Raw genomic sequence first — 57,671 nt, 5'->3', positions numbered from 1 at the left:
GTTGTTTGTAAATAGGCACGCATTCTGAAGGTTCCGAAACGGGTTTGAATATCAAAATCTTCTTTCTTTTGAATCAAACTGTCGTGTTGCATACGGTAGGCTACTAACGCTTCAATAGAAACCAATTTTAAGTCGAACTTCTTAGCGACTTCTACCAATTGCGGTAAACGTGCCATTGTTCCGTCTTCGTTCATGATTTCTACGATAACACCAGCTGGTTTAAATCCTGCTAAACGAGCAAAATCAATAGCTGCTTCGGTGTGACCTGTTCTTCTTAAAACGCCACCTTGTTTGGCAATTAAAGGGAAAATATGTCCAGGACGCGCTAAATCGTAAGGTTTGGTCTCTGGGTCAATTAAAGCCTGAATGGTTTTCGCTCTATCAGCAGCAGAAATTCCCGTAGATACGCCATTACCTTTTAAGTCAACCGAAACGGTAAAAGCGGTTTCCATGTGGTCGGTATTATTACGAACCATAGCATGAAGGTCTAGTTCTTTACAACGCGATTCTGTTAGAGGAGCACAAATTAGCCCTCTACCGTGTGTTGCCATGAAGTTAATCATTTCAGGCGTTACTTTTTCGGCTGCAGCAAGGAAATCGCCCTCATTTTCTCTGTCTTCATCATCTACTACTATGATAACTTTTCCTTGACGGATGTCTTCAATAGCTTCTTCAATTGTGTTGAGTTGTATGTTATTTGACATGGTATTAGTTGTTGTCGTCGTTAGTTTGTGTTATTTTATTAAAAAGTTTTTTAAACGGGTCGGTTATCCAATCAAAATTAATCATGATTCCAATATCGTTTGTAGCACGATAGGTTAAAATCACTGCAAATGGCGTCATTAAAATAGAAGCCATCCAAGCGCCTAAGAATGGTGGAATAGAATCTTGTTGGGCTACTTTTCTTCCAAAAGTATTAATGAAATGAAATGTAATAAAAATCAAAACAGCAAATACAATAGGTAAACCTAAACCTCCTTTTCGAATGATAGCTCCTAATGGTGCTCCAATGAAAAACATTAAGAGACATGAGTAAGCAATCACAAATTTTTCATGAATGGCTAACCAGTGGTTGTTGATGTTCTTAGACTTATTTTCTAAATCGGTTTTGTTGCTTTGTATGCTAAATTCAGTACTAATTGCATTATTTTTTGCAACTTCAAGAATTTGTTTACGTTCTTCTACTGTTAAAAGAGATAGAATTTCTTTATTCGTACTTTTATTTATTGGAGCTTTTACATTTTGGGGTGTAATTTCTCTATGTGAAAAAATATTATCGTTTCTATTTACCAAATTAGTAGCATAAGAAGTTGCATCCTTTTTATAACTTTGTTCAAGCGAATCGATAGTATATTTCAATTCAATAGAAGTTAACATTTTTTCAGATGTAATGTTGCCCTCGTCAATTTCAGCTTGATTTAGTTTTGTTAAATCGATGTTGATGACGTACTTTTTAAAGCTACTCTTAGCGAAAGGAACTCTTTGACGTTCTTCATAGTTTTTGGGATGAATGTCTTCGTAATAATAACCATCGTATAATTCTAGTTGTAAATAATTCGAATCGTCTTCACTGGTTAAAACTCCTCTTTTTGCTTTAATAATGGTGTTTGCGCCTAAACCCATGTTACTATTTTTAACATGCATGGTAACGTCTTCTAAAAATTCGCCATTATCGCCTGACTTTTTCCCCACTTTAATATTAGAAGTTCCGATAGTATTAAATTGCCCTTCAGCAATTGCCATGGCTGGTTTTTGCTGTACAATGGTTTTTCTAAGATTAATGAATTTATATTGCGCATCAGGAATCACGTTATTGGCAAAGAAGAATGATACAAAAGCTAATATTCCAATTGTAATCGTAAGCATTTTCATGGCTCGTTGTAACGATATACCTGATGATTTCATTGCCGCAAACTCATAGTTCTCGGCAAAACTACCAAAAGTCATGATAGAAGCCAATAAAACCGAAAGCGGTAATACTAATGGAACAATAGTAGGCGCGTAGAACGATAAAAATTTGATAATAGTGAAGAAGTCTAAATCTTTACCCGCTAATTCAGCAATGAACAACCAAATTCCTTGTAAAACGAATATAAAAAACAAGATTACAAATACCGAAGCAAATGTAATCATGAAGGATTTAATAATGTATTTATCTAAGATTTTCACCCGAACGGAATTAGTCTAATTTATTGATGTAATAATTAGGATATTTTGATTTGGTAAAGGTAAAATGATTTTTTGATAATGGCTGATTTGTTTTAAAAGAATTAACAGTTAAAGTGGTTTTTGTCCCATTTTTGCCTACTTCAATTACGGTGTAAATGTGTTTGGTTTGAACATCAATACCTATTAAGATTTCTTTACGTTGGTCTTTGCCACTGTTTGGAGTTAATTTAACGTACTGAATTTTTCTTCCTTTTAAATTTTGAGGTATATCCCAACTGTATTTGTACCCTGTATTAAAGAAAGTCAACATCTTGTTAGGCGTGATGGCATTTTCATCATTTGCATCAAAATTAGCGATGGTAATTTCTTCGTCTTCAGGAACAATCGTATAGACTTTTTTTCCATCGAAAATTTTGGTTACTCCCATAAAATTTAGGTTGTACAAGTTTCCTTGTAACGCTACATTTCCTTTGCTTTCTTGGTTGATGTTTTCCTTTGGGTTGTGTAGTGAATATTTAAAATCAATCACAATATTATCATATGATTTTACCTTAGCTGATACTTCATCTAATAACTCTTTTGCTTTTTTAGCATCTTGAGCTTGGATAGTAAAACCTATAAATAGTGCGATTGCTAGTTGTAAAAAACGTATCATTTTAAAATTAATTATTTTGTTCATTGTTTAAAAAGTGTTCTAAAGCTATTAAATCGGGTATTAAAACGGAACGGGCTTTACTACCTTCAAAAGGACCTACAATACCAGCGGCTTCTAATTGGTCAATTAAACGACCCGCTCTATTGTAACCTAATTTCAATTTTCTTTGTATTAAAGAGGCACTTCCTTGTTGGGCTGTCACAATGACTTCTGCTGCTTCTCTAAACAAAGAATCTCTTTCGGATATGTCAATATCAAGTTTTATGCCACTTTCATCCCCAACATACTCAGGAAGTAAATAAGCTTCAGGATATGCTTTTTGTGAACCTATGAAATCACAAATCTTATCCACTTCTGGTGTGTCAACAAAGGCACATTGTACACGAGTAATGTCGTTTCCTTGCGTATAAAGTAAATCACCTCGTCCAATTAATTGATCCGCTCCTTGACTATCTAAAATTGTACGTGAGTCGATTTTAGAAGTTACACGGAATGCAATACGCGCAGGGAAATTCGCCTTAATAATCCCCGTAATTACATTTACCGATGGACGTTGTGTTGCAATAATTAAGTGAATTCCAATAGCACGTGCTAACTGAGCTAAACGAGCAATTGGTGTTTCTACTTCTTTACCCGCTGTCATAATTAAATCGGCAAACTCGTCCACTACTAACACAATATATGGTAAAAAGCGGTGACCATTTTCTGGATTTAATTTTCGGTTTCTAAATTTCTCGTTGTATTCTTTAATGTTACGAACCATGGCATCTTTTAATAAAGAATAACGGTTGTCCATTTCAATACATAACGAGTTCAATGTATTGATTACTTTAGTATTATCAGTAATAATAGCATCTCCACCATCAGGAAGTTTAGCTAAATAATGACGTTCAATTTTATTGAATAAAGTTAATTCTACTTTTTTCGGATCCACCAAAACGAATTTTACTTCGGCTGGATGTTTTTTGTATAATAACGAAGTCAACACGGCATTCAATCCTACCGATTTTCCTTGACCCGTAGCACCTGCCATTAATAAGTGAGGCATTTTAGCTAAGTCTACTACAAAGGTTTCGTTAGAAATGGTTTTTCCTAAAGCAATTGGTAACTCCATTTCAGCTGTTTGGAATTTCGGAGAAGCAATTACGCTCTTCATCGAAACCATTGTTGGATTGTTGTTTGGTACCTCAATACCAATAGTTCCTTTTCCAGGGATTGGTGCGATGATACGAATTCCTAAAGCCGCCAAAGACAAGGCAATATCGTCTTCTAAGTTTTTGATTTTAGAGATACGGATTCCAGCATCTGGTACAATTTCGTATAAAGTAACCGTTGGACCAACAGTCGCTTTAATTTGCGAAATACCAATGCTGTAATTTTTTAAAGTATCAACAATTTTATTTTTGTTTTCTTCTAATTCGGCTTGGTTAATGGTAATCCCGCCAGAAGAATATTCTTTTAATAAATCAATAGGAGGGAATTGGTAATTCGATAGTTCTAATGTTGGGTCAAAAAGACCAAAATCTTGTACCAATTTAGCCGCTAAGTTTTCTTCAACCACTTCCTCTTCTGCCACTTTTTCAATTACAAAAGCGTCTTCGTTTACGAAATCTTCTTTTGGAATGCTTCTGTCTTCGATAGAAAAATTAGTTACTTCTGGAGTTTCAACTTTTGGTTTTGGGTCTAAAGTTAATTCCGATGCTGTAGCAATTGTTGGTTTTAAAGCTTCTTTGTTGATTTCGAAATTCGAAGGATAGGTTTTCAATTCAAAATTCCCCATTTCTTCTTCGTCTTCAGTCAAGATAAAGTCTTCTTTTGAATTGGTTGGTGAAGTTATTGGTAAATCGGTATTTACTTCATCTTCCGTTTCATCTGTACTGTTTTCTGGTACTGGAACTATTGTATTTGCAGCAGCGATATCTTCATTTAATTCGGACTGAGGTTTTTCAAAAACTTTGGTAAAACTTTCGGGTGACATCTTGATTTTGAAAACTAAGAATAATACGATTCCGAATAAAAGCACTAATAAAGTTCCTGTTTTTCCGATGTAATCTTGAATGAAAAGATTCATTTCAAAACCAACAGTTCCTCCCAATTGTGGAATGTATTCCCAGAAAAAACCTAGAATAATAGAAATAAAAATTATCAGATAAAAATCCCAAAAAAAGCTTTTCTTTAATTTCGATAAAGCCATGTCCAATACTAAGTAAGCTCCCATTAAAAAAAGGATTCTCACAAAAATAAATGAGGCTACTCCAAAACCTTTGTAAAGGAAAAAGTCGGCTAAGAAAGCACCAAATTTCCCTAACCAGTTCTCGGCTTTAACACCTCTATTTGCTAATTCAGATACAATATTTTGATCGTTATTTCCTGTTATGAAGTAAGAAATAAAGGAAAGTAATAAAGCTATAGAAAAGAAAATCAATAGAATACCGAAAATAAATTTCTGTTGACGACTTAGGCGCCAAGAGAATTTTTCTTTGGTTTCAGAAGGAGAATTTACGGAATCTTTACTTGTTTTTTTGGCCATGTAAACGGATCAATTTTTACAAAAGTAGCTAAATTAAAACAAATATGGAAAATAAATAATGCATCCAATTGCAATAGCGGTTAGGGCAGCAAAAAATACAGCTCCAGCGGCAATATCTTTAATAAAACCAATGCGTTCATGAAAATCGGGATGCACGAAATCAGCTATTTTTTCGACTGCAGTATTTAACCCTTCTATACTTAGTACTAATCCAAATACTAGAATTTGCATCATCCATTCAACACGATCAATTCCAAAGTAGAATCCTGCAATTGTCATAAGTACAGCCAAAGAAGATTGTACCATAACACTATGCTCGGTAGTAATTAATTTAATAGCGCCTTTTACGGCAAATCCAATGCTTTTTAATCGGCCTGTAAAAAGGGTTTCGTCTTTTTCGAATTTCATTTTGTTTGTTTAAATTTAAAAACTGTCCTGAAATTGAATAATCAACTTTAGGACAGTTTAGTTTCTTATAGTACTGCTAAAGCAGCATCGTAATTTGGCTCGTCAGCAATCTCTTTCACTTGTTCTGTGTGAAGAATTGTTCCGTTTTCGTCTAAAACAATTACCACACGAGAATGTAAACCTGCTAAAGGACCATCAGTGATTTCTAAACCATAGTTTTTTCCAAAACTACCGTCTTTAAAATCTGATAAGTTAATTACGTTTTCTAAACCTTCAGCGCCACAAAAACGTTTTTGAGCAAAAGGTAAATCTCTAGAAATACACAATACTTTAGTGTTTGCTAAAGCACTTGCTTTTTCATTAAACTTTCTAACCGAAGCCGCACAAGTTCCCGTATCAACACTTGGGAAAATGTTTAAAACTAGTTTAGAACCAGCAAAATCAGCTAAAGTTGCTGTTCCTAAATCGGTTTTTACTAAATTAAAATCAGTAGCTTTTGAACCTACTGCTGGCAAATCGCCATTTGTGTGAATTGGATTTCCTCCTAATGTAATTGATGCCATAACTTTTTTTTTGAGTAACAAAAGTAAAGAATAATTGGTTAAAGTGTATCTTATCGTTTACTTAAGATTATTTTTTTTTTAGTTTTTTAAAACCAAGATTTTGTTTTTGGCGTAAATGCCATTATAAAACTTAAAAAAATATAATATGAAAACGAACAAATTTTTTGCTACTGCAATTGTAGCTTTCGGATTATTAGTTGGAACAACTTCTTTTGCTCAAATGAAAGAAAAAACGGTTGAAGTAGGAGGTGCTCCTATGTATTCAAGTAAAAACATTGTTGAAAATGCGGTTAATTCTAAAGACCACACTACATTAGTTGCTGCTGTTAAAGCTGCTGGATTAGTTGATGTTTTAATGTCAGAAGGACCATTCACTGTTTTTGCCCCAACAAATGCAGCGTTTGCTAAATTACCTGCAGGAACAGTTGAAACCTTGTTAAAACCAGAAAATTTAAAAACGTTACAAACTATTTTAACGTATCATGTTGTAGCAGGAAAAATGAATGCTAAAGATATTGATGCTGCTATTAAAAAAGGAAACGGAAAAGCTACTTTAAAAACAGTTAGCGGTGGTACATTAATAGCTTGGATGAAAGGTAAAGACTTATATATTACCGATGAAAACGGGAATAGTGCGAAAGTTACTATTGCCGATGTAAATCAAAAAAATGGTGTAATTCATGTAGTGGATACTGTGGTTACACCTAAATCATAATGCTTAAAATCTTTAGTTTAGTTTGTTAAAAGAAAAGCTCTGAGTTTTAATTCAGAGCTTTTTTATTTATTGTTGTAACCAATTCTTAAAATCAAAGAAGTTTTGAGGTGCTACACCATGACCGACAGGATATTCGAGATATTCGACTTTTAATCCTAAATTTTCTAAAGCTGGTTTTGCTTTTCGTGCCCAATCTACTGGAATTACTTGGTCAACCGAACCATGAGAAACGAAGAATTTTAGATGTGAAATCGCTTTTGAATCAATAACTTCTGGCATAATTTCTTGATTGAAATAGCCGCTTAACGCCACGACTTTAGCTACTTTATCAGGATAGGTTAGGGCAGTAGCATAACTTAAAATGGCGCCTTGACTGAAACCAATTAAGGTTACATTTTTTGCATCGATTGGATATTGTTTTAGGATTTCGTCAATAAAACCTGCAATTAACTCAACCGACTGTTTCGCTTGTACATTATCCGAAAACTTATTTTCATCAGCATCAAAATGAATGGCATACCAAGCGTGTCCGTAAGGCTGTAATTCATAAGGTGCACGAACCGAAATTACGTAACTATCATTTGGTAATTCGCTAGCAAAGGAAAATAAATCTTCTTCGTTGCTTCCATAACCGTGTAATAATAGTAATAATGGATTTTTATCGTGTTTTACTTTTGGTTCTTGAATTAAGTAGTGTAAGTTCATTTTTAAATAAAGGTTAAAAGTTTAAGTGTTTAAAAGTTTAAAAGGACTTGAAAACTTTTTGATATAGTTCTCCCAAAAAAGGAACGATTTTCATTTCGCCATTTAAACAATTGATAAAACCATAAATCCACAGGATGAAAATGAATATCCAAAATGAAGCCGAAACCATCCAATTGTCAAAGTAACCAACGGGATATCCTAATAAAAAGAAGGTTAAGAAAATACCTAATGATTGTCTAATGTGAAAACTAGCAAATTCACTACGATTTTCTTCTTGATTCATAAATATTGCAATTATTGACCCTACAATAGTTAAATAGCTTACAATTGCTGTTTGTTTACCTTTATTTATTTCGTTCATGATTTAATGACTTTTTAATTTTACTTTTTTCAGTTCATTCTTTTACACCCCTAAAGTCCCCTCAAGGGGACAATCCAATTAATAAATTATTATTTATTCATTATCAATTGTCCGTTATTGTAAATTCCTATCGCTTTTCCCTTCATTTTTTGTCCTAAGAAAGCCGAATTTTTAGATTTAGAAAGGATGTTTTCTTTTCCAAATGTCCAATTATCTTCTGTAGTGAAAAGCGAAATATCAGCTTTATTTTCGGTTTTTATTGAAGGGTTTTCTACTTTGAAAACCAGTTTGTTAGTGTTTAGTTTTTCAACTACAACTTCAAGTGGTAAAATGGTTAGTAAAGCACCAAAAGCACTCTCTAATCCTATGGTTCCATCCTTCGCTAAATCAAATTCTAATTTCTTGTGTTCGATGTCTAATGGATTATGGTCTGAAGTGATGCAATCAATCGTTCCGTCTAGAACAGCTTCTACTAAAGCTTTTCTCGTAGCTTCTTCGCGTAATGGGGGCAATACTTTGTATCGGGTATCAAATCCCATTAACACTTCGTCGTTTAAGACTAAATTGTGAACGGCAACGCTACAAGTCACTTGTAATCCTTTTGCTTTTGCTTCTTTGATTAATTTGATGCTGCCTTGAGTTGAAATGGTTGGGATATGTAATTTTCCGCCTGTATATTCTAATAAAAATAAGTTACGTGCGACTTGTAATTCTTCTGCTAAAGCCGGAATTCCTTTCATACCAAGTTTTGTACTTACTACACCTTCATTTGCTATTCCAATTCCTTTCAAAGTGCTATCTTGACAAAAGGCGATCAACATGCCGTCGAAATCTTGTACGTATTGCAACGCAATTTTTTGAAGATTTGCATTTTGTAAGGCTTTTTTATAATCCCCGAAAGCAATGGCTCCGGCGTTTTTCATGTCGAATAATTCCGCTAAATCCGTTCCTTCGCTACCTTTAGTTAAGGCTCCGATGGGATATAAAGTTGTCGCTTGATTTTTAGCTCTATCCAATACAAATCGTACTTGTGCTTGATTGTCGATGGTTGGATTTGAATTCGGTTGTAAAGCTACCGCTGTAAATCCACTTTTGGCTGCGACTTTCAATCCGTTTTCTATGGTTTCGCGGTCTTCATAGCCTGGTTCTCCAAAAGAAACCGAGCTGTCCATCCAACCTTTAGAAACGTGTAGATTTGGAATATTTACTACTTCAAAACCCGAAGTAGCGGTGATTTCTTTTTCTATTTGAGTTATCGTGCCGTTTTCAATTTTGATGTCCATCACTTGGTTGTGAAACGGACTTGAAGCGTCGATAATTTTGGCTTGTTTTAGAATAACTTGCGTCATTTTACAAATTTTTGGATTAGTAGTTCTGTTATTAAAAATAGTAGTGTTGCGATGATAAACCATTTCCAAATTTCATTGCTTGTACGTTCAGAAGCAATGTCGTTTAGAACTGTGGATATGTTGTTTACTTTGGTAAAATTCTCAAAATTGGCAGTCGAAACTTGTGTTAGATCGCTTTCCGTTCTTGGATAGTTGAAGCTGATTTTCTTTAACGAATTGTTCGCTTTTATCACATCAAAATTCCCTGCTTCTTCAAGATAATCGCCAAATGACAGTTTGCATTTGGTATTCAAAATTTGTTGCATTGGAATGAAACTATAACCATCTTTTTGTACTGAAACGACTTCGTCTTTTGCTAAAATAGTTTCTAAAATCAGGTTTTCGTTTTCTCCAATTGTGTATGCGTTAATTCCTGTTTTACCTTGATTTTGTCCCATGTTGTAAAAGGTTGGAACAATCAAAGGTGCATTCTGAAAATTACTATTTTGCTTGTTTATCGGAGCCGAAAAAGCGTAAAATGTTCCCAATCGATTCGTTGTCGAACCCACAAAAACTAAATTGTCTTCGTATTGTAAAATATTCGTAATTCCTGATAAAGTGAAACCTTCTTTAACATTTGGATATTGAAAATTAGTCACTTTTTTCTCAAAAACTGTTTGATATAAAGGATGATTAAAGTTGATTTTTGTGATTTGTTTTCCAGAAGTGGAAAGTTGGGAATAATTGAATCCACCAAAGTTTTTCGCAAAAGCATTTAATAGACTTGGCGTATTTTTCGCATTCGGAATTAAAACAATATTGCCGCCTTTTTCGAAGAAGGATTTTAGTGTTGTTCCCAATGCAACTGGCAAATCTTCTAATTCATTTAACACAATCGCATCTTGATTTTCGATTTGATTGTAATCCAACGTAGCCAATTCGGTACTTTGAAAATTGAATTCATCTGAAGTAAAAATGCGACTTAAAAAATTGTTCTTTTCCGAATTTCCGATAGCAATTACGTTTGCTTTTTCGGGTTTTGAAATACTTAAGAAATAGTCGTTGTCATAATGTAAACTATTGTCTTCTATGCTAATATTTCCGTGGAAATCGTTTTTTGGAATGGTGATTGCAATTTCTGTCTTTTGCGTTTCAAATTTTGCGATGGTTTTAGCAATTGCTTTGTTGTTACTAAAAACAGAAAGTGGCACTTCATTTTCGGTTTCTCCAAAAGCTTGAAGCGTGATTTTCAATTCGTAAAACTGATCCAAAACTTGAGAAATAGTAACTTTATCAATACTGATGTTGGTTTTGTTTTGCGCTTCGGGTTGGATGAAATACACTACGTTATTTTCTGCTAATTCCAAGGCTTTTTTACTTTCCGATTGAATCGCATCGGTAATGATAACGTAATCTTTTTTTGTGTTTTTCTTTTTGGTTTCGACTTGATTGATCAAATAATCCAATTGAAACGGCATCGCTGAATACTTCAAATTCTGCAATTCTTTTTGAATGGATTTGATATCGGTGTCCCAAAAAACTTCGGAATTCGTTAGTAAGGAAAATTGTTGGTTTTCGGGTAATTCTTCTAATAAAACTTGAATGCTTCGTTTGAGTAATTCGCCTTTTGCGCCTTTGGCTTGCATCGAAAACGAGTTGTCTAATAAAATGATGAGTTCGTTTCCTTTGTTTGTGGTGTCTTTGGCGTCAAAAAAAGGTTGGGCAAAAGCTATAATCAAACAAGCCAACAACAATAAACGTGTCGCCAACAACAACCATTTCTTGATTTTAGAACTTTTTCGGGTTTGAATTTGAAGTTCTTTAAGAAGTTTTACGTTAGTAAAATATTCTTTTTTAAAACGTCGTAATTGAAATAAATGCACCAAAATTGGTATGACCAACAGAAAAAGGAAGTAGAGAATTTCTGGATGTTTGAACTGCATTTATAATTAGAATTTGTCAAAAGTACGAAATTCAATTTAGAATTTAGAATTTAGAATTCAGAAAATGTTGTATAGTATTTTTTGGAACGCAGATGACACGGATTTGAGAAATTTACACGGATTTTTACTGCCAACTCAAAACTGAACACTGATCACTAAAAAATTATCTCTTCTTTTTCTTCTCTGCGCGTTTTCTTTCCACAGCTCGGTTTCTGGATTCGGTTTTTCTTGGAGTACGTTTTCCAGGACCGCCTAGGTTGACTTTTTTGTTTTTGTCTTTCTTTTGATGGAACGCGTCACCACCTTCTTTTTTAGGGGTTTTTAGTAAGAACTTCATTTTTTTCTTTTCCTTTTCAAAGTCTAAATAGCGTTCTTCTATTTTTAAATCTTCTGGAATAGGAAGTTCTTTGATTTCGGTATTCATTAATAATTCTACCTCAATTTTTGGCTCAATTTCACTTGGAGAAATCAAACTTATGGCAACACCTGTTTTATCAGCACGACCCGTTCTACCGATACGGTGCATGTATTTTTCAGGTTCTTCTGTAAATTGTAAGTTGATAACGTGTGTAATATCCGAAATATCTAAACCACGTGCCATGATATCGGTTGTAACCAAACCTCTTAATTCGCCCGCTTGAAAAGCAGCCATCGTATTCAAACGATAATTTTGCGATTTGTTTGAGTGAATGACACCAAATTGCTCTGGAAATTCGCTTTCCAAGGTTTCAGAAACCAATTCTACAATTCGTTTGTTGTTTACGAAAATCAATACACGATCCATTCCTTCAGTTTCACGAACCAAATGTTTCAATAGGTTCAATTTGGTCAAGAAATTCGGAACTTGATATACAATTTGCTCGATTTGTTCTAACGGAGTTCCGCTTGGTGCCAAGGAAACTTCTTCAGGAAAATCGAAATATTCATCTAACATTTCATCGACTTCTTCGGTCATGGTGGCCGAGAATAAGATGTTTTGTTTTTTACCACGCATCATGGTTAAAATCGAAGTCAATTGCGCACGGAAACCTAAGTTTAAGATTTCATCAAATTCGTCAATGACTAATTTTTGCAAGGCATCAAAACGTAAAACACCGTCAAGCGCTAAATCCATAACACGACCTGGCGTTCCAACTAAAATATCGACACCTTCTGCTAGTGCTTTTCTTTGCGTGTTGATGTTAACGCCACCATATATACCAAGAGTTCGTACACTCATGTATTTGGTTAGTTTTTCTACCTCTTCAGCTACTTGTACTACTAATTCACGCGTTGGAACTAAAATAACTACTCTTGGCGATTCGTTATTTTGGAATTTCCATTGTTTTAAAATAGGTAATAAGTAGGCGAATGTTTTACCGGTTCCGGTTTGTGCAATTCCCATTACGTCTCTTCCTGATAGAATTACAGCGTGCGATTTTTCTTGAATAGGCGTAGCGTGCACAAAACCCAATTCGTCTAATGCTTTTTGTAGTGATTTTGGTAAATCGAATTCTAAGAAAGTTTTCATATGCGTAAATAAAATTGTTGGCAAAGGTACATAAACTTTTTGGAATGGTATTTGTGCCTTGCTGCGAGAGTAAACTAGTTGTATTTACTTCATTTTATTAGTACTTTCGATTTTTAAACAATAAATTCGCCGAAGTTTAGTTTTTACTCCAGCTATGAAATTGAAACTTTTTCTTTTTTTCTTTATTTGTGTTATTTCCTGGGAAGGAAAGGCGCAAACCATTGAAAAAAAAGCAGATAGTATTTCGATTTATCAGGATATTAATGATCTATCAAAAAGAAATAAGTTTTCTCGTTTTGTTTATAAGCTAATTTTTAGAGAATCGGCTTTAAAAGCAGAAAATTTGATTCCATCCAAGCCAAAGAAGGAAGAAAAAGTAGTCAAAAAACATCAAGAAGGAAAGATTATTCGAAACATTACAATTGAAACGTTAGATCCATTTGGGTTTTCGGTCACAGATGAAAAAAAACTCCCAAAACGTAAATTAGAGAATTTTGGTAATTCGGTTCATATTAAAACTAAGGAAATAACAATTCGAAATATCATGCTTTTTAAGAAGAATGATAAATTAGATGCTAAGTTATTGTTAGAATCAGAACGATTGATAAGAAGTCAGCGTTATATTCGAGAAGTAAAGATTGTTCCCGTTGATATTCCTAAAAACAAAGATTCTATCGATATTAAAATTAGAGTTTTAGATTCATGGACTTTAATTCCAACCGGTAGTTTGTCATCTACAGAAAGTAGTGCTAAGTTAACTGAGCGTAATATTTTAGGTTTTGGACATTTGATAAGCGGAAACATTAAAAATCGTTTTGACACTAGAGAGCGAGCGGTTTATGCTCAGTATTCTATCAATAATATTAAGAATACCTATTTCCGTTTTGATTTGGATTATGCGAATGAATTCAATAATGATAGTAAACGAAGTGTCAACATCAATCGCCCCTTTTATTCTGTTATTGCCAAAAACGCAGGAGGTTTTTACTTTGAGAATAGTTTACGAACCGAGCAATTTCCAGTTTTAGATACGATTTCGTTGCAAAATGTTTCTTATGATTTTCAGGAGTATTGGTATGGTAGGGCTTTTAAAATAAATTCAAAATCAAATCCTGAACGTTATTTTACGAACTTGATTTTGGCTTTAACTTACAATCAAAAAGTATTTGGAAGAATGCCAGAAGCTACTTTAGATCCATCCAATTATTTTTCTAATGAGAAGAATTGGATAGGAATGATTGGGGTTTCTAAACAAAAGTTCTATCAAGACACCTTTGTTTTCAATTATAATATTACTGAGGATATTCCGTATGGAGAAAATATTGCTTTAATCATTGGTCATCAAGAAAAAAACAGCAATTCTCAAATGTACACCGGTTTGAGTGTTTCTTATGGTAAAAAATATTCTTTTGGTTATGCTAGTGGTTTTGCTGAATGGGGAAGTTTTTACGATGCAGGATTTACCGAACAAACCACTTTTAGATTGGGTTTGAATTATTTTAGTCCCTTAATTAATTTGGGAAGTTGGCGATTCCGACAGTTTATAAAACCCACTTATGTTTGGGGAAACAATCGAGATGAATCGTTTAAAGATCGTTTGATTTTTTTTGAAGCAGATGGTTTACCTGGATTTAATAGTCGTTTGAATGGTACTCAAAAATGGACCCTTTCTTTTCAAACACAATCGTATATTCCGGGAAGTTGGTATGGTTTCCGATTTAGTCCGTATCTTAACATGACGTTAGGTTCTTTAGCAAACGAAAAAGCTTTGTTTTCGAGTAAAGTGTATTCGAAATTCAGTATTGGTGCCTTAATTAATAATGACTTTTTGGTGTTTAATAGTTTCCAAATTTCGTTCTCGTATTATCCTACGATTCCTTTTGAAGGTGATGGTATCAACAAATTCAATTCGCTAGAAAACACGAATTTATCACTTTATGATTTCCAATTGTCAAAACCGGCTTACATTCGATATGAATAGTTTTTTGGTTTCAAGTTTCAAGTATTTACACAGAGATACACAGAGTTTTTTTAACTTAGTTAACGTTGAAAGAGATACATGGAGTCGTTTCACTTTTTCTTAATTCTCAAAACACTTTCCGTCTAGTTTGTCATGCTGTCAAGCATCTCTTTTATGAACTTTTCTCAGCTTAACAATTCACTTTTTCCTTATATGACTTATATGTTTTTATTTCAGGTTTTAAGTTTCAAGTTTCAAGTTGAACTTAAATCGTCATTGAAAACAGCTTTGTTTCTGGTGCTTTTCTGATTAATCTTAAATCAAATGCCATACAGATATTTCTAACGAATGGTTTTCCTTTTTCGGTTACAGTAATCGTGTCATCTTGAATGGTTAATAAACCGTCGTCTTGCATTTCTTCTAAACTAGCCAATACCGAAGGTAATTCAGGAAAATCTAAAGCTTTATCTTTCCAAGAAGTGGTAAATTGGCACATTAAATTCAGGATGTGTCTTCTGATAATTAAATCTTCTGGTGTTAAAACATGACCTCTGAAAATTGGTAATTGATTATCGGCTAAATGCGTGTAATAATCTTCGATTGTTTTTTCGTTTTGTGCAAAACTATACCAGCTATCACTAATAGAAGAAACGCCTAAACCAATCATCAATTGCGTTTTTGAAGCGGTATAGCCCATGAAATTACGGTGTAGTTTTCCTTCTTTAAATGAAGTAAACATACTGTCGTTTTCTAATGCAAAATGGTCCATTCCAATTTCGTGGTAACCGTTTTGTGCTAATTGCTTTTTACCTTCTTCATACAACATGCGTTTCTCGTCGTCTTTTGGTAAATCTTCATCTTTAAATCCGCGTTGGCCATTTCCTTTAATCCATGGCACGTGCGCGTAGCTGTAAAAAGCCAATCTATCGGGTTGTAACGATTTGGTTTTATCAATTGTATCTTTAACATCGGCTAATGTTTGAAATGGTAATCCGAAAATTAAATCGTGACCAATTGACGTATATCCAATTTCTTTTGCCCAAAACGTAACTTTAGCTACATTATGAAAAGGTTGAATTCTATGAATGGCTTCTTGTACTTTTGGTGAATAATCTTGCACGCCAAAACTTACGCGTCTAAAACCTAAATCGTATAAAGTTTGTAAATGTTGTTTTGTAGTATTATTTGGATGTCCTTCAAAGCTAAATTCGTGTTCTTCAGCTTTAGTTGCGTATTGAAAAATACCATTTATCAAACGTTCTAAATTTTCAGGTGAAAAGAATGTTGGAGTTCCTCCACCTAAATGAATTTCTTTAATAATCGGTTTTCTTGGGAATAAATCGCAATACAATTTCCATTCTTTAATCACCGCAGTTATGTAAGGATCTTCTACTTCATGACGTTTGGTAATTCGTTTATTGCATCCACAAAAAGTACACAAACTTTCACAAAACGGAAGGTGAATGTATAAACTTATGCCTTCTGTAGCATTTGATTCTTTGAAAGATTGTAACAAAGTTCGTTTCCAATCTTCTAAATGGAATTTTTCCTCTTCCCAGTAAGGAACAGTTGGATAACTAGTATAGCGAGGTCCTGGAACATTATATTTTTGGACAATTGAGACTGACATAGCAATAGATTTTTAGCATTGTACAAATTTAAAGCGCTTCTGAAAAATAAAAAATGATAATTGTCATGTTAAGTTTGTGTAACAAATATTACAGAAAAAAGATTTTTCAAATTGTACCTTTGGTAAAGAATAAAAAGTGAAATTATGAATGCAAAATTTAATGATATTATTAACGGTAACGATTTGGTTTTAGTAGATTTCTATGCCGATTGGTGCGGTCCTTGTAAAATGATGTCGCCCATATTGCAAGAAGTAAAATTGAATTTAAAAGATGCTGTTAAAATTATAAAAGTAAATGTCGACCAACACCAAGATTTGGCAAGTCATTTTATGGTAAGAGGAGTGCCAACCTTAATGTTATTTAAAACAGGAAAAATGTTATGGCGCCAATCAGGAGTTTTGAGTGCTAGAGATTTATCAGCTATAATTAGTAATCATTTAAATTGATTTTTTGTATATTTATAAACGAAAACAAACAAAAACATAAAAATAATGAAATTAAAAGTATTGAGTTTGGTCATTCTATTTTTTGGATTGACTTCTTGTTTGAAGAATCAAGCAGATGGTGTTCAAGTTTTAGAAGTGTCTAAATACGAGAAAAAGATGACACAACCTGAAGTACAATTGGTAGATGTTCGTACACCTGAAGAATTCAGCGAAGGTCATTTAGAAAATGCAATAAACATTGATGTTACGGCAGATGATTTTGATGCTAAAGTAGCTAGTTTAGATAAAGAAAAACCTGTGATGGTGTATTGTAAATCAGGTGGAAGAAGTGCAAAAGCTTCTGCAAGATTAAAAGAATTAGGTTTCAAAACTATTACCGATTTAGAAGGCGGAATTACCAATTGGAATAGTGAAAACAAACCTGTAGTAAAATAAACGTAAAACTTTAGACTATGAAGAAAAATATTGGAACTGCCGATCGTTTTGTACGCGTCATGATGGGTGTTATTGCCATTATTCTTGGTCTTTCAGGAATCTTAGATGGTAATTTAAAATGGATTGCTCTTGTTGTTGGTGTAGTAATGATTACTGTTGCATCGGTGCAGTTTTGTCCTTTTTATACATTGTTTGGAATTAATACTTGTAAAGTAAAAGCAAAAAAATAATTATAATTCAATTTTTATATAAGTATGATTTACTTTGGTAAATTGTACTTTTTTATTTTATAAAATATGATAACTTGGCATGATTTTGAGAAAGTTGAAATGCGCGTTGGAACAATTATTGAAATAAATGATTTTCCAAAAGCAAATAAACCTGCATATCAATTAACAATTGATTTTGGTGTTGAATTAGGAATTAAAAAATCATCCGCTCAAATTACCAAACGTTATTCAAAAGAAGATTTAATCGGGAAACAAATTATTGCTGTTGTCAATTTTCCTAAAAAACAAATTGCAGATTTTATGAGCGAATGTTTGGTTTTGGGTTCGGTTGGAGAAGAGAACGATATTGTTTTGCTGACTTCTGATATTCGGGTTGAAAATGGATTGCGTATTGGATAAAAAAAATCCCAAATTCAATTAAGAGTTTGGGATTTATATTTTATTTCTGAAGATTAAATATCGTCGAAATCAATATTGGTAAAGCTTTCAGCTGATTTTACTTCATCGTTTCCTTCAGCATAAACTTCTCTTTTGAAATCTTTTTGATGTCTTTCTGAAATTACTTCTTCACCTTTTTGGTCTAGAACAAAATCAGTCATTTCATCTAAAATTTCTCTGAAAGCAGCGAAATCTTCTTTGTACAAATAAATTTTGTGTTTTTTAAAGTGAAAAGAACCATCTTCTTCTGTAAACTTTTTACTTTCAGTAATGGTAATGTAGTAATCATCTGCTTTTGTAGCTCTTACATCAAAGAAATACGTTCTTCTTCCTGCACGCAATACTTTAGAAAAAATATCTTCTTTTTCTAACATTTCATTTTCTCTCATAATCCTACTTTCAATTAATTAGTGTTATAGCGTCTCAAAAATCTAAAAAAAAATCGGATTAAACAAAAGTTTAGTCAATTTCTTTTTCCGAAAGTTGTTTTAAGTATAACTCTTTGTAATACCCATTAAGGTCTAATAGTTGAGAATGAGTGCCTTGCTCTTTGATTTTTCCTTCGTCTAAAATGATAATCCAATCCGCATTTTTAGCTGAAGAAACTCGGTGACTCACAATTATAGTCGTTTTGTCTTTGCAATAATCTAATAAATTGTTCAAAATGGTTTCTTCAGTTTCGGTATCTACTGCACTTAAACAATCATCTAAAAGTAGCACTGGTGCATTTTTAATTAAAGCACGAGCAATTGAAACACGTTGCTTTTGTCCTCCCGACAAGGTAATGCCTCGTTCGCCCAAAACCGTTTCATATTGCTGATTAAAATTCATAATATTGTCATGAACGACTGCTTTTTTAGCGGCTTCCATTACTTCTTCATCTGTAGCATTTTCATTCCCAAATTTGATGTTGTTTTTAATGCTATCCGAAAACAAGAAAGCATCTTGCGGCACCACACTTATTTGATTGCGTAAATCGAATAAATTTAAGTCTTTAATGTCTTTGTTATCAATAGAAACCGTTCCTGAAGTCGTATCATATAAACGACTAATTAATGTCAAAAGAGTTGATTTTCCAGAACCTGTTTTTCCTAATATTGCTAACGTTTTTCCTTTTTTAACTTCAAACGAAATTTGGTCTAAAGCTTTAATTTTAGTGTCTTCGTACTCGAAAGAAACCTTGTCAAATTTAATTGCACCTTCAATTGAAGTATGGGTGCTAACCGTATTTTTAATTTCAGGTTCTTCTTTTAGAAATTCGTTAATTCGTTTTTGTGAAGCTTCTGCTTCTTGAACCAAAGAAGAAACCCAACCTAAAGATGCTACTGGCCAAGTCAACATATTGATGTATAAAATGAATTGGGCAATTACTCCAATACTTGCAATTTCGGGGTCGTTATTGATGTACATAGAGCCTCCAACGTAAACTACGACCAAGTTACTCAATCCAATAAGCAAAATCATCAGCGGACCAAAAAGTGAATTTACTCGAGCCAAATCCATGACTTTTACTTTGCTTTCATCACTTAGTTTCGTGAAATCTTCTTGTTTTTTGCCTTCGATGGCATAAGCTTTAATTACTCGGATTCCAGAGAAAATTTCTTGGGTAAAAGAAGAAAGCGTTGATAAATTCTTTTGAAATTCACCACTACGTTTATGAATCATCGAACTAATCTTAAAAATACTATACGATAAAAGCGGTAAAGGTAATAACGAATATAAAGTTAGTTTCGGCGAAATGTTGTACATATAAATTACCACAATTGTAAAGCGCATTAAGGTATTTAAAGAATACATTACGGCTGGACCAACGTACATTCTCACTTTTCCAACATCTTCGCTAATACGATTCATTAAATCTCCAGTACGATTACGTTTATAGAAACTTTGTGTTAACGATTGATAATGATTGAAAATTTCGTTCTTCAAATCAAATTCTACATGGCGCGACATTACAATTAGAGTTTGACGCATTAAGAATGTGAAAAATCCGGCGATAATTGTAGTTCCTAAAATCAGTAAAATGTTGTGAAACAATGTTTTTTGGAAACTAAGTAGGTCACCATCAGGGTTTTTTACGTAGTCTTCAATTACTTTTATAGAGTTTCCAATCAACTCAGGTGTAAATAATGAGAAGATTTGTGCTACAATTGTAATAAATATTCCAAGTAGGAAACGATATTTGTATTTGACAAAGTATTTGTTTAAATATTGTAATTCTTTCATAGTATTCTTTAGTGCGATAACATTTCTTTATCAAATTCATTAAAAAGATAATCAATTGATAATGAACGATTATCGGATTTTTTAGCTTTTCATTGCTAAATTATTAAAATAAATATAATTTTTTGAATCATTTTAAAATTATTCGTAATATTGTAATTAAATATTGAATAATTTTCAACTCAACTCAAATCGCATGACAGCAGAATTATTAAAAGCAAATGAGCTTCATAAAGTAGATCCAGTTTTTGGTCAGGTATCTTTTGATGGTCATGAACAAGTTGTATTTTGTCACGACAAAGATACAGGATTAAAAGCAATTATTGGAATTCATAACACAGTTTTAGGACCTGCTTTAGGAGGAACTAGAATGTGGAATTATACAAACGAATGGGAAGCGTTAAACGACGTTTTGCGTTTGTCTCGTGGAATGACTTTCAAAAACTCAATTTCGGGATTAAATTTAGGTGGAGGAAAAGCGGTTATCATTGGTGACGCTAAAACTCAAAAAACACCAGAATTAATGCGTCGTTTCGGACAATTTGTAGATTCATTATCAGGAAAATATATCACTGCAGAAGATGTGGGAATGGAAACTAAAGACATGGATACAGTAAATGAAGTAACAAAACACGTTGCTGGTATTTCTGTTGAAAGAGGTGGTTCTGGAAATCCTTCTCCTGTTACAGCTTATGGTGTTTTCATGGGAATGAAGGCAGCTGCTAAATACAAATTTGGTTCTGATAATTTAGAAGGAAAAAGTGTTTTAGTACAAGGAATTGGTCACGTTGGTGAATCGTTAGTACAACACTTAACAGAAAGTGGTGCAATTGTTACTATTACTGATATCAACGAAGATAGAGTTCACCAAGTAGGAGCGAAGTACGGCGCTAAAATTTTTACAGGTGCTGATTTATACAGTGCTGATGTAGATATTTACGCACCATGTGCTTTAGGAGCTACTATTAACGATGCAACTATTAACAATATCAAAGCTTCTATCATTGCTGGAGCGGCTAATAACCAATTAGCTAACGAAGCAGTTCACGGAAAAATCTTAAAAGAAAAAGGTATTTTATACGCACCTGATTTCTTAATCAATGCGGGTGGTGTAATCAATGTGTATTCTGAATTAGTAAAATGGACGAATGCTCAGGTTATGGAAAAAACAGAAAACATCTACAACACAGCATTAGAGATTTTCAAATTTGCAGATGATAACAACATCACTACGCATCAAGCGGCTTTTTCAATGGCGCAAAAACGTATTGATGATACAAAAAATGAATTAAAGAAGTAATTCGTTTTAAATAAAATTGTATTTTTGCAGAGCGAAAGAGGCAACTTTTTCGCTCTCTTAATTTTATAAAGTTCTTAATTAGTATGTTAAACAGAAGACATATCCGAGTAAAAGTGATGCAAAGTATTTATGCAATGCACCAACACCAATCTGATAATTTGGATAAAGAAGAAAAATTCCTTTTTCAAAGTATCGAAAACACCCAAAACTTGTATCTTTTATTGCTTTCGGCACTTATCGAAATCAAAAAGAAAGAAGAGGAATACATCGATTTGGCTTCTAAAAAACATTTAGCTACTAAAGAAGAGCGCAATCCCAATTTAAAATTCATCAACAATAAAGTTTTGGTTTTATTATCAGAATCGGAAGCATTGGAAACTGCTTTAGATGATCATAACATCAATAACTGGAAATTAAATGATGATATTATTTTAGGTTTGATTGATACGATTAAAGAAAGTGAATTGTATCAAAATTATATGCAAAAACCTGTTGGTAGTTTTGACGATGATAAAAACTTTATCGTTGATTTGTATACCGAAGTAATTGCTCCAAGCGATCGTTTGTATGATTATTTGGAAGATTTTAAATTAACTTGGGTGGATGATTTGCCAGGAATCAATACTTTAATTGTTAAACAAATCAAACAATTAAAAGGAGAAAATGATACTTTGATTGTTCCAAAAGTTTACAAAGATGAAGATGATAAAGATTTCGTAAAAAACTTGTTTAGAAAAACGGTTTTGAATGAAGTTGAATTATCTAAAGAGTACATCGATAAAACGCCAAATTGGGATGTAGAGCGTATTGCCGAAATCGATACGATTATCTTAAAAATGGCGATTTGTGAGTTGTTGAAATTCCCATCTATTCCAACAAAAGTAACAATTAACGAATATTTAGAAATTGCAAAGGAGTATTCTACACCAAAAAGTAGTATTTTTATCAACGGAATTTTAGATAACTTGGTAAAAGAATTTACTCAAGACGGAAAATTAAAAAAATCAGGTAGAGGTTTATTATAAATTTTAAAAATATGATAAGAAAATCAGTTAGTTTATTCGTTCTTTCATTAGCTGTATTATCAACGGCTTGTAAACAAGGAAGTGCAGCAGATAAAATTACAGATGCTGATATGAAAACAATTGAGGCTGAAAAAGCATTAATTGGTAAATTACCCATAGTTGAATTAGACAAAGAAATTCATGATTTTGGTACTATCAAAGAAGGAGATGTAGTAGAAACTGAATTTATAGTAAAAAATACAGGTGAATCGGATTTAATTATTGCTGATGCCAAAGGAAGTTGTGGTTGCACGGTTCCTCAACCGCCAAAAGATCCAATTAAACCAGGTGATTCTGCTCCTATCAAAGTGTCTTTTGATTCTAAAAATAAACCAGGAGAACAAGAAAAAACAGTTACTTTGACCACTAACACAGAAAATGGTCACGAAACCTTTAAGATTAAAGCAAAAGTTCAGCCTATGGCTGGTAAACCCGTTTATATACCAAATAACAAATAATTATGACTCCAGAATTAGGAATTCAATTAGTATTGATGATTGCTGTGTTTTATTTTCTATTAATAAGACCGCAACAACAAAGAGCCAAAAAAGAAAAAGCATTTGAAACCGGATTAAAAGTAGGTGATAGAATTATAACTAAAGCTGGAATCCATGGTAAAATTGCAGAAATGAATGAAGATACTGTAGTAGTTGAAACTATGGCAGGTAAAATCAAAATGGAAAAATCTGCTATTTCAATGGAAATGAGTGCTAAATTAGCAGCAAAATAAGATTTTTTAATATAGTAAAAAGCCGAATTTCAATTTATAAATTCGGCTTTTTTATGCTCTATATTTATCGTTTAATCCCCGTTCTTCTAAAATCATTGGAATGATTTTTTCTAAGCGAGCTATTTGCGTTTTTTCTTGTTTGGCAGTAGTTATGTGTTCTATAAACTCTCTTTGTTTGTATGGAGAAAATTTATTGAATTTGGTAAAAAGTTCTGAATTATTATCCAATTCGTTTTGCAATAATTCAGGGATAATGGTTTCTTTTTTCTCTTTTGGGATGACTAATCCTTTTTCTTCAATTTCAATGGCTTCTTTAATGTAGGCTAAAATCAGTTTTTCATCTATTTCTTTTACCGAATTGAATCGCATTTGGCGAAGTGATTTTGTATTTTCTTCATTCGCATTGATGAGTATTTTTTTCTCATCTTTCAAAAAAACACCATTGTAAAACCAAATTCCAAAATAGGATTTAAAACCACCAATTCCCACTACATTTTTATTTTTATAGGTATAAACGGGTCCGCCCCACTTAGTAGTTTCAACTAAAGGTGTTTTACGAATGATAGCATGCAATTGCTCCAATTCATTTTCCCATTGATTGGTTTTATTCCATTTGTTTTCTTCCACAAAATTATTTTTTAGCAGCAGTAATTTCTGCAATTTTAACAATTACTTCAGTTGCTTTTACCATACTTTCAACAGGAACATATTCGTATTTTCCATGGAAATTGTGTCCTCCAGCGAAGATATTTGGACAAGGTAATCCTTTGTAAGATAACTGGCAACCATCAGTTCCTCCTCGGATAGGTTTAATAATTGGTTTTATACCTAATTCTTTCATCGCTTTTTCGGCAATTTCAACAATATGAAAAACAGGTTCTACCTTTTCTTTCATGTTGTAATATTGATCTTTTACTTCAGCAATTACAATCTCTTCACCAAATTGTTTTTTCCATTTTTTATTGAATTTATTCGCTAATTCATGGATAAACTCTTTTCTTTTCTTGAATTTTTTTGCACTATGGTCACGAATAATTAATTCAACTACAGTTTCTTCAATACTTCCAGTAATACCAACTACGTGAAAGAAACCTTCATATCCTTTAGTTTTTTCAGGAATTTCGTTTTTTGGTAATTTAGAAATGAATTGATTAGCCAATAACATCGAGTTAATCATTTTTCCTTTAGCATAGCCAGGGTGAACGCTTTTTCCTTTGAACGTAATCTTAGCTCCAGCTGCGTTGAAATTTTCATATTCTAATTCGCCAATCTGACTTCCATCCATGGTGTAAGCCCATTCGCAACCAAATTTTTCAACATCAAATTTATGCGCACCACGACCAATTTCTTCATCTGGAGTAAAACCTACACGAATTTTTCCGTGTTTGATTTCGGGATGTTGAATTAGATATTCCATTGCCGACATAATTTCGGTAATTCCGGCTTTGTCATCGGCTCCTAAAAGGGTTGTTCCGTCAGTTGTGATTAGGGTTTGACCTTTATATTGTAATAAATCTTTAAAATAACTTGGCGATAAAATGATATTTTGTTTTTTATTTAAAACAATATCACCTCCATCATAATTTTTTACAATTTGAGGTTTTACGTTAGCACCAGTGAAATCTGGAGTTGTATCATAATGCGAAACAAATCCAATTGTTGGAACTTTGTGTTTTACATTACTTTCTAAAGTAGCCATTACATAGCCATTTTTATCTATGGTTACTTCTGTCATTCCCATTGCTTTTAGTTCTTTTACTAAAAGATTGGCTAGGTCAAGTTGTTTTTTGGTACTTGGTGTAGTGTCTGATTTTGGGTCAGATTCTGTATCAATAGTTACATAGCTTATAAAGCGATCGATTATATGTTGCATGAATTTTAAAATTTATACAAATATAGGAAATTGAATAGGTTTTTAAAAGTATGATTTGGGTAAATAAAAAAAGCACTTCGATTGAAGTGCTTTAGTGGGGAGAGCAGGATTCGAACCTGCGAAGATGTAATCAGCGGATTTACAGTCCGCCCTCGTTGGCCGCTTGAGTATCTCCCCAAGCCATCTTGCTTATTTGACTAAGCGGTTGCAAATATAGAATTGTTTTTTGTTCTTGCAAAGATATTTTCTACTATTTTACAGACTATTTTATAACTTTCTGTAAATGAAAAACATAAAAAAATCTTCCGAAGAAGATTTTTTAAAATATATTTTGTATTGAGATTATTTAACTCCTAAAAGTTCTTTTACTTTTGCTTTTAAGGCATCACCTCTAAGATCTTTTGCAACAATATTTCCTTTAGCATCTAAAATAAAAGTTGCTGGAATTGATTGCACATTGTATTGTTTTGCAATTGGTTCATCCCAAAATTTAAGATTTGAAACATGAGCCCAAGTTAATTTATCTTTTGCAATAGCTTCTTTCCATTTTGCAGCATCTTTGTCTAATGAAACTCCAATGATATTTAAACCTTTATCATGTAATTCATTGTACATTGCTACCACATTAGGATTTTCTGCTCTACATGGTCCACACCAAGAAGCCCAAAAATCAATAATAGTTACTTTTCCTAAAGATTCTTTTAATGAAATAGTTTTGCCTTCAGGAGAGTTTGCTGAAAAATTAGGCGCTTTTTCTCCTATCTTAACTACATTCTTTTTAAAAATAACAGCGCTAATTCTTTTTCCGCTATTAGTTTGTTGCATCGTTTTATCTAACTTATTGTAAATTTTGGTTACTTCTTCTTTAGAAAGATAGTTTCTCATTAAGAAATTTTCTAATAACAAGACAGAAATATAGGTGTCAGGATTATCATTAATAAATTTCTTAGAATACACATTCATTTCATCCTGAAATTTTTGATATTCACTCATTAATCTCTTAATGGTAACAGTATCTTTTTTTACCTGAGCATTTTGCATTATCTCACCATTATCTCTTCCATATTTTGCTACCTTTTCAGAAATGGCTCTAGATTCATTGTTGAATTTTTGAAACATATCGTTATTAGGCGTACCACCAAGTGAAGATTTATGCAATGAATCTTTAACAATTTTAATATCAATTTTACCTTCCTCAATAATTATTGGAAGATTAATAGGAGAGTTTTCAATTCTTACAAAACCCAAATCGATGTTTTTTGCAATTCCTCTTAGCTCAAATTTTCCGTCGGTAACCACAGCGGTATCCATTATTATTGTCCCTAGTTCAGATTGCATTTCTACAAATGCTTTTTTCCCGTTTTCAATTCCTTTAGCTTCTCCGCTAATAAGAAATTCATTATCTTTTAAATTGTTACAAGAAATTATTGATAATGTAAATAAAGCTAATAATGTTATTTTTTTCATTGTTTTAAATTAATTTTCGCAAATGTATTCAAAATAACTCACTTACAAAACATAAAAAAATGTTAGAATCACTATAAAAAACTAGTGTTCAAAGTTTTGTAAATCAAAAATATAGTTGTAATTTTGCACACCTTTTGGCGAAAAAGCGTTTCCATTAGGTGTCAATCATTTAAGTAAAACACTGCTGTTGTTTTCTATTTCGCATTAAGAAACGCTAGAAGCACGGCATACAAATTTTTTAATCAGCATGTCTGAAATTAACAAAACACAAGAAGAGTTTTTAGCGAATTTTAACTGGCATAACTATGCAGAAGGTATTGATGCAGTTGACGAGAAAAACTTACAAGAATTTGAAGATCTAGTAACTAAAACTTTCATTTCTACAGGAGATGAGGAAGTAGTTGAAGGAGTTGTTGTAAGAATTACTGATAGAGATGCTATCGTTGATATCAACGCTAAATCTGAAGGTGTTATTTCTTTAAACGAATTCCGTTACAATCCTAACTTAAAAGTTGGTGATAAAGTAGAAGTATTAATCGACGTTCGTGAAGACAAAACAGGTCAGTTAGTATTATCTCACAGAAAAGCTAGAACTATCAAAGCTTGGGACAGAGTTATCGCTGCTAACGAAACTGGAGAAATCGTTAATGGTTTCGTAAAATGTAGAACTAAAGGAGGTATGATCGTTGACGTATTCGGAATCGAAGCATTCTTACCAGGTTCTCAAATTGATGTAAAACCAATCCGTGATTACGATCAATATGTGAACAAAACTATGGAATTCAAAGTAGTTAAAATTAACCACGAATTCAAAAACGTAGTAGTATCGCACAAAGCACTTATCGAAGCTGATATCGAAGTTCAGAAAAAAGAAATTATCGGTCAGTTAGAAAAAGGTCAAGTATTAGAAGGAGTTGTTAAAAACATTACTTCTTACGGTGTATTCATCGACTTAGGAGGTGTAGACGGATTAATCCACATCACTGACTTATCTTGGTCAAGAATCAACCACCCATCTGAAGTTCTTGAATTAGACCAAAAATTAAACGTTGTAATCCTTGATTTCGATGATGAGAAAACAAGAATTCAATTAGGTTTAAAACAATTACACGCTCATCCATGGGATGCTTTAGGAGCTGAATTAAAAGTTGGTGATAAAGTAAAAGGTAAAGTAGTTGTTTTAGCTGATTACGGTGCTTTCATCGAAGTGGCTGAAGGTGTTGAAGGTTTAATCCACGTTTCTGAAATGTCTTGGTCTACGCACTTAAGATCAGCTCAAGATTTCATGAAAATTGGTGATGAAGTAGAGGCAGTAATCTTAACTCTTGATAGAGATGAAAGAAAAATGTCTTTAGGTATCAAACAAATGACGCAAGATCCATGGACTGATATCACTGCTAAATACCCAGTAGGTTCTAAACACACTGGAATCGTTAGAAACTTTACTAACTTCGGAATTTTCGTTGAGTTAGAAGAAGGTATCGACGGTTTAGTATATATCTCTGATTTATCTTGGACTAAGAAAATCAAACACCCATCTGAATTCGTAAACGTAGGTGATAAATTAGACGTAGTTGTTTTAGAGTTAGACGTTGAAGGTCGTAAATTATCTTTAGGTCACAAACAAACAACTCCAAATCCTTGGGATAAGTATGAAGATGCTTTCGCTGTAGGAACTATCCATAACGGAACAATTTCAGAAATCGTTGACAAAGGAGCTACTGTAGAATTTGGTGACGATATCGTTGCTTTCATTCCTACACGTCACTTAGAAAAAGAAGACGGTAAAAAATTGAAAAAAGGAGATACTGCTGACTTTAAAGTTATTGAGTTCAATAAAGAATTCAAAAGAGTAGTAGCTTCTCATACAGCTATCTTCAGAGAAGAAGAAGAGAAAAACGTTAAAGCTGCAACTGAAACTGCTTCAGCTCCAGCACAAACATCTACTTTAGGTGATAATAACGATATTCTTGCTGAATTAAAAGCTAAAATGGAAAAAGGAGGTAAATAATCTCACTTTTTTGTCTCACTGAGCTTGTCGAAGTGTTATAAAATCAATCCCGAAAGAAATTTCGGGATTTTTTATTGTGTATTATATTTGTTTATCGTAATATTGCAATATAATAATTAGTAATGATTGTGAAAACGTCATTTCGAGTGATTTTATACAGAAAAAATGCTAATTTTTGCTGTATAAAATTGTATCGAGAATAGTTTACAATCATGAAAAATAAGTAATTCAAAGCATTATGGGAGCATCAAAATCAGATTCTTTTTCAATAGAGCAAAACGAAATGGCAAGTTTATTCAAAGCCTTGTCACATCCGGCACGAATCGCTATCGTTGACTATTTATTAACGGTTGATTCTTGTATTTGTGGTGATATTGTAAATGAATTACCATTAGCCCAACCTACAATTTCGCAACACTTAAAAGAATTAAAAAACGCCAACATCATTAAAGGTACTATCGAAGGAACTGCTATTTGTTACTGTATCAATCCAGATACCATTGATAAAATAGAAAATCACTTTGGTATGATTCGTCATAAGTTAAAAAACAAATGTTGCTAATTTTAGGTTGTCACCCTGAGCGTAGTCAAAGGGAACTCTAGTTTTAATACTTAATTCTACAATCTTAATACATAATAAAATGAAACTATCCGAAATCAAAACCCAATTAAAAAAGCTAACTACAATAGCGTTTCAATTGCCAAACGGCGATTTAGTACCTAGTCATTTCCATGTTACCGAAGTAGGAAAAGTTACCAAACACTTCATCGATTGTGGTGGCACTATTCGTACAGAAGAAGTAATCAATTTCCAACTTTGGGAAGCCAATGATTACGACCACAGATTGCATCCAGAGAAATTAGTTCACATAATCGAACTTTCAGAAAAAACCTTAGGTTTACCTGATTTAGAAATTGAAGTCGAATACCAAATGAAGGAAACCATCGGTAAATTCAGTTTAGATTTTGATGGTACTAATTTCTTGTTAACTACAAAACTTACCGATTGTTTAGCAAAAGACAATTGTGGCATCCCCACCGAAAAACCAAAAGTCAAAATAGGCGAGTGGAAGCCAAAACAAACCTCTTGTTGCACACCTGATGAAGGTTGTTGTTAATTTTAATTCAAAAAACTAGTCACTAATTACTTTTCACTATTCACTCAAATAGATATGTTTGAAAATTTATCAAAAACAATTGAATCTATTTCAAAAATAGAAGTTTCAGCCGAACGTAAAGCAGTTTTAGAACCGCTAGTGGATTACTTTCAAAATAAAGTCAGTATAAGTGAAGAAATCCGATTGAACTTCATTTGTACGCACAATTCCAGAAGAAGTCATTTATCCCAAATTTGGGCACAAACCATGGCATTTCAATTCGGAATCAAAAATGTATTTTGCTATTCTGGCGGAACGGAAGCTACCGCTATGTTTCCAAAAGTAGCCGAAACCTTAGTAAATCAAGGATTTCAAATTCAGAAGTTAAGTCAAGAGCAAAATCCAGTTTACGCGGTTAAGTTTGATGATAATCAACATCCTATTATCTGTTTTTCAAAAGCCTATTTCGATGATTTTAATCCGAAGACTAACTTTGGAGCCATCATGACTTGCAATAATGCCGATGAAGGTTGTCCAATGGTTTTTGGTGCAGAAGCAAGATTCCCAATCAAATACGACGATCCAAAAGCATTTGACGGAACGGATGTAATGAACGAAAAATACGCTGAGAGAAGTTTACAAATTGCGAGTGAAATGTATTTTGTGTTTTCTCAAATAAAATAAGCACATGAAAAAAAGATTAGGATTTTTAGACCGCTATTTAACGATTTGGATTTTTTTAGCGATGTTACTTGGTGTTGGAATTGGTTATTTAATTCCAAATTCAGCTAATTTCATCAATTCTTTTTCATCAGGAACTACGAATGTTCCATTGGCTTTAGGTTTGATTTTGATGATGTATCCACCATTAACAAAAATCGATTTTTCTAAAGTACCGCAAATGTTCAATCAGCCAAAGTTACTATCGGCTTCACTTTTTATTACGTGGATTGTTGGTCCTTTTTTAATGTTTTTATTGGCAACTTTCTTTTTAAAAGACTATCCAGAATACATGACAGGTTTAATTATCATTGGAATTGCACCATGTATTGCCATGGTAATTGTTTGGAACGAACTTGCAGAAGGGAATCGTGAATTGACAGCAGGTTTAATTGGGATTAACAGCTTACTTCAAGTATTTTTCTTCAGTTTATACGCTTATTTTTATTTGCATGTGATGCTTCCTTTATTTGGAATCAAAGGTTTGGAATTAGATATTACTATTAGTGAAATAGCTAAAACAGTTGGAATCTATTTAGGAATTCCGTTTGCATTGGCTGTAGTAAGCCGATTTACAATAAAAAAGTATTTAGGAGATAAGTTTTTCAATCAAAAATTTATTCCTTTTGTTTCACCAATTACTTTGATAGCGCTACTTTTTACCATTGTAGTTATGTTCAGTTTAAAAGGTGAAATGATTGTCGATTTACCAATGGATGTAGTTAGAATCGCTATTCCACTAGTCATTTTCTTTGTGATTATGTTTTTCTTGATGTTTTTTTTTGCTAAGAAAATTGGAGCAGATTATAGAGATGCGGTAGCTTTATCATTTACAGCATCTGGAAACAATTTTGAATTAGCAATAGCAGTATCTATAGGTGTATTCGGAATTAATAGCGGACAAGCTTTTGCTGGTGTGATTGGTCCGTTAGTGGAAGTTCCAGCTTTAATAATTTTGGTAAATGTAGCTTTCTGGTTAAGAAAGAAATATTTTAATTAAGAGAATCTTTGTGGAATTTTCTGAATTTGGAACCAAATTCTTTCTGATATTCATATTCTAATGTAGAATCAGTAGGAGAAATAACTATTTTGATATTGGGATTTTTCTCTTTTAACCATTTTATATATTCTATAGTATTATTATTTTCAACAGAAGTAAATGATTTCTTTCCAGAAGCATATTTTATGTGATCAGTTTTACTTTTGTTAGTTCTAATGAAATGATATTCAGATATGTCTGAATATTTTAATGTTTCTATTTTATTGATGTAGAGATATTTGATTTCGATTTTATCATCAAAAAAATAAATGTCAAAAATACTTGCTCTTGTTTTAATAATTGTATAAATAAGAACAGCTAAAGAAAAAAGAAGGCTTGAAACAAATACGAATAAGTTATATTTTACGTAGATAATTTTTAATACTACTATCAATATTAATAACAATAAAAAAGGTAGAAATATTTCTAGCGAATTTTGAGAATGGTATTTTTTCATTTTATAATTAAAAACGCTCTTAATAGAGCGTTTTTTAGTTTTATTCTTTAATAATTTTTATTGTTTTTTGTTGGGAATCGTTTTCTAATTCAATTAAATAAATACCACTTTCTAAATTACTTACATCTAAAATGTTTGTAGTTGTATTTTCAAAAGTCTTCGTTTCGATTAATTGTCCAAGAATGCTATAAATTGAAGCTTTCGTAATGCTTAAATTATCCAAGTGTAAAATGTCTTTAACTGGGTTTGGATAAAAAACAAAAGATTCTAAATCAGTATCATCAACACTTAATGTAGTTGTGATATTAAATTGATATGGCGTTTGGTAATTAGTATTTGTTGGGTTCGTACTCGTTAATTTTAAGAAATAATCGCCAGGAGCAAGAACTCTTGTAAAGCTTAAAGTATTACCACTGTTGTTTTGCGATGCACCAACATCAACTCCAGCAGCATTTAAAATAGTTCCATTCATAGAAGATGTAACAATACTACTTACGTTAACAACCGCATTAACATTATCTGCAACGGTAAATTTAAAATAATCATTATCAGCAGCTACTGGGTTTTGAACTGTTGAATATCCAATATAAGTTTTGTTAGTTGTAATTCCGTAAGCTAATTCTTTGAAATTAGGTTCATCTAAACCTTGCATAATTTCATAGTATTGACTAGGTAGTGCAGTGTGATTTTCAATCCCAATAGAAGTGTAGTAAAAATATTTTATTGGATATGTTAATCCAGTTCCTGTAAAATAATTACCTAAAGTTCCAGAAGTTTCAGTTACAACTCCGTCTGAAGAAGATCCGTTTATTCTTCCTAGTACACATGAAAAATCAATAATGTTATCAATTGGTTTTTGATTTAATCCAACTATATTATCACCAATTGTACCATTACAATTAACATCTATGTTCCAATAATCTGGGCCAATAAAGTGTTCATTCATATTGCTAGAATTATTTATTTCAATTCCGCCAAACAAAAATCTACTAGGTTCACCACTATAATAATAAGTTGTTTTTAAGTCTCTTAGCGCCTCAGAACGTGTATCTGTTCCAGTAAGAAATGATCCAGGAATATCACTTGCGTTGCTTCCTCCGTGTGGAGTTCCTAGAGTTAAAAATTTAGCCACATGATGTTGATTGTCTGCTTGCCAGTTGTAAGAGTTTTGAATGTATTCTCTTGAAGCCAAACCTCCCATACTGTGGCCTACTAAAATTACTTTATTTTTCCCTGTAACTTCCATAACTCTTTGAACAGCAACTCTTACCGCAGCTCCTTGTTTAGCAATTGCCGATTGGTTACTTAGTACGGTTGTTCCAACAGCTCCATTTGGATTCACATTAAAATTCACATAATAATAATCACCGTTTTGTACTAAAGATTCAAATGCGGCAATATCTGCACCAGCTGTTGGGTAGAAATTTTTATTTGTTGTTGCGTTATTGTTGTCTGCATTTAAACAAAAATCAAAACGACCACCAAAAGTAAAACTATATTGGGTGTCATAATAATCAGTTGATGTATTCCAAGTTTCTGAACTTGAATTCAACCCGTGTATAAAAATAATAGGGTAGGGTAATTTACTTTCAAAAACTCTATTGGTGGTATTCGCAATAGGGGTTTTTAATGGAATGATACTATCATTTCTGTATTCGTAAAATTCAAATTCTGCAGATCGAGGTTTGAACTCTATTCTTTGGTTTTGAGAAAAAGCTATCGATGAAATAAATAATAAGGCAAATGATGCAAACAAAGTAATTTTATTCATACATATTATTTTTAATTTAATAATGCGCAATATATAAATAAATTGTTAAATTACTATGAATGCATATGTTTTTTGTTTGATTTGTTTATTTAAACGAAAAAAGCTCTATGTTTTTCACATAAAGCTTAATATATTAATTCTTTTGAAAATGGTATTATTTGTCTATCGAACCTAAAACACGCTTCATAAAATCGTTTAAAGCGGTTTTTTTATCAGCACCATTTTTGATAGCTTGATTCACTTCTAGTGCACCATACATATTAGAGATTAATTCTGCAATAACGTCTAATTCTTCATCTTTTAAAGAAGTAACTTCGCAAAGATTTTCTAAAACTTCAATAGTTTCAACAATATAATCTTGGTCGTTATCTTCGATAAATTGCGTTAACTGTTTTATAACGGGTAATTTCATATTTATTTTTGTTTCAAGTTTAAGGTTTCAGGTTGTTTTTAGTTACATATACAAACTTGAAACTTGTAACCTGAAACTTTTAATTAAATTACTTCATTTACCAATTCGGCTAAAACTTCAGCTTTATTAGTTTGTGTTTGATTTACTAAAACACCATTTTTGAAAGTTGCAAACGTTGGTAAATTATCCACTTTTGCTAATTTTCTAGATTCTGGAAATTTTTCTGCGTCAACCACCACAAAAGGTACTGCCTCGTTTTGAGAAGCCATCATTTTGAATTTTGGTTTCATAATACGGCAATTTCCACACCATGATGCTGAATATTGCACTACAACTGTTTCGTTTGAAGCAACAATTTCCGCTAAATTATCTTGTTCTATTTCTGTAAACATTTTTTTTTAAAGTTTTCAATTAGACAATATGTCAATGTGCCAATTATTGTCTAATTGACACATTGATTATTGACATATTATTTTAGTGAGAAGCTAAATAAGCAGCTGTTGATTTTCTATCAGCGTTCATTGCTTCTTTTCCTTCTTCCCAGTTAGCAGGACAAACTTCACCTTTAGTTTGAACGTGAGTATAAGCATCGATTAATCTTAAGTACTCGTTTACGTTTCTTCCTAATGGCATATCGTTTACGCTTTCGTGGAATACTTTTCCTTCTTCGTCAATTAAATAAGTAGCTCTGAAAGTAACGTTTGAACCTTCTAAGATTTCGTCATTTAAATCTTCGTTATAAACCCATTCTGCATCTAAAATATCTAAAGCAGCAGCTAAGTTTCTTGTTGTGTCAGCTAAAAGCGGGTAAGTTACACCTTCGATTCCACCATTATCTTTAGCCGTATTTAACCAAGCAAAGTGTACTTCGTTTGTATCACAAGAAGCGCCAATAACCATTGTATTTCTATTTTCAAATTCTTGTAAAGCAGCTTGGAAAGCGTGTAATTCTGTTGGGCATACAAAAGTAAAATCTTTTGGATACCAAAATAAAACTACTTTTTTCTTGTTGTTTACCGCTTCTTCTAAAACGTTGATTCTTAAATTATCTCCCATGAAAGAGATTGCGTCTACTGTAATGTTTGGGAATTTTTTTCCTACTAATGCCATGATTTATGATTTTAAAAATATTATTAATTTTCTGATACAAATTTACAAATAGAAACAACAAAAAAACATGATATTTATTATATTTTTAGATATTGTGATAGATAAAAATTATGGAAGATTTTTCCATCAAAATTTAAAGCAATAAAATAAAAAAACCACCTGAAATTAGGTGGTTTTAGTGAGTTTTATATTGCAATTATTTCAAATCAAATCGGTCAGCGTTCATTACTTTTGTCCAAACGTTAATGAAATCATTCACGAATTTCTCTTTGTTATCGTCTTGTGCATACACTTCAGCATAAGCACGAAGAATTGAATTTGAACCGAAGATTAAATCTACTCTTGTAGCAGTCCATTTGGTAACACCTGTTTTTCTGTTTACGATGTTGTAAAGATTATCTCCAACAGGTTTCCAAGAATAGTTCATATCGGTTAAGTTCACGAAGAAATCATTCGTAAGAACTCCTTCTTTATCAGTGAATACTCCATGTTTGGTTCCTCCAAAGTTTGTTCCTAAAACACGCATTCCTCCAATTAAAGCTGTCATTTCTGAAGCCGTTAATCCTAAAAGTTGCGCTTTGTCCAACATTAATTCTTCTGGTTCTACTACATATTTCGCTTTCATGAAGTTTCTGAACGCATCGTTTGTTGGTTCTAAAACTTCGAATGATTCTGCATCTGTCATTTCTTGTGAAGCGTCACCTCTTCCTGCTAGGAATGGAACTTTAACATTAAATCCGCCTTCTTTTGCAGCTTGTTCGATTGCGGCACTTCCTCCTAAAACAATCAAATCGGCTAAACTTACTTTTTTAGCTAAACTAGCCTGAATTTCCACTAATTTATTCAATACTTTTTGTAATCTTTCAGGTTCATTGGCAACCCAATTTCTTTGCGGTTCTAATCGGATTCTTGCTCCATTTGCACCACCTCTAAAATCGGAACCTCTGAAAGTTCTTGCACTATCCCAAGCCGTATTGATTAATTCGGTTCTGGTTAATCCTGAATTCAATAATTTTACTTTTAACTCTTCGATTTCGGCATCAGATAAAGTATAATCAACTGTTGGAATAGGATCTTGCCAAATTAAATCTTCTTTTGGAGCATCAGCACCTAAGTAGCGACTTTTTGGACCTAAATCTCTGTGTGTTAATTTGAACCAAGCTCTGGCGAAAACATCTGAAAAATAAGCTGGATCTTTGTAAAAACGCTCTGAAATTTCTCGGTAGGCAGGATCCATTTTCATCGCCATATCAGCATCCGTCATAATTGGATTTCTTCTTACAGATGGATTATGAGCATCAATTGGCATATCTTCTTCCTTAATATTAATCGGTTCCCATTGCCAAGCCCCAGCCGGACTTTTCTTTAATTCCCAATCATAGTTCAATAATAAGTGGAAATATTCGTTATCCCAACGAGTTGGATGCGTTGTCCAAGAACCTTCTAAACCACTAGTAACAGCATTTGCACCGCCACCTTTTGGGTTTAACCAACCAAAACCTTGATTTTCAATTGGTCCTGCTTCTGGTTCTGGACCTAATGTAGAAGCATCGCCATTTCCGTGAGCTTTTCCTACTGTGTGACCTCCAGCGGTTAAAGCTACGGTTTCTTCGTCGTTCATCGCCATTCTTTGGAAAGTGATACGAACGTCATGAGCGGTTTTTAATGGGTCAGGTTGTCCATCAACACCTTCTGGGTTTACGTAGATTAATCCCATCATTACAGCTGCTAATGGATTTTCTAAATCTCGTTCACCAGAATATCTTGTTCCTTTACTACCTGATTTAGCTAACCATTCTCTTTCTGCTCCCCAATATATGTCTTTTTCAGGATGCCAAATATCTTCACGACCACCTGCAAATCCGAAAGTTTTTAATCCCATCGATTCGTAGGCCATATTTCCGGCTAAAATCATTAAGTCGGCCCAAGAAATTTTGTTTCCATATTTCTTTTTGATAGGCCATAATAATCTTCGGGCTTTGTCTAAGTTTCCATTATCAGGCCAACTGTTTAATGGAGCAAACCTCAAATTACCAGTTCCAGAACCACCACGGCCATCTGAAATTCTATAGGTTCCAGCAGAGTGCCATGCCATACGTATGAATAATCCACCATAGTGTCCCCAATCAGCTGGCCACCAGTCTTGGCTATCAGTCATTAAATTTTTTAAATCGGATTTCAAGGCTTCTAAATCCAGTTTTTTGAATTCTTCTGCATAATTGAAATTTTCTCCTAATGGATTGGTTTTGGTATCATGTTGGTGCAAAATATCTAAGTTTAATGATTTTGGCCACCAATCGTGATTTTTAACACCATCACTTAATCCTTTTTGGTTTTGATGAAAAGGGCATTTGCTAATGTCGTTTGAGTTTTCCATATGCTATAATTTTAATTTATGATTGTAAGTGTTTGTTTTATAATTTTTTACACTTGCTAATTTACGAATAAAAAAACCACTACCTTGTTAAAGTAATGGTTAAATTTTATTTAAGTATAAATTAAAATTATAATAAAGTTATTCTTTAATAGTATTAATCAATTGTCTAATTTTAATATTGAATGCTGCAAAAATTAACGTCATGAATGGACTCAGAATGTTAAAGAAAGCAAAAGGAAGATAATCTAATGTAGGTACACCAAGAGTTCCTGCTTGATAAGCACCACAAGTATTCCAAGGTACTAAAACAGATGTTACTGTACCAGTATCTTCTAGAGTTCTACTTAAGTTTTCAGGAGCTAAACCTTTATCTTTATAAGCTTTAGCAAACATTTTACCTGGAACTACAATCGCTAAATATTGGTCAGAAGCTGTGATGTTTAATGCTAAACAACTTCCCACAGTTGAAGCGAATAAACCAAAAGTAGAATGTGCTAATTTTAATAAGGATTCACTAATTCTTGATAAAGCTCCAATGGCATCCATAATTCCTCCAAAAACCATTGCGCAAATAATTAGCCAAATAGTGGGTAACATTTTAGCCATTCCACCCGAAGTAAATAAATCAATTAAAGTTTTATTTTCTGTTGGAACTACTACTTTTGATGTAATAGCTTCCATAACTCCTTTATAAGCTGATTTAAAAGTCATGCTGTTAGCTCCTGTGATTCCGTTCACAACTTCAGGTTGGAAAATAATTGCAAATATTCCTGCTAATAAAGTTCCAACTAATAGAGCTACTAATGGTTCTGTTTTTTTAACAATTAATCCAATTACAATTACAGGAACTAAAAATAACCATGGTGTTACATTAAAGCTTGTTGTTATTGAATTTAATAAATCATCTGTATTCGCATCTCCTGTTACTTCAACTGAAAGTCCTAATATAATGAACAACAATAATGTGATAACATAGGTAGGAATTGTCGTGAATGTCATGTATTTGATATGCGTAAACAAATCAGTTCCTGCCATGGCAGGAGCAAGGTTTGTTGTGTCTGACATTGGAGATAATTTATCACCAAAATAAGCTCCAGAAATTACAGCACCAGCAACCATTCCTAAATCAAATCCTAAGGCACCTCCAATTCCGATTAAAGCGATACCCACAGTAGCAGAAGTGGTCCAAGAACTACCTGTTGCAATTGAAATTACCGAACAAATAATCAAAGTAGCTGGTAAAAATACAGCCGGACTCAAGATTTGTAAACCATAATAAATCATCGAAGGAATGATGCCGCTTACCATCCAAGTTCCTGCTAATGCACCTACCATTAATAAAATTAGGATAGCTCCAGCAGTAGATTTGATATTGTTTGCCACTTCATCTAACATTTTATGGAATGGTACTTTTGTGAAATATCCCATTATTGCAGCAACTGCACCTCCTAAAAGTAAAATAAACTGATTACTTCCTCCTAAAGCATTATCATCGGGTCCGTTATAGGCAAAAAGTACATTGTAAGCAAGCATTCCAATTAGAGCGAAAACGGGAATTAAGGCTTCCCAAAGTTTTAACTCTCTGTTTTTTATGATTTTAGTATCCATTTAGTTTTGTTTGAGGTTGCAATATAGAAAAATGCTTTTTATTTTGAAAACTTCTTAAAAAAGAAATCCGCTGATAATTCAACGGATTCGCTTTTTATTTTGTGAAAATTTATTTTTTCAAGTGTAAATCAAAGTAATCTGCAATTTTTGCATACATGTGAATTCTATCTCTTCCACCTACGTTGTGTTCGTGGTTTGGATATAAGAAATAATCTACTTGTTTTCCTACTTTAATGCAAGCTTCAATAAAATTCATACTGTGTTGTTGAACTACCACAGGGTCTTGTGCTCCGTGAATAACTAATAATCTTCCTTTTAAATCTTTCGCTTTGTTTAATAAAGACGTTTTTTCATAACCTTCTGGATTTTCTTGTGGTGTATCCATATAACGTTCTCCGTACATGATTTCGTAGTATTTCCAATCGATAACTGGACCACCAGCAACTCCAACTTTAAATACGTCTGAATGATTCGTCATTAATGAAGTCGTCATGAAACCTCCATAACTCCAACCAAAAACCCCAATTTTGTCAGCATCAACAAAAGATTTTGATTTTAAGAATTCAATTCCTTTCATTTGATCTGCCATTTCGTTTACGCCTAAATTTCTATGCGTAACCTCACAGAATTTTTTACCACGAGAATCACTTCCTCTATTATCTAAAGTGAATACTACGTATCCTTGTTGTGCCATGTAAATATCAAAGAATCCAGCACCACCTAACCAACGGTTGTTTACTAATTGCGCGTGAGAACCTCCGTAAACATAAACCATTACTGGATATTTTTTAGTAGCATCAAAGTTACCTGGATAAATTAATCTTCCGTTTAATGGCGTTTTTCCATCAGGTGAAGTTAAGGTTACGAATTCAATTTTAGGTAAATCAATTTTTCCTGTGAAAGGATTTTCGGCTTTTACTAAAGAAGTATTCGCTTTTTTATTTTTGATGTTTAAAATCGAAATTTCGTTTGGAGTAGTTAAATTGCTGTATTGATCTAAAATCATAGTTCCGTCAGAAGAAACAGAAGCTGTGTGAGTTCCAGGAACAGTAGTTAATTGAATCGTTTTTCCTGATTTTAAATCAACTTGAAACAATTGACGGTCTAATCCATTATTTGTTGTTCCGATGTAGTTTATTTTTGTGTTGGTAGCATCAAAGCCAAGCATGTCTTTAACAACCACATCTTTAAAACCTAAGTTTTTCAATAGTTTCCCATCGGTATTGTACAAATACATTTGGTTGAAACCATAGAAATCGGTTTGGTAAATAAACTGCGAAGGATTGTTTGGAATAAAAGTTAACGCATGTTGTGGTTCTACCCAAGTAGCAGCTTTTTCTTCAAATAATGTCTTCACGAAAGCTCCTGTTGCAACATCATATTTATTGAATTTTAAATGATTTTGTTCACGATTCAAAATACCAATAAAAATGTGTTTTCCTGTTGGTTCCCAAGACACCATAGTTAAATATTGATCTTTTGGTTCTCCTGTTTGAATCGTTACTTTTTTAGCAGAAGCTACATCGTAAATTACCAAAGTGACATTCTCGCTAGTCATTCCAGCCATTGGATATTTAATGTCTTTGTTGGTTGCTTCGCGCTCATTCCAGTTGGTAAGCGGATAATTAGCTACCATAGTTTCATCTTTACGATAATAGGCTAATTGCGTTCCTTTTTCGTTCCACCACATTCCTCTGTCTATACCAAATTCTTGACGGTGTACATAATCAGAACCGTTTACGATTGATTTGTTTTCATCGTTGGTAACTTCAATAACTTGTCCAGAAGGAGTTGTAATTCGGATATTGTTTTCTTCTAGCCAAGCTACATTATTATTAGAAGCGAATTTTGCCTGAGTACCTTCAATTGCATAGCTAATTACAGAAGTAATTTGTTTTGAAACTACGTCATACGTTACTTTATAATTATTTTTCTTACCCGCAACTTCCGTTTCAAATGTATTTACGGTTTTCCAATTAATTGAAAATGGGAACGTTCTAAGGGTAAATTCATCATTTGAGATTTTTGATTTCAAAGCAGTTTCAAATTCTGTTTTTGTAGCTAAAGTGGAAGCTGTCCAACCGTTTGCAGCGCTTTTTTCGATTAAAGATGAAAAGTCAGTGCTTAAATACGTGATGGATTTGGAATCTTTACGCCATTGTTGGGTAGTTTGTGTTGTTGGAGCATATTTTCTTGGTCCTAAAACGGTTTCTTCAATGGTTAAATTTTGCGCAACGGCAAAACTTCCAACCAATAGAAAACTTAAAAGATATTTTTTCATTACAAGTAAATTAATTGTGTATTAGAGTTCAAAGTTACGTATTTGTTACAAAAAAATCCGATTCATTGCTAAATCGGATTCTATTGAAATTATTTTGCTAGAATTATAAAACTCCTAATTCTACCATACATTGTCTCATCATTTGGTACGTTCTTTCGATATCGTTATCTAAACCAATTGAAAAACGAATTAAACCATCGGTTAAGCCCATTTCAGCTTGTTCTTCTAATGGAATTTCTGATGAAGTTGAAGTTCCAGGAGCACTGAATAACGTTTTGTAGAATCCTAAACTTACGGCTAAATATCCTAAGTTTCTTTCTTGCATTAACTCCATTAAAGCATTGGCTTTGTCTAAACTTCCTACGTCAATCGTCATCATTCCTCCAAAACCATATTCTGGATTAATCATGGTTTTGTAAATTTCATGACTTGGGTGACTTGCTAAACCTGGATAAACCGTTTTAATTCCGTCTGCTTCAAATTTGTTAGCCAAATACATTGCGTTGTGGCTGTGTTGTTTCATTCTGATGTGTAACGTTCTTAAGTTTTTCATCACAGAAGCCGAACGTAAACTATCCATTGTTGGACCTAAAAGCATACTTGCACCGTCGTTTACATTTTTTAAGCTATTGATGAATTCTTGAGACGCACAAACCACACCACCAACTGTATCACTACTTCCGTTGATGTATTTTGTTAACGAGTGAATCACGATATCAGCACCTAATTTCGCAGGAGCAACAGATAAAGGTGAGAATGTATTGTCAACTACTAATTTGATATTATGTTTTTTAGCAATTTTAGCCAATGAAGCAATATCAGCCACTTCTAGTAAAGGATTACTAACGGTTTCGCAGTATAAAACTTTTGTATTTGGAGTAATAGCTGCTTCAACTACGTCTAATTTTGTAATATCTACAAATGTAGTTTTGATGCCCATTCTTGGAACGAAATTCTTTAAAAAGGCGTAAGTTCCACCGTAAATGGTTCTACTTGAAACAATATGGTCGCCATTTCCACACAATTGCAAAAGAGTAGGAGTGATAGCGCCCATTCCAGAAGCTGCCACATTAGCCGATTCTGTTCCTTCCATTGCAGCTAGTGCTTTGTCTAAATATAAATTACTTGGAGATGAGTGACGTGAATATAAATAACAACCTTCAGCATTACCTTCAAAGGTATCAAACATGGTTTTTGCTGAAAGAAATGTGTATGTTGAACTATCTGAAATCGATGGATTTACACCACCAAATTCTCCGAAATATTGTAAATCTTGTATACGATCTGCCGGATTAAATTTTTCCATAATTTTAAAGTTTAGTTGTTTATTTTAAATCAAAAATATAATTTGGTAAATTATTATTCAATACTAGAAATTAAAATTAGATTTTCATTCTAAATTTAGTTAAAGTTATAGTTTTTATTTCTGTTATTTATTCGTTTTAGTTACATTTGCTGACAACTAAAAAACAAACAACACAACTAACCAATGGACGTAATCGACAAAAAACTTTTAGGTTTTCTACAAGAAGACACTAAAAGGACAACTAAGGAGCTTTCCTTATTATTAAATCTTTCCGTAACTGCTGTTTACGAACGTATTAAAAAATTAGAGCGTGAAGGAGTTATTACCAAATACGTAGCGCTTTTAGACCGAGTTAAATTAGACAAATCCTTCGTGGTTTTTTGCCATATTAAGCTAAACCAACACACAAAAGATTTTATTACCACTTTTGAAAACGAAGTAGTCAAATTAACCGAAGTTTCAGAATGCTATCACGTAAGTGGTGATTATGATTATATTTTGAAAGTAAACGTAAAAGACATGGAAGAATATCGTGAGTTCATGGTTACAAAACTTACTGGTTTGCAGCATATCGGAAGTACACATAGTTCTTTTATGATTGGAGAAGTAAAATATACAACAGCTTTTACTTTAAACTAAGCTATAATAATTTACCAAAAAATTAACAAGGAATTAATTTAAAAAGCCTTACTTTTGTTTTCGAATTTAAGTCGAACAACAAACTTTATATACAATCATGAGTCAATTTGATGTAACCATTATTGGTTCTGGCCCTGGAGGATATGTTGCGGCTATCCGTTGTGCCCAATTAGGTTTTAAAACAGCTATTATTGAAAAATATTCAACTCTTGGAGGAACGTGTTTAAATGTGGGATGTATTCCATCAAAAGCATTATTAGAATCTTCGCATCATTACGAAGAGTTACAACACTTTGCTGATCACGGAATTGAAGTTTCGGGAGATGTAAAAGTGAATCTTGAAAAAATGATTGCTCGTAAACAAGCAGTTGTGGATCAAACTTCTGATGGTGTAAAATTCTTAATGGATAAAAACAACATTACTGTTTTCAACGGAGTAGGTTCGTTTGAAAGCGCTACTTCTGTAAAAGTGACCAAAGAAGATGGTTCTTCGGAAATCATCGAATCTAAAAATATTATTATTGCTACAGGTTCTAAACCATCCAATTTACCATTTATCAAATTAGATAAAGAGAGAATCATCACTTCTACTGAAGCTTTAAAATTACCAGAAGTTCCAAAGCACTTAGTAATCATTGGTGGAGGAGTTATAGGAATTGAGTTAGGTCAAGTGTATTTACGTTTGGGAGCGCAAGTTTCTGTAGTAGAGTTCATGGATAGAATCATCCCAGGAATGGACGCTGCTTTATCTAAAGAATTGACTAAAGTATTGAAAAAACAAGGAATGAAATTCTACACGTCTCACAAAGTGCAATCGGTTGAAAGAGCTGGAGATGTTGTAACGGTAAAAGCAGAAAATGCTAAAGGAGAAATCATCACGTTAGAAGGCGATTATTCATTAGTTTCTGTAGGTCGTCGTCCTTATACAGATGGATTAAACGCTGAAAAAGCAGGAGTAAAAGTTACCGAAAGAGGTCAAATCGAAGTAAACGATCATTTACAAACTTCGGCTTCAAATATTTATGCAATTGGTGACGTAGTTCGTGGAGCCATGTTAGCACATAAAGCGGAAGAAGAAGGTGTTTTAGTTGCCGAAATCTTAGCAGGTCAAAAACCTCATATTGATTATAATTTAATTCCTGGAGTTGTTTATACTTGGCCAGAAGTTGCAGCTGTTGGAAAAACAGAAGAGCAATTAAAAGCAGAAGGTGTAGCTTACAAAGCAGGAAGTTTCCCATTCAAAGCATTAGGAAGAGCTAGAGCAGGAGGAGACACTGACGGATTTGTAAAAATCTTAGCAGATGCTAAAACAGATGAAGTTTTAGGCGTTCACATGATTGGTGCAAGATGTGCTGATTTAATTGCTGAAGCAGTAACCGCTATGGAATTCAGAGCAAGCGCAGAAGATATTTCAAGAATGTCTCACGCACACCCAACGTTTGCAGAAGCTATCAAAGAAGCAGCATTAGCAGCAACTGATAACAGAGCATTACACGTGTAATTAATTATTCAATTTATATTTTTATGAAAAAAACTTTTTTTATCTCTGCCTTAGCAATCTCATTATTATTACCAAGTTGTGCATCAATTGTTTCTGGAAGCCAACAAAAAATTGAATTCAATTCTACACCTGCTGGAGCTATTGTGTGGGTTGATGGTGCTAATTTGGGAGTAACTCCAGTTACGACTAAATTAGAAAGAATTAAGAAAAATCAAAAAGTTAAAATTGAATTACAAGGATACAAGCCTTATGAAATGACTTTAACTAGAAAAACTAATGGTTGGGTATGGGGTAATATCGTTTTTGGTGGTATTATCGGATTAATTATCGATGCTAGTTCAGGTGCAATGTATAGATTAACTCCAGAACAAATTAACGCTCAATTAGCTAATGGAGTTGTTATGAATAAGAAAAATGATACTTATATTGGAGTCGTTTTGGTAGCTGATGAAAATTGGGAAAAAATCGGAACCATAGAACAAAAATAATATAACAAAAAGCATATAAAATCAAACCCAAATTTCATTTGAAATTTGGGTTTTTATTTTAATAAATTATTTAAAAAACTTTTTATATCCCAAAAATCCTAAAAACCCAATTAAAGCAAAAGGCCAAAGTACCACAATAAACGAAATAATGTGTTCCAAAATAAACCAACCCGTTTTTACACTATCCCAAATTTGTAATCCAATATTTGGTCGGTAAGCGTTGATGCTTTTTTCATTGGCAACCATTTCTTGCTTAATGCTTTCATCTTGGTAAATGTTTAGCGTTAAAGTGCTAAAATTCACTTGGTCTTGTAATGATAAATTCTGCAATTTTGAAGCGTCATTTTGTTCTTTTTTTGCATCTAATGTTTCTTCTGCTTTTACAACTTGATTTAATTTCTTTCCTTTCGAATCAATGGCATTTGCCAAACGTTTTTCAGATGAATTACTTCTTTTTTGTGCTAATTCATTGGATAACATTTGTAAGGAAACATCATCTGCTTTAATGATGCGATAATCTAAAAAGTGAATTTGTTTCGCAATGGTTTTAATCACTGTATCCATTTTCGTATTCGGGACACGAATCGTGATGTTGTTATCCACTTTATATTTTGTAGTCACTAAAGTGCTATCCTGACTCACTTTGGTTCGGTCTTCGCTGTGAATGTTGCTTTGAAGATTGGTATAGGTTACAAATCCACCAAATTTCGTAGTTGCATCTTCAATCGCATAAGTCGATTTGGCGACATTCTTGACTTTAAATTTTACATCAGCCGTTCGAACAAATTTCCGATTGCTGTTTTTATTTTCAACAGCTGCTGATGAAGAAATTACACTAGTGCTGTCTGCCGATTCAGCTAAAGAGTAATTTAAAGCTTCTTCTCTGCTTTCTGCAGATTCTTTGCAAGATAAGACCATACCAAGTGCAAGCATAGTCAATACGATTTTGGTGTTTTTGTTCATAAAAATTCATTTTTAAAGTTATTGATTAATTGTTTTTAATACGTGTAGTTTTAGAATCAATAAAAATGAATTTTTAACGGGTTAGTTGTTGAGGCAAGAATAAAAACCGTGCCAAATTTTAACATTTGAACCATTTTCCAACAACTATTTTTTTGTTGTACTTTTACGAAGTAAATTTTCCAATTTGAGAACAGTAATTACAAAAGATATTTCGCCCTTTTCCGATTTTAAAAACCAACTTTTACATTGGGCCAACCAACACAGAGAAGTCGTTTTTTTAGATTCGAATCAGTATCATCAAAAGTATTCGAGTTATGATGCAGTTTTAGCTGTGGATGCTTTTACTTCGATTAAAACCGATTACGAAAATGCGTTTCAAGATTTGTATCAGTACCAAAGTCAAACGAAAGATTGGTTGTTTGGTTACTTATCCTACGATTTGAAAAACGATACCGAAGCTTTACATTCCAACAATTTCGATGGATTAGATTTCCCAGATTTGTTTTTCTTTCAACCTAAAAAGTTGTTTTTGATTAAAGAAAATCAGGTTGAAATTCATTATTTACGAATGTGTGATGACGAAATAGAAGCAGATTTCGAAGAAATTTTATCTATGGCATCCATCATCCATCATCCATCATCCATCAATATCCAACAACGCATCTCAAAAGAAAACTACCTTTCCAAAGTTTCAAAAATGCTCGAACACATTCATCGTGGCGACATTTACGAAGCCAATTTCTGTATGGAATTTTTTGCCGAAAATGCTGAAATTGAACCTTTAGAAATTTATCAAAAGTTGAATGCTATTTCGGAACCACCATTTGCATTGTATTTCAAAAATAATTTCCAATATTTACTTTCGGCTTCACCAGAACGTTATTTGAGAAAAGAAGGTTTAAAAGTCATTTCCCAACCTATAAAAGGCACGGCAAGAAGAAGTTTTGATGTAAAACAAGACGAACAATTAAAATCAGATTTAGCTCAAAACGAAAAAGAGCGTTCGGAAAACATCATGATTGTCGATTTAGTTCGAAATGATTTATCGCACACCGCCACAAAAGGAAGCGTTCAAGTGGAAGAATTGTGTCAGATTTATACGTTTAAGCAAGTACATCAAATGATTTCAACTATTGTTTCGGAAATAGAAAATACGACTTCACCAATTGAAATTCTAAGAACCACTTTTCCTATGGGAAGTATGACTGGCGCACCCAAAATTTCAGCTATGCAAATCATTGAAGAATTAGAAGAAACAAAACGCGGTTTGTACAGTGGAGCGGTGGGTTATTTTACACCAACTGGCGATTTCGATTTCAATGTGGTCATTAGAAGTATTTTGTACAATTCAAAAAATCAATATTTATCTTTTTCTGTTGGAAGTGCTATTATTTCTCAAGCTATTCCTGAAATGGAATACGAAGAATGTTTGTTGAAGGTAAAGGCAATGTTTGAGGTTTTAAAATAAAATAGTTATGAAAAAAATATTCTTTGTTTTAATTGTTGTTACTATTCTATTTTCATGTAAATCTTCTATTTCAGAAGTAAATCATATAATTGATAAAGAATTCGAGATTTATAAAGTTTCCAATTCAAAAGCTACTTTGGTATTGTTTCCTTGTTTTCCTTGTGATATTGAAAACACAAAAAATGAATTTCCTATCATCGAAGAAGCTAATAAGAAAGGCGTTTCTGTTATTTTAATGAATTATAATTTTAAACTTTATTTGAAAGATAGTGAATTACAAAATTTGTCCAAACACTTTAATTCAATTTTTGAAAATAATAAATTGAGTACTGATAATGTATATATTGGTGGATTTTCAGGTGGTGGAAATGTCACTTTGTTACTAAGTAATTCTTTGATTAAAGAAGAAAATTCAATTCAACCAAAAGGAGTTTTTATTGTTGATTCGCCTATTGATTTATTGGGTTTGTATAAAGTTGCTGAAAAAAATATTATTTCAAATTTTTCTAGTGAATCTGTTCAGGAAGCAAATTGGATAATAGATAAATTTAATTCTGAGTTTGGTAATCCAAAAGATTCCATTTCATTATATAAAAAACTATCGCCTTACACTCTAGAAACCAATACTATTTCTAATGTAGAAAATCTTAAAAATTTAAAAATCAGGTTATACACTGAGCCTGATTTTGATTGGTGGTTAAAAAATCGGAAAAACCAAAAAGATGAGATTAATTCTTATTTTATAGAACAACTTTATAATGATTTAAAAATTAAAGGTTTCCAAAAAATCGAATTAATTAACACTAAAAACAAAGGCTATAGAGCTGATGGCACAAGACATCCACATTCTTGGGCTATTGTAGATAAAGAGAATTTACTAAATTGGGTATTAGAGAAAAATTAATTCCTTATTTTTGGTCATGCTAACAAAATTCCAATATCATATCGAACAAAATTTCGCCCAACTAAAAGACAAGAAATTGCTTTTAGCAGTTAGTGGTGGTGTTGATAGTATGGTTTTATTGGATTTATTTTACAAGTTGAGGTTTGATATTTGCATAGTACATTGCAATTTTCAACTTCGTGGAGAAGAGAGCGATGCAGATGAATTGTTAGTTAGAGAAATATGTCAAGAGGGATATATTCCTTATTTTATTGAGTCGTTTGACACACTCGAATTTGCTAAAGAAAACAAACTTTCCATTCAATTAGCTGCTCGAAAGCTGCGTTATGATTGGTTTCATGAACTTTTATCGGAAAATCAATTGGATTATTTGGTTACCGCGCATCATTTGGATGACAATGTAGAAACGTTTTTAATTAATTTTACTAGAGGAACAGGTTTAGAAGGATTAACGGGAATTCCAGCTCAAAATGGAAACATTATTCGTCCGTTGTTGCCGTTTTCAAGAGAAGAAATTGAAAATTATGCCAATGAAAATAAAATTCAATGGCGAGAAGATTTGAGTAATGCTTCAGACAAGTATTTTAGAAATAAATTACGTCACAATATTGTTCCCATTTTAAAAGAATTGAATACAGGATTTTTAGATTCGTTTCAAAATACTTTACATCATTTGCAACAAGCAGAAAGCTTAGTTGAAGACGCTTCTGAATTGGTTTATGAAAAAGTGGTTGAAGTAAAAGAAAATCAATTAGAAATTCATTTGAATTCTTTGCTTCAATTTAAAAATTACAAAGCGTATTTGTACCAATGGCTGAAAGATTACGGATTTTCGGCTTGGAATGATATTTATGATTTGGTGGAAGCACAATCAGGAAAACAAGTGTTTTCTGAAACTCATATTTTATTGAAAGACCGAGAGAAATTAATCCTTACAGAAAGAAAATCAATTGATAAATCGGAAGTTTTTATTATCGAATCGTTAGATAGTAAAGTTAATATTCCCTTAAAACTTAGGTTTTATAAAGGAGTTAACATTTTTGAAACAGTTTCCAATTGTATATTTGTAGATGAAAGTAAGATCAAATTTCCATTAACGATTCGAAAATGGCAAGAAGGAGATTATTTTTATCCATTAGGAATGAATGGAAAAAAGAAATTGAGCAAGTATTTTAAAGACGAAAAATATTCGCTTTTAGATAAAGAAAATCAGTGGTTATTATGTTCGGAAGATCAAATTATTTGGGTAATTGGAAAACGAGCAGATAACCGATTTACAAGTAAAGAAACAACACATAACAGTATAAAAATCGTATTAGAAGAATGAGAAAATATTTTGTCTTAATCGCCTTAATTTTTGGATTTTTTGGAAATGCACAAATTTTAAATCCGGTCCAATGGAAAACTAAAGTAGTTCAAAAATCAGCTACTGAATTTGAATTGGTTATGGATGCTACCATTGAAAACGAGTGGCACATGTATTCGCAATTTACTCCAGAAAACGGACCACTTCCAACGGTTTTTGATTACAAAAACGCAAAAGGAAATTTCGATTTAGTTGGGAAAACCAAAGAAAGTCCATACAAAAAAGTATATAACGATATTTTTGAAGTAGACGAATATTATTTTGCAAAAACGGCTCAGTTCAAGCAAATCATAAAAGTTACCAATCCAAAAGTAAAAGAAGTAAAAGTTTATGTGGAATACCAAGTTTGTAAAGAACAATGTATTCAGCAAGATGCTACGTTTACTTTTAAATTACCTGAAATTAAGGTAGAAGATGTAGCGTCAACAAATGTAATTACAACAGATACAACAACCGTCAATTCTGATACAACAGCAGTTGCGACATCAGTTACAGAAAAACCAACAAAAGAAGTTGCTGCAACTACAACTCCAAAAACAGAAGAAAAGGGGTTGTGGTCAATTTTCTTTTTAGCTTTCTTTGGAGGATTTGCAGCATTGTTAACACCGTGTGTTTTTCCAATGATTCCTATGACAGTGAGTTTCTTCACGAAGCAGAGTAAAACAAAAGCAGAAGGAAAGAAAAATGCTATTTTATATGGAGTTTCTATCATTTTGATTTATGTGATTCTAGGTTCATTAGTAACAGGAATTTTCGGTGCAGATTCATTAAATGCATTATCAACAAACGTTTGGTTTAACTTAATTTTCTTCGGTTTACTAGTGTTTTTCGCAGCATCTTTCTTAGGAGCCTTTGAAATTGTTTTGCCTAATTCATGGGCAAATAAAGTTGACCAACAAGCCGATAGAGGTGGTTTTGTAGGAATCTTATTTATGGCATTGGCTTTAGCTATTGTATCCTTTTCTTGTACAGGACCAATTGTTGGAACATTATTAGTAGAGGCTGCGTCTAAAGGAGGTTTAGCACCAATTATTGGAATGTTAGGATTCTCATCAGCTTTAGCATTACCATTTATGTTATTCGCGATGTTCCCAGGTTGGATGAACTCGTTACCTAAATCAGGAGGTTGGTTAAATACCGTTAAAGTTTCATTAGGATTTTTGGAGTTAGCATTAGCATTTAAATTTTTATCGAATGCTGATTTAGTAGTGCAAGCTCATTTATTAGAAAGAGAAGTTTTTATAGGAATATGGATTGCGATTTTTGGAACTTGGGCAGCATATCTTTTCGGAAAATTAACGTTGCCACACGATAGTCCTATAACTCATTTATCTGTTGGAAGATTGTTTATGGCGATTTTCGTTACGATTTTTACCATTTATCTAATTCCAGGATTATGGGGTGCTCCATTAAAAATTATTTCAGGATTTCCACCACCAATGACTTATAGTGAAAGTCCAAATGGAATAGGTACTTCAGGAGGAAATTCAACAGCATCAATAGCACTTCCAGAAAACGCTCATTTGGGTCCACATGGAATCATAGCTTTTCACGATTACGAAGACGGATTGGCTTATGCGAAGAAAGTTGGAAAACCAATTTTATTAGATTTCACGGGTCACGCTTGTGTGAATTGTAGAAAAATGGAAGATTTTGTTTGGTCGAAGCCAGAAATCTTATCCATTTTAAAAGATCAAGTTGTTTTGGTTTCATTATATGTCGATGACAAACGCGAATTACCAAAAGAAGAGCAATACGTATCAAAGGAAACAGGTGAGGAAATTGTAACGATTGGAAACAAATGGAGCGATTATCAAATTACTCGTTATAAAAATAATGCCCAACCTTATTACATTATTTTAGATAGTGATGGAAATGATATCACACAGCAAATTGGTTACACGCCGAATGCAGAAGAATATAAGAAATGGTTAGAAGAAGGTATTTCAAAATTCAAAAAATAAATCAAATCCCGAGCAATCGGGATTTGATTATTTCAAAAATTTTTCTATATTTGCATGTATATAAGCCATTTAAATAGTATAAGCCATGTTAGTAAAAGTATTCGGAAGCGCCGTTTTTGGCGTAGAAGCCACTACAATCACAGTAGAAGTAAACACAGAAAAAGGAATCGGTTATCATTTAGTTGGTCTTCCCGATTCGGCCATAAAAGAAAGCAGTTTTCGTATTGCTGCAGCACTTAAAAACAATTCCTATCAATTTCCCGGTAAAAAAATTATTGTAAATATGGCGCCTGCCGATTTACGAAAAGAAGGTTCTGCTTACGATTTAACTATTGCAGTTGGAATTTTAGCGGCTTCTTCCCAAATAACCTCTAAAGAAATCGAAAATTACATCATCATGGGCGAATTATCGCTTGATGGAACTTTGCAACCCATTAAAGGAGCATTATCTATTGCAATTAAAGCCAAAGAAGAAGGTTTTAAAGGGATAATGATTCCCATTCAAAATGTTAAAGAAGCGGCAATCGTTGAAAATATTGATGTTTATGGAATTTCTAATGTAACAGAGGTTATTGAGTTTTTTGAAGGAAAAGGAAATTTAGAACCCACAAGAATTGACACAACCGAAGAATTTTCAAAAACCTTAAATTTTCCAGAACACGATTTTGCCGATGTCAAAGGTCAGGAAGGAATTAAACGTTGTATGGAAATTGCGGCAGCTGGTGGACATAATATTATTTTAATTGGTCCGCCAGGTTCTGGAAAAACCATGTTAGCCAAGCGATTACCAAGTATTTTACCACCAATGACGATGCGTGAAGCTTTGGAAACCACCAAAATTCACTCAGTAGCAGGAAAGACGAAAGACGTGGGTTTGATGGCTCAACGTCCCTTTAGAAGTCCTCATCACACTGCGAGTTCGGTTTCTTTAGTTGGTGGTGGAAGTTATCCACAACCAGGTGAAATTTCTTTAGCTCACAACGGCGTTTTATTTTTAGATGAATTGCCAGAATTTAAACGAGAAGTTTTAGAAGTAATGCGACAACCTTTAGAAGATAGGGAAGTAACGATTTCAAGAGCCAAATTTACCATAACGTATCCTTCTTCGTTTATGTTGGTTGCAAGTATGAACCCAAGTCCTGGCGGTTATTTTAATGATCCAAATGCACCTGTTACATCATCTCCAATGGAAATGCAACGTTATTTGAGTAAAATATCGGGACCACTTTTAGATAGAATTGATATTCATATTGAAGTTACTCCAGTTCCATTTGAAAAATTAACCGAAACAAGAAAAGCGGAGAGTAGTGCCGAAATTAGAAAACGTGTTACAAAAGCAAGAGTTATTCAATCTGTACGTTTTGAAAATCTCGATTACATTCATTATAACGCGCAAATGAGTAGTAAACTCATACGTGAATTTTGTATTTTGGATGAGGTTTCGTTACAATTACTTAAAACGGCTATGGAACGATTGAATTTATCGGCAAGAGCTTATGATAGAATATTAAAAGTTGCGAGAACAATTGCCGATTTAGAAACTTCTGAAAGTATTCAGTCACACCATATTGCAGAAGCAATTCAGTATAGAAGTTTAGATAGAGAAGGTTGGTTGGGATAAAACCAACCTTATTCTACAAATTTATAATAACGAGCGCCTTTTAAAACAGGATTATTATTTTCAATATAATCCAAGATGAATTCGTTTTTAGGTTCTAAAACAGGAGTTTTTAGTTCTTTTTTATGTAATTTTTCATACATCTCAAAATCGATTGGAACTCTATGTTCAATTTGTTCGGCTAAGTTAGTTTTTAATATGGTTTCTTTCCAATGTGCTTGAATTTCGCCTTCAAAAACTTTTGATTTTGAACCGCTTCCATAAGCAATGAATCCTATTTTTTTAGAAACTAAATCAGCATTTTCTGTTGCCGAATAATACAAAGCCGAAAGTAAACCTAGAAAAATAGAACCAGTATAAATATTGCCTACAGAACCTGAAGCAATTTCTGATGGATATATTTTTGAATTTACTAGTGCCAAATATTCTGGTGATTTTGACAATGCTCTTATTTTATCTTTTACTGTTTCTCCTTCTTGTTGGTTTAACAAATTGGGATTTTCATTAGCAAAAATTTCGATAAAGGTTCTTCTACCTTGAAAACAGTAGGGAAGGTGCATTAAAATTAAATTCCAATTATTGAAAATTACATCAGTTTGATTGCTTTCTTTTTTATAGTTTTCATAAGCAGCAGTAATTCGATTGATATAACATTGATTGGAATATTGTCCATCAAAAACTGGTTGTTCTTTGATTATGGTAACTTCTGATTCTAAAATATCAAACCAATTTTCATTTGCTTCATTTCCTGTAATTGCATTTTTATTGATGGTTTGTTTTGGTTTAAAAAAATCAAAAACACCTTCGGTAGAAACACCCGTTTCATTTGAGAAAGCTACAATTTTAGGATTTGCCGTTATAAGCATCGCAATTGCACCAGCTCCTTGAGTATATTCACCTGTAGAGTTTAAATCATATTTGGCGTTGTCAGTAGCAATTACAATGGCTTTTTTATTTGGATGTAATCTAATGTAGTCGGTACAAGTTTGTAAAGCATCAACAGCACCAATACAAGCGAAAGTTAAATCAACAACATCACAGTTTTGAAGTACTTTTGCACCTAGCTTTTGTTCAATTAAATTTAGAATATAAGAAGCAATAGGTTTTGAGTTATCCACACCGCTTTCTGTTCCAACATAAATTTTAGAAATCTCAGAAAGGTTGATATTTTCTTGTTCAATAAGTTTTAATAAAGCATTTGCACCTAGAGTTACAATATCTTGATTCACATCCAAAAAACTCATTTTATGTAAACCAAGTCCTTTTATTAATTTATCAGCTTCAATATTTCTGTGATGCGCCAAGGTTGAAATGGGTAAGTAAATTTTTGGGATTTCAAATTGTATCGCGTCGATTCCTACTTTCATTTTATAATTTTATTTTTCCAAAAATAGAAAAGGTATGTTCAAAAACTGCTTGAACATACCTTAAAAATTCGATTGTATTTTTCGTTTTACGAATTATCTAAAATCAATATCTATTTTTTATCTAATTTAAAAAAATAGGTAATTAAAATTATAATTCTTCAGAAAAGGTATCACCTTGGTTGATATCACCCGATTTAAAACCTCTCATGAACCATTTCATACGTTGTTCAGATGAACCATGAGTAAATGAATCAGGTACAACATGACCTTGCATTTTGCTTTGAATAGCATCATCACCTACGGCGTGAGCAGCACTTAAAGCTTCGTCAATATCACCTTCTTCTAAATATTTCTGATTGTAATGTGCCCATAAACCGCCATAAAAATCGGCCTGTAATTCTAAGCAAACAGATAATTTATTGGCTTCGGCTTCGCTTTTTCCTTGTTGTAATTGTCTTACTTTCCTAGAAGTTCCAAGTAGAGTTTGAACATGGTGACCTACTTCATGAGCAATTACATATGCGATGGCAAAATCACCACCTTTCGCTCCAAAACGAGTGCGAAGTTCTTCAAAGAAAGCTAAATCCATATATACTTTATGATCGCCAGGACAATAAAAAGGTCCAGAAGCTGAACTTGCACCACCACAAGCGGTTTCAACAGAACCAGTAAATAAAACCATTTTAGGCTGTTCGTAAGTTCCCAAATTATTTTCTTCAAATATTTTAGTCCAAATATCTTCGGTATCAGCTAAAACAGTTGAAACGAATTCGCCCATTTCTTTTTCTTCTGGGGTAAGTTCTCTTTGTTCTACTTGTTCTGTTTGTTGTGCACCTTGGCTTTGCTGAATGGTATCGACAAACGGTGCTGCTTCTGGAAAAAACATTTTTACAAGAAAAAAGACAATTGCAATGGCACCTCCACCAGCAACTACTTTTCCTCCGCCTGACATTCCTCTTCTATCTTCTACGTTGTCACTTTGACGTCTGCCTTTCCATTTCATGTGAAATATTTTTAAAAATTATTAAAATCCGAAACGAACTCCTAAATATAAATCGGCTTGTTTTCCGCTATCGGCTAAAGCTGTAAAAACACTGTTTGAACCAATGAAAAATCCTGATAATCTGAATCCGATTCCACTGGTGAAGCCTGAAATTTCATTAGATGCTAATGGAGCATAAGCTTCAAACCATTTTGCTGAAAATCTTGGAATTAAAGTATATGAATTTTGCGTTGTGATAAAATCACTTTTGCTATCATCGCTAACTTTTTGATTGATGCTTCCTGTTACAAACCATTTTTTAGTTAAACGAACATCGGCATAGGCATTAATTACGGTTGGTAATTTCACTGTATAGTCAGCAGTACTTGAAGTCGATTGAAAATAAGCTGCGTTTGCAGGATCATTTAAGATTGCTTCAATTTCTGATAAACTTTCAACATTTTCAAATTGATTCAAATCTAAACTTTCTAAATTATCAACATTTAAAATATAGTTTTTACTTAAGTTGTTATCCGATTTAAAAGTCATTGAGCCTATATTTTTGATTGAAAGTCCTGTGTTTAATCGGTAACTGTTTGCATCATTTTCATCTTTCCATCGGTAATTTACAGCAATATCCGTTGCAAATCCGTTAATACCTTGTGAGAAAAATTCGTTATAATTTCCTTGGTCGTTGTAATCGTTTGCTAAAACTCCAGCGTAAGCGATATTAATGTTAGCTGTAGCATCAACAAGTGAAATATCACCAAAATTATTTACAATTGTTCCATTTAAATTATCTGCAGAAAAGTTGGCGTAAGCTCCAGGAAATAATAAGCGTAAATTAGTACCAACATTAAGTTTGTGTTTTGGAAGATCGATTAAATTTCGAGCAATTGTTAAATCGATTTCTCCCCAAGTGGTTGCATTTAATCTTTGATTGTCGTTTGATGAAATTACGGTTTGAGAAAAAATATTACTTAACTCTCCATTCTGAATTGCATCACCTAATTTAGAATCTAAGTTTATAACATTGGCTTTAACATTAGCAAGTGAAGTAATTCCAAATCCCCATTTTTTATATTTGAATGCAAAAGAAGGACCTAAAATTTGAGCATCTAATCTTAAATTAACCGCTTCATCTCCTTCAAAAATTTTATCTTCTAAGTTATCTCCGCTTACTAAATCACTAAAAGTTAGTTTATTATTAGCCATACCTAGTGAAAAATTGAAGAGGTTAGCTTCATATTTAGTGTTCATATTAACTAATTCGGCTGGATTGTTATTCGCATTCAATAAACCGCCTCTTTTAGAAGTTGATATTCCACTGAAGTGTTCTTGAGAATAGGAGTAACAAGTTGTAATTAATGTTAGAGAAAGAATTAAATTTTTCATAGATTAACCCGTTGGGTGAAATTAAATGATTTGAATTTTGATATTATTAATTGGTCTGTCAAAGATAAATTTATTGATATATTGCACTAATGTTAGAGAGGTTATTTTTGCTAAAATTCTAGTTTTAAAACCTTCAAAAGATT

Annotated in this window: 53 protein-coding genes, 1 tRNA gene and 1 pseudogene (1 of these 55 running past the window's edge); 23 read left to right on the top strand and 32 right to left on the bottom strand. The window is 32.8% G+C overall.

Annotation, left to right across the window (positions count from 1 at the left end):
• From ribB to tpx, 6 genes are all read right to left on the bottom strand, one after another.
• Positions 1 to 704: the 5' portion of a 3,4-dihydroxy-2-butanone-4-phosphate synthase gene (ribB, locus tag ACE3PD_RS04875; RefSeq protein WP_374400091.1), read on the bottom strand. The gene continues 430 nt to the left of window position 1, outside the view; only the first 704 of its 1,134 coding nucleotides appear in the window; its start codon is at positions 702 to 704; its stop codon lies off the left edge, out of view.
• Positions 705 to 708: 4 nt separating this feature from the next.
• Positions 709 to 2,169, bottom strand: coding sequence for an LptF/LptG family permease (locus ACE3PD_RS04870; protein ID WP_374400089.1), 1,461 nt, complete (start codon positions 2,167 to 2,169; stop codon positions 709 to 711).
• A 10-nt stretch (positions 2,170 to 2,179) separates the two neighbouring features.
• On the bottom strand, positions 2,180 to 2,824 hold the full coding sequence (locus ACE3PD_RS04865; RefSeq protein WP_374400086.1) for an outer membrane lipoprotein carrier protein LolA: 645 nt from the start codon (positions 2,822 to 2,824) through the stop codon (positions 2,180 to 2,182).
• Between the two features lie 7 nt (positions 2,825 to 2,831).
• A complete protein-coding gene (locus tag ACE3PD_RS04860; protein WP_374400084.1) occupies positions 2,832 to 5,354 on the bottom strand; it encodes a DNA translocase FtsK in 2,523 nt (840 codons plus the stop codon).
• A 33-nt stretch (positions 5,355 to 5,387) separates the two neighbouring features.
• Positions 5,388 to 5,762 carry a diacylglycerol kinase gene (locus tag ACE3PD_RS04855; RefSeq protein WP_026726726.1) on the bottom strand — a complete coding sequence of 125 codons (375 nt, stop codon included), beginning with the start codon at positions 5,760 to 5,762 and terminating at the stop codon, positions 5,388 to 5,390.
• A gap of 65 nt (positions 5,763 to 5,827) precedes the next feature.
• The gene (tpx, locus tag ACE3PD_RS04850) at positions 5,828 to 6,325 is read right to left on the bottom strand and encodes a thiol peroxidase (protein ID WP_374400081.1); all 498 of its coding nucleotides are present in this window, start codon (positions 6,323 to 6,325) and stop codon (positions 5,828 to 5,830) included.
• A 145-nt stretch (positions 6,326 to 6,470) separates the two neighbouring features.
• Here tpx and ACE3PD_RS04845 point away from each other — a divergent pair, with 145 nt between their 5' ends.
• On the top strand, positions 6,471 to 7,040 hold the full coding sequence (locus tag ACE3PD_RS04845; RefSeq protein ID WP_374400079.1) for a fasciclin domain-containing protein: 570 nt from the start codon (positions 6,471 to 6,473) through the stop codon (positions 7,038 to 7,040).
• Between the two features lie 66 nt (positions 7,041 to 7,106).
• Here ACE3PD_RS04845 and ACE3PD_RS04840 read toward each other — a convergent pair whose 3' ends face one another.
• The 5 genes from ACE3PD_RS04840 to ACE3PD_RS04820 form a co-directional block, all read right to left on the bottom strand.
• Positions 7,107 to 7,745 (bottom strand): alpha/beta hydrolase, encoded by a 639-nt coding sequence (locus ACE3PD_RS04840; protein WP_374400076.1) that lies wholly within the window; start codon positions 7,743 to 7,745, stop codon positions 7,107 to 7,109.
• Positions 7,746 to 7,782: 37 nt separating this feature from the next.
• Positions 7,783 to 8,106: a DUF4870 domain-containing protein gene (locus tag ACE3PD_RS04835; protein ID WP_374400073.1), complete on the bottom strand. Its 324-nt coding sequence runs from the start codon at positions 8,104 to 8,106 to the stop codon at positions 7,783 to 7,785.
• A gap of 89 nt (positions 8,107 to 8,195) precedes the next feature.
• Complete coding sequence (locus ACE3PD_RS04830; RefSeq protein WP_374400070.1) at positions 8,196 to 9,455, bottom strand: dihydroorotase family protein; 1,260 nt, start codon at positions 9,453 to 9,455, stop codon at positions 8,196 to 8,198.
• Positions 9,452 to 11,377, bottom strand: coding sequence for a BatA domain-containing protein (locus ACE3PD_RS04825; RefSeq protein ID WP_374400067.1), 1,926 nt, complete (start codon positions 11,375 to 11,377; stop codon positions 9,452 to 9,454). Before ACE3PD_RS04825 ends, ACE3PD_RS04830 begins: the two co-directional genes overlap by 4 nt.
• A gap of 163 nt (positions 11,378 to 11,540) precedes the next feature.
• Positions 11,541 to 12,887 carry a DEAD/DEAH box helicase gene (locus ACE3PD_RS04820; RefSeq protein ID WP_374400065.1) on the bottom strand — a complete coding sequence of 449 codons (1,347 nt, stop codon included), beginning with the start codon at positions 12,885 to 12,887 and terminating at the stop codon, positions 11,541 to 11,543.
• A 154-nt stretch (positions 12,888 to 13,041) separates the two neighbouring features.
• Here ACE3PD_RS04820 and ACE3PD_RS04815 point away from each other — a divergent pair, with 154 nt between their 5' ends.
• Positions 13,042 to 14,868: a hypothetical protein gene (locus ACE3PD_RS04815; protein ID WP_374400062.1), complete on the top strand. Its 1,827-nt coding sequence runs from the start codon at positions 13,042 to 13,044 to the stop codon at positions 14,866 to 14,868.
• A 244-nt stretch (positions 14,869 to 15,112) separates the two neighbouring features.
• On the opposite strand, the gene hemN is transcribed toward ACE3PD_RS04815, so the two are convergent.
• On the bottom strand, positions 15,113 to 16,477 hold the full coding sequence (gene hemN / locus ACE3PD_RS04810; RefSeq protein ID WP_374400060.1) for an oxygen-independent coproporphyrinogen III oxidase: 1,365 nt from the start codon (positions 16,475 to 16,477) through the stop codon (positions 15,113 to 15,115).
• Between the two features lie 144 nt (positions 16,478 to 16,621).
• Between hemN and trxA the strand changes: the two genes are divergently transcribed.
• The 4 genes from trxA (at position 16,622) to ACE3PD_RS04790 (ending at position 17,988) form a co-directional block, all read left to right on the top strand.
• Complete coding sequence (gene trxA, locus ACE3PD_RS04805) at positions 16,622 to 16,924, top strand: thioredoxin (protein ID WP_026726428.1); 303 nt, start codon at positions 16,622 to 16,624, stop codon at positions 16,922 to 16,924.
• A 45-nt stretch (positions 16,925 to 16,969) separates the two neighbouring features.
• Positions 16,970 to 17,359 carry a rhodanese-like domain-containing protein gene (locus ACE3PD_RS04800; protein WP_374400056.1) on the top strand — a complete coding sequence of 130 codons (390 nt, stop codon included), beginning with the start codon at positions 16,970 to 16,972 and terminating at the stop codon, positions 17,357 to 17,359.
• A 17-nt stretch (positions 17,360 to 17,376) separates the two neighbouring features.
• Complete coding sequence (locus ACE3PD_RS04795) at positions 17,377 to 17,589, top strand: DUF2892 domain-containing protein (RefSeq protein WP_374400053.1); 213 nt, start codon at positions 17,377 to 17,379, stop codon at positions 17,587 to 17,589.
• A gap of 66 nt (positions 17,590 to 17,655) precedes the next feature.
• Positions 17,656 to 17,988, top strand: a complete 333-nt coding sequence (locus tag ACE3PD_RS04790; RefSeq protein ID WP_374400051.1) for a tRNA-binding protein — start codon at positions 17,656 to 17,658, stop codon at positions 17,986 to 17,988.
• Positions 17,989 to 18,041: 53 nt separating this feature from the next.
• Here the strand turns inward: ACE3PD_RS04790 and ACE3PD_RS04785 are convergent, their stop codons facing one another.
• Together ACE3PD_RS04785 and ACE3PD_RS04780 are read right to left on the bottom strand one after the other, a co-directional pair.
• Complete coding sequence (locus tag ACE3PD_RS04785) at positions 18,042 to 18,416, bottom strand: PUR family DNA/RNA-binding protein (protein WP_374400049.1); 375 nt, start codon at positions 18,414 to 18,416, stop codon at positions 18,042 to 18,044.
• A gap of 70 nt (positions 18,417 to 18,486) precedes the next feature.
• Complete coding sequence (locus ACE3PD_RS04780) at positions 18,487 to 20,253, bottom strand: ABC transporter ATP-binding protein (RefSeq protein ID WP_374400046.1); 1,767 nt, start codon at positions 20,251 to 20,253, stop codon at positions 18,487 to 18,489.
• Positions 20,254 to 20,446: 193 nt separating this feature from the next.
• Between ACE3PD_RS04780 and ACE3PD_RS04775 the strand changes: the two genes are divergently transcribed.
• The 4 genes from ACE3PD_RS04775 to yajC all read left to right on the top strand — a co-directional run bounded on the left by ACE3PD_RS04775 (position 20,447) and on the right by yajC (position 23,344).
• A complete protein-coding gene (locus tag ACE3PD_RS04775) occupies positions 20,447 to 21,550 on the top strand; it encodes a Glu/Leu/Phe/Val dehydrogenase dimerization domain-containing protein (protein ID WP_374400043.1) in 1,104 nt (367 codons plus the stop codon).
• A gap of 83 nt (positions 21,551 to 21,633) precedes the next feature.
• A complete protein-coding gene (gene nusB, locus ACE3PD_RS04770; RefSeq protein WP_374400040.1) occupies positions 21,634 to 22,575 on the top strand; it encodes a transcription antitermination factor NusB in 942 nt (313 codons plus the stop codon).
• 11 nt (positions 22,576 to 22,586) lie between these two features.
• Positions 22,587 to 23,072 (top strand): DUF1573 domain-containing protein, encoded by a 486-nt coding sequence (locus ACE3PD_RS04765; protein ID WP_374400038.1) that lies wholly within the window; start codon positions 22,587 to 22,589, stop codon positions 23,070 to 23,072.
• A gap of 2 nt (positions 23,073 to 23,074) precedes the next feature.
• Positions 23,075 to 23,344, top strand: a complete 270-nt coding sequence (yajC, locus tag ACE3PD_RS04760; protein WP_374400036.1) for a preprotein translocase subunit YajC — start codon at positions 23,075 to 23,077, stop codon at positions 23,342 to 23,344.
• Positions 23,345 to 23,395: 51 nt separating this feature from the next.
• Here yajC and ACE3PD_RS04755 read toward each other — a convergent pair whose 3' ends face one another.
• The 4 genes from ACE3PD_RS04755 to ACE3PD_RS04740 form a co-directional block, all read right to left on the bottom strand.
• Entirely contained in the window at positions 23,396 to 23,971 is a 576-nt protein-coding gene (locus tag ACE3PD_RS04755) for a YdeI family protein (protein ID WP_374400034.1), read from the bottom strand.
• 4 nt (positions 23,972 to 23,975) lie between these two features.
• Complete coding sequence (pepT, locus tag ACE3PD_RS04750; protein WP_374400031.1) at positions 23,976 to 25,217, bottom strand: peptidase T; 1,242 nt, start codon at positions 25,215 to 25,217, stop codon at positions 23,976 to 23,978.
• A 95-nt stretch (positions 25,218 to 25,312) separates the two neighbouring features.
• Positions 25,313 to 25,394 (bottom strand) — tRNA-Tyr (locus ACE3PD_RS04745).
• A gap of 165 nt (positions 25,395 to 25,559) precedes the next feature.
• Positions 25,560 to 26,684 (bottom strand): redoxin domain-containing protein, encoded by a 1,125-nt coding sequence (locus ACE3PD_RS04740; RefSeq protein ID WP_374400028.1) that lies wholly within the window; start codon positions 26,682 to 26,684, stop codon positions 25,560 to 25,562.
• Positions 26,685 to 26,931: 247 nt separating this feature from the next.
• Between ACE3PD_RS04740 and rpsA the strand changes: the two genes are divergently transcribed.
• From rpsA to arsB, 5 genes are all read left to right on the top strand, one after another.
• A complete protein-coding gene (gene rpsA, locus ACE3PD_RS04735) occupies positions 26,932 to 28,695 on the top strand; it encodes a 30S ribosomal protein S1 (protein ID WP_374400026.1) in 1,764 nt (587 codons plus the stop codon).
• Between the two features lie 238 nt (positions 28,696 to 28,933).
• Complete coding sequence (locus ACE3PD_RS04730; RefSeq protein WP_333809195.1) at positions 28,934 to 29,257, top strand: metalloregulator ArsR/SmtB family transcription factor; 324 nt, start codon at positions 28,934 to 28,936, stop codon at positions 29,255 to 29,257.
• Between the two features lie 79 nt (positions 29,258 to 29,336).
• Complete coding sequence (locus ACE3PD_RS04725) at positions 29,337 to 29,813, top strand: DUF6428 family protein (RefSeq protein ID WP_374400022.1); 477 nt, start codon at positions 29,337 to 29,339, stop codon at positions 29,811 to 29,813.
• Positions 29,814 to 29,867: 54 nt separating this feature from the next.
• Positions 29,868 to 30,476 carry a low molecular weight phosphatase family protein gene (locus tag ACE3PD_RS04720; protein ID WP_374400020.1) on the top strand — a complete coding sequence of 203 codons (609 nt, stop codon included), beginning with the start codon at positions 29,868 to 29,870 and terminating at the stop codon, positions 30,474 to 30,476.
• A 4-nt stretch (positions 30,477 to 30,480) separates the two neighbouring features.
• Positions 30,481 to 31,512, top strand: a complete 1,032-nt coding sequence (arsB, locus tag ACE3PD_RS04715; RefSeq protein WP_374400017.1) for an ACR3 family arsenite efflux transporter — start codon at positions 30,481 to 30,483, stop codon at positions 31,510 to 31,512.
• Here the strand turns inward: arsB and ACE3PD_RS04710 are convergent.
• The 9 genes from ACE3PD_RS04710 to ACE3PD_RS04670 all read right to left on the bottom strand — a co-directional run bounded on the left by ACE3PD_RS04710 (position 31,505) and on the right by ACE3PD_RS04670 (position 42,873).
• Entirely contained in the window at positions 31,505 to 32,008 is a 504-nt protein-coding gene (locus tag ACE3PD_RS04710) for a hypothetical protein (RefSeq protein ID WP_374400015.1), read from the bottom strand. The two genes, arsB and ACE3PD_RS04710, sit on opposite strands and share 8 nt — an antisense overlap.
• 40 nt (positions 32,009 to 32,048) lie before the next feature.
• Positions 32,049 to 33,779 carry a T9SS type A sorting domain-containing protein gene (locus ACE3PD_RS04705; RefSeq protein ID WP_374400012.1) on the bottom strand — a complete coding sequence of 577 codons (1,731 nt, stop codon included), beginning with the start codon at positions 33,777 to 33,779 and terminating at the stop codon, positions 32,049 to 32,051.
• 154 nt (positions 33,780 to 33,933) lie between these two features.
• Positions 33,934 to 34,191: a hypothetical protein gene (locus ACE3PD_RS04700; protein WP_374400010.1), complete on the bottom strand. Its 258-nt coding sequence runs from the start codon at positions 34,189 to 34,191 to the stop codon at positions 33,934 to 33,936.
• Positions 34,192 to 34,274: 83 nt separating this feature from the next.
• A complete protein-coding gene (locus ACE3PD_RS04695) occupies positions 34,275 to 34,583 on the bottom strand; it encodes a thioredoxin family protein (RefSeq protein ID WP_374400007.1) in 309 nt (102 codons plus the stop codon).
• Positions 34,584 to 34,665: 82 nt separating this feature from the next.
• Positions 34,666 to 35,301, bottom strand: coding sequence for a peroxiredoxin (locus ACE3PD_RS04690; protein WP_026726698.1), 636 nt, complete (start codon positions 35,299 to 35,301; stop codon positions 34,666 to 34,668).
• Positions 35,302 to 35,497: 196 nt separating this feature from the next.
• Positions 35,498 to 37,678, bottom strand: coding sequence for a catalase/peroxidase HPI (gene katG, locus ACE3PD_RS04685; protein ID WP_374400005.1), 2,181 nt, complete (start codon positions 37,676 to 37,678; stop codon positions 35,498 to 35,500).
• Positions 37,679 to 37,816: 138 nt separating this feature from the next.
• Complete coding sequence (gene nhaC, locus ACE3PD_RS04680) at positions 37,817 to 39,286, bottom strand: Na+/H+ antiporter NhaC (RefSeq protein WP_374400003.1); 1,470 nt, start codon at positions 39,284 to 39,286, stop codon at positions 37,817 to 37,819.
• 109 nt (positions 39,287 to 39,395) lie between these two features.
• Positions 39,396 to 41,567 carry a DPP IV N-terminal domain-containing protein gene (locus tag ACE3PD_RS04675; protein ID WP_374400000.1) on the bottom strand — a complete coding sequence of 724 codons (2,172 nt, stop codon included), beginning with the start codon at positions 41,565 to 41,567 and terminating at the stop codon, positions 39,396 to 39,398.
• Between the two features lie 103 nt (positions 41,568 to 41,670).
• The gene (locus ACE3PD_RS04670) at positions 41,671 to 42,873 is read right to left on the bottom strand and encodes an aminotransferase class I/II-fold pyridoxal phosphate-dependent enzyme (RefSeq protein ID WP_374399998.1); all 1,203 of its coding nucleotides are present in this window, start codon (positions 42,871 to 42,873) and stop codon (positions 41,671 to 41,673) included.
• Between the two features lie 183 nt (positions 42,874 to 43,056).
• Between ACE3PD_RS04670 and ACE3PD_RS04665 the strand changes: the two genes are divergently transcribed.
• The 3 genes from ACE3PD_RS04665 to ACE3PD_RS04655 all read left to right on the top strand — a co-directional run bounded on the left by ACE3PD_RS04665 (position 43,057) and on the right by ACE3PD_RS04655 (position 45,501).
• Positions 43,057 to 43,512, top strand: coding sequence for an Lrp/AsnC family transcriptional regulator (locus tag ACE3PD_RS04665; RefSeq protein WP_374399996.1), 456 nt, complete (start codon positions 43,057 to 43,059; stop codon positions 43,510 to 43,512).
• 97 nt (positions 43,513 to 43,609) lie between these two features.
• Complete coding sequence (lpdA, locus tag ACE3PD_RS04660) at positions 43,610 to 45,013, top strand: dihydrolipoyl dehydrogenase (RefSeq protein WP_374399993.1); 1,404 nt, start codon at positions 43,610 to 43,612, stop codon at positions 45,011 to 45,013.
• A 23-nt stretch (positions 45,014 to 45,036) separates the two neighbouring features.
• Entirely contained in the window at positions 45,037 to 45,501 is a 465-nt protein-coding gene (locus tag ACE3PD_RS04655; protein WP_374399991.1) for a PEGA domain-containing protein, read from the top strand.
• 66 nt (positions 45,502 to 45,567) lie between these two features.
• Here ACE3PD_RS04655 and ACE3PD_RS04650 read toward each other — a convergent pair whose 3' ends face one another.
• Positions 45,568 to 46,464 (bottom strand): DUF4349 domain-containing protein, encoded by an 897-nt coding sequence (locus ACE3PD_RS04650; RefSeq protein WP_374399989.1) that lies wholly within the window; start codon positions 46,462 to 46,464, stop codon positions 45,568 to 45,570.
• Between the two features lie 184 nt (positions 46,465 to 46,648).
• Here ACE3PD_RS04650 and ACE3PD_RS04645 point away from each other — a divergent pair, with 184 nt between their 5' ends.
• From ACE3PD_RS04645 to ACE3PD_RS04625, 5 genes are all read left to right on the top strand, one after another.
• On the top strand, positions 46,649 to 47,932 hold the full coding sequence (locus ACE3PD_RS04645; protein ID WP_374399987.1) for an anthranilate synthase component I family protein: 1,284 nt from the start codon (positions 46,649 to 46,651) through the stop codon (positions 47,930 to 47,932).
• Positions 47,933 to 47,939: 7 nt separating this feature from the next.
• Positions 47,940 to 48,836: a hypothetical protein gene (locus ACE3PD_RS04640; RefSeq protein WP_374399985.1), complete on the top strand. Its 897-nt coding sequence runs from the start codon at positions 47,940 to 47,942 to the stop codon at positions 48,834 to 48,836.
• Positions 48,837 to 48,852: 16 nt separating this feature from the next.
• Entirely contained in the window at positions 48,853 to 50,163 is a 1,311-nt protein-coding gene (gene tilS, locus ACE3PD_RS04635; protein ID WP_374399983.1) for a tRNA lysidine(34) synthetase TilS, read from the top strand.
• Positions 50,160 to 52,166 carry a cytochrome c biogenesis protein CcdA gene (locus ACE3PD_RS04630; protein WP_374399981.1) on the top strand — a complete coding sequence of 669 codons (2,007 nt, stop codon included), beginning with the start codon at positions 50,160 to 50,162 and terminating at the stop codon, positions 52,164 to 52,166. Before tilS ends, ACE3PD_RS04630 begins: the two co-directional genes overlap by 4 nt.
• Positions 52,167 to 52,251: 85 nt before the next feature.
• Complete coding sequence (locus ACE3PD_RS04625) at positions 52,252 to 53,787, top strand: YifB family Mg chelatase-like AAA ATPase (protein ID WP_374399979.1); 1,536 nt, start codon at positions 52,252 to 52,254, stop codon at positions 53,785 to 53,787.
• An 8-nt stretch (positions 53,788 to 53,795) separates the two neighbouring features.
• On the opposite strand, the gene ACE3PD_RS04620 is transcribed toward ACE3PD_RS04625, so the two are convergent.
• The 4 genes and pseudogenes from ACE3PD_RS04620 to ACE3PD_RS04605 form a co-directional block, all read right to left on the bottom strand.
• On the bottom strand, positions 53,796 to 55,151 hold the full coding sequence (locus tag ACE3PD_RS04620) for a hydroxymethylglutaryl-CoA synthase family protein (RefSeq protein ID WP_374399977.1): 1,356 nt from the start codon (positions 55,149 to 55,151) through the stop codon (positions 53,796 to 53,798).
• Positions 55,152 to 55,299: 148 nt separating this feature from the next.
• A complete protein-coding gene (locus ACE3PD_RS04615; RefSeq protein ID WP_374399975.1) occupies positions 55,300 to 56,154 on the bottom strand; it encodes a neutral zinc metallopeptidase in 855 nt (284 codons plus the stop codon).
• Positions 56,155 to 56,175: 21 nt separating this feature from the next.
• Positions 56,176 to 57,528, bottom strand: a complete 1,353-nt coding sequence (locus tag ACE3PD_RS04610; protein ID WP_374399973.1) for a hypothetical protein — start codon at positions 57,526 to 57,528, stop codon at positions 56,176 to 56,178.
• 21 nt (positions 57,529 to 57,549) lie between these two features.
• Positions 57,550 to 57,671, bottom strand: a pseudogene (locus ACE3PD_RS04605) (IS982 family transposase); the annotation flags it as partial.

It is taken from the genome of Flavobacterium sp. (genome assembly GCF_041911335.1).
Taxonomy (GTDB): Bacteria; Bacteroidota; Bacteroidia; order Flavobacteriales; family Flavobacteriaceae; genus Flavobacterium.
This window is presented reverse-complemented; position numbering and strand designations above follow the sequence as displayed.

Coding starts and splice junctions, on each gene's coding strand:
- ACE3PD_RS04610 (WP_374399973.1), bottom strand. CDS start 57,528: ATGAAAAATTTAATTCTTTCTCTAACATTAATTACAACTTGTTACTCC.
- ACE3PD_RS04625 (WP_374399979.1), top strand. CDS start 52,252: ATGTTAGTAAAAGTATTCGGAAGCGCCGTTTTTGGCGTAGAAGCCACT.
- ACE3PD_RS04615 (WP_374399975.1), bottom strand. CDS start 56,154: ATGAAATGGAAAGGCAGACGTCAAAGTGACAACGTAGAAGATAGAAGA.
- arsB (WP_374400017.1), top strand. CDS start 30,481: ATGAAAAAAAGATTAGGATTTTTAGACCGCTATTTAACGATTTGGATT.
- ACE3PD_RS04725 (WP_374400022.1), top strand. CDS start 29,337: ATGAAACTATCCGAAATCAAAACCCAATTAAAAAAGCTAACTACAATA.
- ACE3PD_RS04815 (WP_374400062.1), top strand. CDS start 13,042: ATGAAATTGAAACTTTTTCTTTTTTTCTTTATTTGTGTTATTTCCTGG.
- pepT (WP_374400031.1), bottom strand. CDS start 25,217: ATGCAACATATAATCGATCGCTTTATAAGCTATGTAACTATTGATACA.
- ACE3PD_RS04820 (WP_374400065.1), bottom strand. CDS start 12,887: ATGAAAACTTTCTTAGAATTCGATTTACCAAAATCACTACAAAAAGCA.
- ACE3PD_RS04835 (WP_374400073.1), bottom strand. CDS start 8,106: ATGAACGAAATAAATAAAGGTAAACAAACAGCAATTGTAAGCTATTTA.
- ACE3PD_RS04670 (WP_374399998.1), bottom strand. CDS start 42,873: ATGGAAAAATTTAATCCGGCAGATCGTATACAAGATTTACAATATTTC.
- ACE3PD_RS04655 (WP_374399991.1), top strand. CDS start 45,037: ATGAAAAAAACTTTTTTTATCTCTGCCTTAGCAATCTCATTATTATTA.
- ACE3PD_RS04730 (WP_333809195.1), top strand. CDS start 28,934: ATGGGAGCATCAAAATCAGATTCTTTTTCAATAGAGCAAAACGAAATG.
- ACE3PD_RS04695 (WP_374400007.1), bottom strand. CDS start 34,583: ATGTTTACAGAAATAGAACAAGATAATTTAGCGGAAATTGTTGCTTCA.
- ACE3PD_RS04860 (WP_374400084.1), bottom strand. CDS start 5,354: ATGGCCAAAAAAACAAGTAAAGATTCCGTAAATTCTCCTTCTGAAACC.
- ACE3PD_RS04650 (WP_374399989.1), bottom strand. CDS start 46,464: ATGAACAAAAACACCAAAATCGTATTGACTATGCTTGCACTTGGTATG.
- ACE3PD_RS04705 (WP_374400012.1), bottom strand. CDS start 33,779: ATGAATAAAATTACTTTGTTTGCATCATTTGCCTTATTATTTATTTCA.
- rpsA (WP_374400026.1), top strand. CDS start 26,932: ATGTCTGAAATTAACAAAACACAAGAAGAGTTTTTAGCGAATTTTAAC.
- trxA (WP_026726428.1), top strand. CDS start 16,622: ATGAATGCAAAATTTAATGATATTATTAACGGTAACGATTTGGTTTTA.
- lpdA (WP_374399993.1), top strand. CDS start 43,610: ATGAGTCAATTTGATGTAACCATTATTGGTTCTGGCCCTGGAGGATAT.
- ACE3PD_RS04785 (WP_374400049.1), bottom strand. CDS start 18,416: ATGAGAGAAAATGAAATGTTAGAAAAAGAAGATATTTTTTCTAAAGTA.
- ACE3PD_RS04630 (WP_374399981.1), top strand. CDS start 50,160: ATGAGAAAATATTTTGTCTTAATCGCCTTAATTTTTGGATTTTTTGGA.
- ACE3PD_RS04775 (WP_374400043.1), top strand. CDS start 20,447: ATGACAGCAGAATTATTAAAAGCAAATGAGCTTCATAAAGTAGATCCA.
- ACE3PD_RS04740 (WP_374400028.1), bottom strand. CDS start 26,684: ATGAAAAAAATAACATTATTAGCTTTATTTACATTATCAATAATTTCT.
- katG (WP_374400005.1), bottom strand. CDS start 37,678: ATGGAAAACTCAAACGACATTAGCAAATGCCCTTTTCATCAAAACCAA.
- nhaC (WP_374400003.1), bottom strand. CDS start 39,286: ATGGATACTAAAATCATAAAAAACAGAGAGTTAAAACTTTGGGAAGCC.
- ACE3PD_RS04800 (WP_374400056.1), top strand. CDS start 16,970: ATGAAATTAAAAGTATTGAGTTTGGTCATTCTATTTTTTGGATTGACT.
- ACE3PD_RS04620 (WP_374399977.1), bottom strand. CDS start 55,151: ATGAAAGTAGGAATCGACGCGATACAATTTGAAATCCCAAAAATTTAC.
- ACE3PD_RS04665 (WP_374399996.1), top strand. CDS start 43,057: ATGGACGTAATCGACAAAAAACTTTTAGGTTTTCTACAAGAAGACACT.
- ACE3PD_RS04710 (WP_374400015.1), bottom strand. CDS start 32,008: ATGAAAAAATACCATTCTCAAAATTCGCTAGAAATATTTCTACCTTTT.
- ACE3PD_RS04720 (WP_374400020.1), top strand. CDS start 29,868: ATGTTTGAAAATTTATCAAAAACAATTGAATCTATTTCAAAAATAGAA.
- nusB (WP_374400040.1), top strand. CDS start 21,634: ATGTTAAACAGAAGACATATCCGAGTAAAAGTGATGCAAAGTATTTAT.
- yajC (WP_374400036.1), top strand. CDS start 23,075: ATGACTCCAGAATTAGGAATTCAATTAGTATTGATGATTGCTGTGTTT.
- ACE3PD_RS04690 (WP_026726698.1), bottom strand. CDS start 35,301: ATGGCATTAGTAGGAAAAAAATTCCCAAACATTACAGTAGACGCAATC.
- ACE3PD_RS04845 (WP_374400079.1), top strand. CDS start 6,471: ATGAAAACGAACAAATTTTTTGCTACTGCAATTGTAGCTTTCGGATTA.
- ACE3PD_RS04855 (WP_026726726.1), bottom strand. CDS start 5,762: ATGAAATTCGAAAAAGACGAAACCCTTTTTACAGGCCGATTAAAAAGC.
- ACE3PD_RS04795 (WP_374400053.1), top strand. CDS start 17,377: ATGAAGAAAAATATTGGAACTGCCGATCGTTTTGTACGCGTCATGATG.
- tpx (WP_374400081.1), bottom strand. CDS start 6,325: ATGGCATCAATTACATTAGGAGGAAATCCAATTCACACAAATGGCGAT.
- ACE3PD_RS04840 (WP_374400076.1), bottom strand. CDS start 7,745: ATGAACTTACACTACTTAATTCAAGAACCAAAAGTAAAACACGATAAA.
- ACE3PD_RS04640 (WP_374399985.1), top strand. CDS start 47,940: ATGAAAAAAATATTCTTTGTTTTAATTGTTGTTACTATTCTATTTTCA.
- ACE3PD_RS04675 (WP_374400000.1), bottom strand. CDS start 41,567: ATGAAAAAATATCTTTTAAGTTTTCTATTGGTTGGAAGTTTTGCCGTT.
- ACE3PD_RS04825 (WP_374400067.1), bottom strand. CDS start 11,377: ATGCAGTTCAAACATCCAGAAATTCTCTACTTCCTTTTTCTGTTGGTC.
- tilS (WP_374399983.1), top strand. CDS start 48,853: ATGCTAACAAAATTCCAATATCATATCGAACAAAATTTCGCCCAACTA.
- ACE3PD_RS04765 (WP_374400038.1), top strand. CDS start 22,587: ATGATAAGAAAATCAGTTAGTTTATTCGTTCTTTCATTAGCTGTATTA.
- ACE3PD_RS04790 (WP_374400051.1), top strand. CDS start 17,656: ATGATAACTTGGCATGATTTTGAGAAAGTTGAAATGCGCGTTGGAACA.
- ACE3PD_RS04700 (WP_374400010.1), bottom strand. CDS start 34,191: ATGAAATTACCCGTTATAAAACAGTTAACGCAATTTATCGAAGATAAC.
- hemN (WP_374400060.1), bottom strand. CDS start 16,477: ATGTCAGTCTCAATTGTCCAAAAATATAATGTTCCAGGACCTCGCTAT.
- ACE3PD_RS04865 (WP_374400086.1), bottom strand. CDS start 2,824: ATGATACGTTTTTTACAACTAGCAATCGCACTATTTATAGGTTTTACT.
- ACE3PD_RS04830 (WP_374400070.1), bottom strand. CDS start 9,455: ATGACGCAAGTTATTCTAAAACAAGCCAAAATTATCGACGCTTCAAGT.
- ACE3PD_RS04780 (WP_374400046.1), bottom strand. CDS start 20,253: ATGAAAGAATTACAATATTTAAACAAATACTTTGTCAAATACAAATAT.